Here is a 57,671-nt window from a genome sequence, read left to right on the forward strand (position 1 = left end):
GGATACAGGCAGCGCCCCAGACTTTATGGATAAAGAACGCTATATGACATGGTTGATGGGGGAGTTGTTGGTTTAAGCCGTGCAGGTAAATCACAACTGATCAGCCATCTAGTCTTCAAGATAACAATGCAAAAGAATAAAATTTAAAAATTAGAACAGCTCAAAACAACAAAATAAAAAATCCCCGCATGATGCGAGGATTTTTTTATTACGAAGACTTTTTACACACGCTCAATAATTGTCGCGATACCTTGACCAAGACCGATACACATGGTCGCAAGACCAATTTGCGTGTCTTGTTGTTCCATCACGTTCAATAACGTGGTGGTGATACGCGCACCTGAACAACCCAATGGGTGACCGAGTGCAATTGCACCACCGTTCAAGTTCACACGATCTTGCTGATCATAAATGCCTAAGCCTTTCAGTACAGACAAACCTTGTGCAGCAAATGCTTCGTTTAATTCAAAAGTTTGAATGTCTGCAATTGACAAGCCAGCGCGTTTAAGCGCTTTTTGTGTTGCAGGTACTGGACCATAACCCATGATTGCTGCATCACAGCCTGCAACTGCCATAGAGCGAATCACCGCACGTGGTTTCAAACCCAATGCTTGTGCACGTTCAGCAGACATGAGCAACATCGCAGAAGCACCATCAGACAATGCTGAAGATGTTGCCGCAGTGACTGTACCGCCTTTCGGGTCAAATACAGGACGTAAAGCTTGGAACGATTCAAGATTAGCATCTGGACGAATCACTTCGTCGATGTCGCACAGCTGTTTAAAGCCATTTGCATCATGACCTTCAATGCCAATGATTTCGTTCTTAAAACGACCTTCTTGCGTTGCAGCCCATGCACGACGGTGTGATTCCACACCAAAAGCATCTTGCTCTTCACGAGAAATACCGTTCATGCGACCCAACATTTCAGCAGTTAAGCCCATCATGTTTGATGCTTTGGCATAGTGCTTAGATGCAGCAGGGTTGATGTCGATGCCGTGCATCATGCCCACATGGCCCATGTGCTCTACACCACCAATGATGAAAATATCACCCTGATTGGTTGCAATTTGTGCCGCAGCCGTGTGGATAGCTTGCATTGAAGAACCACACAGACGGTTTACAGTTTGACCTGCAACTGTTTTTGGAAGATCAGCCAATAATGCAATATTACGACCAATGTTCATGCCTTGTTCTAGGGTTTGATTCACACAGCCCCAGATCACATCTTCAACTTCGTTGACATCGAACTGGTTACGAGCAACTAAAGCACGAACCAATTCAGCCGATAGACTGTCAGCACGTACATTGCGGAACATACCGTTTTTGGTTTTACCCATTGCAGAACGTACGCCATCAACGATGACAACGTCACGTGGATTTAAAGTAGCCATTCACGTTGCTCCTTAACCGTAGAATTTTTTGTTGTTAGCAGCCATGTCACGCAACATTTGTGGCGCTTCATAAGCTTTTCCTAAATGTGCATATTTGTCGCAAAGCGCAACGTATTCAGCAACACCTGTTTGGTCGATGTAACGGCATGGACCACCACGGAATGGAGGGAAGCCTACACCCATAATCATCGCCATATCTGCTTCAGATGGTGTTGCCACAATGTTGTCTTCTAAGCAACGAACAGTTTCGTTACAGAAAGCAAGCATCATACGGTCAATGATTTCTTGCGCATCAAACTCGCGTTTTTCAGCAGTTGCAACAGATGCCACAAGCTCGTATGCAGTTGGATCAACCACTTTGGCTTTTTTGCCTTTACGATCCAATTCATATTTGTAGAAACCGACGTCATTCTTTTGACCAAGACGTTTGTTTTCGTACATGACTTGGATTGAGCCTTTATAGTCTGGCTTCATGCGGTCTGGGAAACCTTCTGCCATGACTTCTGCACCGTGAACGCCCGTGTCGATACCAACAACGTCGATTAGGTAAGCAGGACCCATAGGCCAGCCGAATTTTTCCATGACTTTGTCGACTTGTTGGAAGTCAGCACCGTCTTTCAATAGAAGGTCAAATGCACCAAAGTAAGGGAACAATACGCGGTTCACCAAGAAGCCTGGGCAGTCGTTCACTACGATTGGTGTTTTACCCATTTTCTGAGCAAGCACCACAGTGGTCGCAATTGCTTCAGGTGAAGTTTTTTCACCACGAATTACTTCCACCAATGGCATCATGTGCACTGGGTTAAAGAAGTGCATCCCGACAAAGTTTTCTGGACGTTGTAGGTTTTCTGCCAAACGTGTAATCGAAATGGTGGATGTATTTGACGCGATAATGGTGTTTTCACGTACTGATTTCTCAGTTTCAGCCAACACAATGCCTTTGACTTTCGGATTTTCAGTCACGGCTTCAATCACGATATCCACTTCTTTAAACTCGTCGTAGCTTAAAGTTGGGCGGATACGTGCCAAAGTTTCACCCATTTTTGCAGGGGTTAACTTTTTGCGTTCAACTTGTTTGGTCAATAAGCCATTGGCTTCTTTCATACCCAAAGCAAGTTGCGGATTACCAATGTCTTTCATGATGATTGGTGTGCCTTTGCTTGCAGCTTGGTAAGCAATACCACCACCCATGATACCTGCGCCTAGAACAGCCGCTTGGTTGACAGGGTGTGCACCTTTTTCATATTTCTTAGAAGTTTTCTTCACCACTTGGTCGTTGATGAATAAACCAATCAACGCACCTGCTTGTGGTGTTACAGCCGCTTTGGCAAAGCCTTCAGCTTCAGCTTTAAGCGCTTCGTTACGTGGCAAGCTTGCACCTGCTTGTAAAGAATCAAGCATCAATTTTGGCGCAGGGTATTGTGCAGGGTTTGCTTTTGCTAGTACCGCACCTTTTGCTGTGTTGAACGCCATCATTTGTTCAAGTGGGTTCAATTTAACAGGGTCTAATTTTTCCTGACGTTTTGCTTTCCAGTCCAAACGACCTGCAATGGCTTGTTTAACCAAGTCAAGCGCAGCATCTTGCAATTTGTCTGCAGCAACTACAGCATCTACAGCACCGTCTTTAAGTGCAGCATCAGGACGTTTAGGGTTGGCCATTGCCATCCATTCAACCGCATTGTCGATACCAATAACGCGGCTTAAACGAACCGTACCACCAAAGCCTGGGAAAATACCGAGTTTGATTTCTGGTAAGCCCACTTGTGCTTGGTCTGACATGACACGGTAGTCACATACCAAACACATTTCAAAGCCACCGCCCAATGCCATACCATTGATTGCAGCAACTTTAGGAATTTCTAAATCTTCAAAAGCATTGAAGATGTCGTGAACAGGCAATGCCCAATCCACAATGGCTTGTTCGCCTTGAGCGAAGTTTGCGCCAAATTCGGTGATGTCTGCACCCACGATAAAGGTTGATTTCGCAGAAGTGACGATTAAACCTTTCACTTCATTGTTTGCTTTAACAGCCTCAATCGCAGCTTTAAAGTCTTCAATCGTTGCACGGTTAAATTTGTTGACCGACTCACCTTGTAAGTCAAAGCGGAATTCTGCAATTCCGTCCGAAAGCATTTGGACGGTAATGGCATTGCCAGCGTGGATCATGCCTGATCTCCTTTATTTTGGAGGACTTCTAAGTTGATGTTATGAAGCGTGTGCGATAGTCCTGCACACATATATGCCTCGCTAATCTTACGATAACTATATCGAAAAAAAATATAGCAAGTTGTATCAAGCCGTGACGCAAGGGTCATGATTTTTCTCATAGCTCGGAATTGCTTTTTGACCCGATTTTAAAATCCTATGTTTAAAGAAAGATGAAAGTGATTGTTTTCTCTTTTATTTTTAATCAGGTTGTATTGCATTTTCGATTTAGAAAAGCTTGATAAATAGATGTTATCAGTGGGTTGTTTTGGACAGAAAAGTAAATCCATCGTTTGGATGGTGATGTTTTAAAGCGTGAAGCTGGATAGGGGGGATAGCGATTTGCAATGCTGTGTTCTATTTTCTGCTATGACCTCATGCGCTGAAATTGAGTAGAATATGCGACATTTTGAATTTTAGCTGTTTTCAGCAATTTAGGTTGTTCTATGTTGAAGTGGATTATTTTGGCGATTTTTATCGCTTCAGCGCTGTATATTCAACAGCGCGGCAAGGTGCGTCATAGTTTTTATCGTCAGTTTTTTGACCATTCTACCATCCTCGCACCGATCAACTATTTAATGTATTTGTTCTCTAAAGTACCAAATCAACCGTATATCGACACCCAGCACTTTCAAGATTTAAAGGTTTTGGATGACAATTGGGAAATGATTCGTGATGAAGCCAAAGCTTTATATGAACAGGGTGGTATTAAAGCTTCAAGTACTTACGATGATTTGGGTTTTAACTCATTCTTTAAAACAGGCTGGAAGCGCTTTTACTTAAAATGGTATGACTCCGCGCATCCATCAGCAGCAGAATTATGTCCAAAAACCACAGCATTATTAAAAACTTTGCCTAGCATTAAGGCGGCGATGTTTACTGAACTAGCGCCCGACAGTCGTTTAGTGCGTCATCGCGACCCGTATGCAGGTTCATTGCGTTACCACTTGGGATTGATGACACCAAATGATGACCGTTGTTTTATTGATGTCGATGGTGAGCGGTATTCATGGCGTGATGGTGAAAGTGTGGTGTTTGATGAAACCTATATTCACTATGCTGAAAATGGCACTTCTCAAAACCGTATTATTTTCTTTGCCGATGTCGAGCGTCCGTTAAAATCTCGCTGGATGCAAAAGTTTAATCACTGGTTTGGCAAAAATGTGATGACCGCAGCAAGCTCTCCGAATGAAGCAGGCGATCAGACGGGTGGCTTAAATAAAGTCTTTGGCTATGTCTATCAAGTGCGTTTAAAAGCCAAGGCTTTAAAAGCTAAAAATAGTCGTGTGTACTATTTCTTAAAATGGTTTTTAATGCTGGGGATTTTCTTCTTAATTTTTATTCGCCCTTATGTGTTTTAAAGTATCGCAACGCCTTTCGGGGCGTTTTTTTATGACATTTTTGAGCAATTTCAGCAACGCACTTTAATTCCCGCCTATTTTTATGTATAGAATGAAGCAAATAGGGGAATTTTTATGCAAACGTTTCGTTCTAAAAAAGATTGGTGGGTTTTGGCTTTTGTGATTTGTATGTCTGGTCTATTGATTCAGTTATTGCTGACCATGTACGCCAAAGGCACGATGCCAGCATTTCCTGTGCACACAGGGGTGTATTTCATTACCATTTTTGTGTTGTGGTGGCCTGTGTTCAATACGCGCTATCAGGTCGATGCAGAACGCTTGCAGATCCGTTGCATGTTTTTAAAATGGGACATTCCACGCGACAGTATTCAAAAAATATCTAAAACCAATAATTCGGTAGCGTCACCTGCTTTGTCGCTGAAGCGTTTAAAAATTGATTATCTTCTAGCGGGGCAGCCAAAATTTGTATTGGTTTCACCTAAAGATCAGACCAAATTTAGTCAAGCCTTGGGAATGGAAATTACCGACTAATCCCTAGGCTTTTAAAGCAAAAATAAGCATCAAAACTTTGAGGATGAGCAGAGTGGCATTCTCAAGATTCACGCAGTATAAGTCGCGGGTTTATTCTATTTTGAGGTGCAATTGATTTGCACTGCAATCTACCCATATTTCCGATTTTTCAGGATGACTTAAAAAATACAAAGCTAAAATAGGCTCAAGTTCGGTACGAATTTTGCGCCCCAAATGCCGTGCGCCGTAACGAATATCATGCCCCTGATAAAAATAGGCTTTAGCTGCTGCAGTCAGTTCGACTTGGCGCTGTTGATGCTGCAGGCGATGGTTTAACTTTTCCAATTCAATTTCAACCAATTGCGGCAGGGCATCAGCAGATACCGCTTGATAATGCAAACTACGGTCAATCCGATTTAAAAATTCAGGGTCAAATTTACGCTGCATGACTTTTTCAATGATCCGTTGTGTGGGCATGCGTTTTAAGCACAGTTGTTGTACTTTTTGCGGCAACAGATTCAATTTATCTAAGTATTGTTGTGCGGCTTGAGCACCCACATTGCTGGTCATAAAAATCATGCAATTGCGAAAGTCGATGGTTTTGGTGCCTGCAGTCAGGGTCAGTTTGCCTGTATCTAGCACATTCATTAAGCCACGTATCACTTCGCTTGAGGCTTTTTCCAGTTCATCAAACAGCATAATGCCTGGGCGGGTGTGCGAACCTGCAATCGCAGTTTCATCAAATAAACTATGGCCTTCTTTAGAGCCGACATAGCCAGGAGGCGCGCCTGTGAGTGCAGCCGCATAGTGTTCCTGCGCCAAGGTATTCATATCAATGCGGCAGAAGGCATCGGGGCGACCATAAATGGCTTCGGCAATCAGGCGCACCGTTTCGGTCTTGCCAACACCTGTCGGGCCAAGCATTAAAGTCACTGAAAGTGGTCGCTCTGTGCTGGAGAAATCGGCCTTGACCACATACAGCATTTTTTCGATTTCATTCAGCGCTGCATCTTGTCCAATAATCCGTTGACGTAACAATTGCATGACTTGTGTAGGTTCAAAATGAAAGCGCGGCTTGCCAATCAAACGGTCTTTGGCGGATACATACTGATGTGTACTGATCGGCTGGGACGTTGCGGATTGAATGGTCGGTATGCCGTGTGGTGCGGTCGTCATCCTGCACTTTCCTTCTGCTGACAAGATGCCTGAGCATAGCAAATCTTGTGTTGCCGACTGATCGTTTTTAGCACTGAGCTGATCGTTTTAGTGGATAGATCATGCGCTATGCCACAGGATAAAGCTTGAAAAAATCAGATAAAGCAGCACATCATGTAAAGAATGTAGCAAGAATAGGATGACTCGTGAACCCAAACGCAGGTGAGCATATCGAGAAAATTTTGGCAAATATGACCCAATTGCCAGGGGTTTACCGTATGTTGGGTAAAGACGGGGAGTTGTTATATGTCGGCAAAGCCAAAAATTTAAAAAACCGAGTGTCGAGTTATTTTGTCAAAACCATCGAGCATCCTAAAACGCAGGCTTTAGTGGCGCGTATTTATGATATTGAAACTTTGGTGGTGCGTTCCGAAACTGAAGCGTTATTGCTTGAACAAAATCTGATTAAGCTGCATCGTCCACCGTACAATATTATGCTGCGCGATGATAAGTCCTATGTTTATATTTTTGTGTCGGCAGATCAGCCTTATCCGCGTATTGCCAGTGGACGCGGCAAAGGCAAGCATCAGATAGGCAAGTTTTTTGGGCCTTATCCGAGTGCGTACAATGCCCGCGATACTTTGGTGGTGTTACAAAAACTGTTTAATGTGCGGCAGTGTGAAAACAGTTATTTTGCTCAACGGCAGCGTCCGTGTTTGCAATATCAGATCAAACGCTGTTCGGCACCGTGTGTAGGATTGATTTCGCCCGAAGAATATAAAGAAGATGTTAATAATTCGATTCGATTTTTACAGGGCGATAGTAAAGAACTGAATCAGCAATTGATTGCTAAAATGGAAGCTGCAGCCGAAGCGTTGGAATTTGAAAAAGCAGTCTTTTACCGTGACCGTATGGCTTTGTTGCGTGATGTGCAGGCACAGCAAGCCATTTATAAACTCAAAGGCGAAGCCGATATTATCGCAATTGCTTATCAGGCAGGTGTGACCTGTGTGCAAATTATGCATGTGCGCAATGGCAAAATGCTGGGCGGTAAAAGCTATTTTCCTGATATGTTGGGCGATGATTTGGGGCAAATGTTGGCCGATTTTATTGCCAACTTTTACTTTCAGGTGGCCGATGAAATTCCAGCGGAATTGATTGTTAATGTGGAAGTGGCAGATTGCAAAGAGTTGGAACAAGCCTTACAGCAACACTTCGATAAAAAAATTCAAATTAAACATAAAGTGCGTGAAACCCGTGCCGAGTGGCAAGAATTGGCACAAATGAATGTGCAGCATGCCATTAAAGGTAAACTCGCCAATCACTTTGAATTAAATGAGCGTTTTCATCAGTTAGAGCAAGTGGTTGGACGCCCGATTGATCGGATTGAATGTTTTGATATTTCGCACACTATGGGCGAAGACACTGTGGCATCTTGCGTGGTATTTGACAGTGGTGGTATTCGCAAACGTGATTATCGACAATTTTCAATTCAGGATATTCAGGCTGGAGATGACTATGCTGCCATGCGCCAAGCTTTAACGCGCCGTTATAAAAAAGCCATGCTGCCCGATTTATTGCTGATTGATGGCGGTAAAGGGCAGTTGAATATGGCGATGGAGGTCATGCAGGAGTTAGGATTGGATGCCTTTATGATTGGGGTGTCCAAAGGCGAAGGACGCAAACCTGGTCTAGAAACGCTACATTTTACCGATGGCAGCAAAATTCAGCTGCCTGAAGATCATAAGGCGCTGCATTTGATTCAGCAGGTACGTGATGAAGCACACCGATTTGCAATTACCAAGCACCGTGCCAAGCGCGATAAAAAACGTGGCTCATCAATACTTGAAGTGATTCCGGGCTTAGGGCCAAAACGTCGTCGTGATTTACTCACCCATTTTGGTGGCATACAAGGTGTCCTGAAAGCTTCTGAAAAAGAGTTGACTTTAGTACCCGGACTGGGTGAAGTAATGGCGCGTACGATTTATAAAGTGCTGCATGAATGACTAAATTTCCTGCCTCATGCCTTATATTAGCTAAAAATCTTGCGAGATATATCTCTCACGTCGCAAACATAGACGAATTGTCAACAGACCCTATTTACTGCATAAAAAGCAGTATTTTCTACAAAGGTAAATAGCAAAAAAGTGCATTGACTCTGTCGTCATTGAACATTCACATCAGATCGAAACCCTGTAATATCAACCACAACATTGTTTAAGGAAAAGCTATGTCGTTGCTACAGACCTATCAAGCCATTGCCGAACAAGAATGGATCGATATTCCGCAGGGTTGGTTACAAGGACGCACCATTTATGGTGGGTTGGTGGCAGGCTTGATGATGCAAAAAGCTCAGTATTGTATTGCTGATCCTGAAAAGCGCTTACTCAGTAGCAGCGTGACTTTTGTTGGACCTGTACAACAAGGTCGGGCACGTCTTACAGCTGAAATTCTGCGGCAGGGTAAGTCAGTCACTAGCATTGAGGTGCGTTTGTGGCAGGATGATGCAGTACAAAGCATTTTAATTGCCAGTTTTGGTGCGGCACGTGAATCCAGCATTGTGGTGCAACAAGAACGTACTGCGCCCAATTTTCCACCTGCAACGGAATTGCCTGTTACACAGCATCATCCTTTAGCACCTGAATGTTTTCAGCAGATGGATTTGGTTTGGTCTGAAGGACAATATCCGTTTACTGCTAGTCATAAACCTGATTTTGCAGGCTGGATGCGTTTTAACCCAAAACAGCATACGAATCGTGCCATGACCATTGCCGATTTGATGGTGGCTTTTGATATGTGGCCGCCTGGAGTACTGCCGATGTTTGAGCAGCTCGCTCCTGCCAGTTCACTGACTTGGCATGTGACCTATGTCAATCCTTTGCAAAATCAGCTGCAAGATTGGATGAAATATAAAGTTTTTACCGATCATGCTAGCGGTGGTTATGCCACAGAATATGCGCACTTATGGGATGATCAGGATCGGCTAATAGCGATTGCCCGACAGACCATCACCGTGTTTGCCTAGTGACACCTACTAGCATTTCGTATAAAGTGAAGCCTATTCACGATGACAAATCCTCAAAAAACTTGTGAATATGCAGCGTAAAGAGGGGAAACATTGGCGGTGTCTATGACAACAGGTCGTATCCTGAACATTCCAAATATATTAACTTTGGCTCGAATCGCCTTGATTCCTGTTTTTTTGTTGGTGGCGTATTGGCCGCCTGCAATGGGCGTAAATGGTTATGATGGTGGCATGACGCGTCATATTATTTTGACGTCTATTTTTGTGATTGCTGCTGTGACCGACTGGTTTGATGGCTATTTGGCACGCACTTTGAATCAGACCTCTGCATTTGGGCGCTTTTTAGACCCTGTGGCCGATAAACTTATGGTCGCTGCGGCATTGATTGTTTTAGTGCAATGGCAACCGACTATTTCTATGGCTTTTGCCGCGATTGTAATTATTTCCCGTGAAATTACCGTATCTGCCTTACGAGAGTGGATGGCTGAACTCGGCGCACGTACCAGTGTGGCGGTGTCTACAGTGGGGAAATATAAAACAGCATTCCAAATGATTGCGATTTCAGTGTTCTTATTGAACTGGCAACCATTGGAAATGGTGGCTTATTTGTTGCTCTATACTGCTGTAATTCTAACGCTTTGGTCGATGTTTATTTATTTAAAAGCGGCATGGCCATATTTGAAACAACCTTAAATATCGTGATTCTTCATTAAAAAGTGCTTCTGATTGAAGCACTTTTTGATTAACTATGGGTTTCTTCCTCGGCATCATCCTCATAAGTTTTGGCAATTTTTTCAATATTTAAACTTTTTGCCATCGCATCAAAAATTTCTTTATAAACCCCATTTTGATGATAAAGCGCATCATGTTCGCCATGTTCCGCAATCCTGCCATCTTTCATGACATAGGTGTAATCGGCATCAATAATTTGCGATAAGCTATGTGAAATGATGATGACCGTACGCCCTTGTTTGATTTCATCGAGGCTTTGTTTGATTTGTTCGGTTGCAATGGCATCCAGACTAGCAGTCGGTTCATCTAAAAAAATAATAGGTGGATTTTTCAGGAACATTCGAGCCAGGGCAATCCGTTGTTGTTGACCGCCTGAAAGCATGAGGGCATCTGCGTCATAAGCCTGAGGCAATTGCAAAATTTGTTCGTGAATAGAGGCTTTTTGGGCTGCCAGAATCACATCTTCCAAGCTTGCATCAGTTTTGCCATAACGAATATTTTCAAAAATAGAGCCTTGGAAAATATGATTTTTTTGCAAAACCAAGCCGATATGGTCACGCAAATATTGAGTGTCGATGTGGTTAATATCAATCCCATCGAGCTGAATTGTTCCCTGTTGTGGTTCATAGAATTTATCTAATAAACTGATCAGGGTCGATTTTCCTGCTCCCGACAATCCCACCAATGCGGTAATTTTATTGGGCTGAATCTGCATTTGAATGTCTTTGAGTGCATGATGTCCATTCGGATAAAAAAAGTTTACCTGTTGCAGATCAAACTGCCCTCGAATAACTGGTTTAAGCGTACCACTTGGCTCAATTTCATGCTCGGCTTCCAAAATTTGAAAGAAGCTTTCTGAATAGATCATTGCATCATTGACTTCATCATAAATACGATGCAATGAGCGAATTGGGGCAGAAACATTGCCAAACAGCAACACGTGATACATGATCATGCCGATGCTCATTTGTCTATCTAACACAAAATAAGCAGTTAAAATAATAATCAGCACCACGCCAATTTGTTCAATAAAGCTTTTTAAACCATCAAATAAAAAACTGGTTTGGCGGGTCTGCATTTGATTGTGGGTCAGTTTTTTCTGCAGGGTGAGTTGTTTTTCTGCTTCGATGCTTTCTCTGTTAAATGATTTAATCACGGTAATTGAGTTGATGATGCTGAGAATCCCTTGGCTTTTTTTCTCACGTCCATCACGTAAATTACGTCGCCAGCTTCCTAGTTTTTGTGCCTGCTGATAGGTCAGCCAAAAATAAATAGGCACAATGAGTGTCGCGACCAAGCCCACATAAAAATTGGCATAATACATTAAGCCCAAAGCCACAATTGCACTGGTAAAGAGTGGCAAAATATCAATAAAGAAAATTTGCACTAAGCGGGTGAGCGAACCAATGCCACGATCTATACGTGTTTGTAATTTACCTGCTTGGTTGTTGTCCTGATTAAAAAAGGCCAGTCGATAACGCAAAAATTTCTCAATAATGCCCTGTGCCAAATCTTGTGACACAAAAATGCGTAGTTTTTCACCATAAAACTTCTGTCCAAACTGCACAAAGGCATTGATGATTTCTTTACCCAGCAAAATGGCTGAAATGGTGATTAAAATGTGCCAGCCTGCAGACAGACCTTGTCCTGCCTCAATTAAGGCGTTAATACGGTCAACAGCGTATTGTAAAGTTAGTGCATTGACTTGAGCTGTTAATGAGCCGATGAGCGTTAAAACTAAGGTAGCAATCACCAAGAGCTGATAAGGTCGAACGAAGGGACGCAATTTTTGAAATAAATGCCATAAATTCATAAGCTATTATTGTTATAAGAACGATGATTTTAAGTCTAAGGATGAACTTCACGACTCACAAGCCAAAAAGCTGTGTCATTTTGTGAGCAGTCCTGATCCTTGTTTTAGATTAAACAATAAGCTATTCAGCATAGGAATGACCATGAATCTAGAATTGTTTGCACCTGAGCGTTGTGACAACGTACTGCCTTATGACGGCATTGTGCAGGACTATGGTTTGGTGCTGAGTGCGGAGCATAGTGAGCGTTATTTGCAGTATTTTCTGCAACATTTGGCATGGCAGCCTGATGAAGGTCTGCTCTTTGGTCAGTATTATCGGACACAGCGCCAAGTGGTATGGTATGGCGATGAGCAGTATCAATATCGTTATTCGGGAGCAGTTAAGCAGGCACTGCTATGGCAGCCTGCTTTGTGGCGATTGAAACAGCAAATTGAACAGTGGGTCGGGCATCCCTTTAATTCATGTTTGGCCAATTTATATCAAGATGGTACGCAGGGCTTGGGTTGGCACAGTGATGATGAGCCGAATTTAGGCAGACACGCTGTCATTGCATCTTTGAGTTTGGGGGCAACCCGTAAATTTTGTTTTCAGCATAAACACCGCGCCAACAAGGTTGAGCTACTGTTGCACAGCGGTCAGTTGTTGGTCATGCGTGGCACGACACAACACTATTGGAAACATGCCTTAATGAAGTCCAATAAAATTATACAACCCAGAATTAATCTGACCTTTCGCTATTTTCACACGGCTATTGAATAAAACTTGATTTAGCACTCTAAATCCTTATTCAGGAATAAATTTTAATTGTATTTAAATTCAGTGCTTTAAGGTATCAATAACCTAAATCTTTAAGTGAGTTCTATACTAAAACTGGTATTCAGTACTTCCACCTGTTTTTCAATTTGTTCTGCATTGTCCTGCAAAATTTCAATCAGTTTTTGCAAATTGACAAATTCAAAACGGTTTTTAGATGCCAGCAGCGTCAATGCATAAGGTGCATCTTTAGATGAAAAACGAATCGGTACAGATAAGCCTGCAATTTCTGCATCGAGTTCGCCGTTAGAAAAATAATAGCCTTGTTTTTTGATTTTGCGCATTTGCTGCAAAAAGTCATCTTCATCTTGTGCAAAATTGACTTGTGCCAATTCGTTAGAAAAACGTTGGTAATAGTCTAAAATTTTAGCTTTAGGCAGATGTGCCATAATAATTTTTGGCGATGAGCCGACATAAACAGGACGTGGGCAGCCGCGACCATAAGACAGCAAAGGCGTATCTTTAAAGATTTCGTGATGCACATCAATGCAGGAATCTTGATTGAGTTGGGTCAGCAAACAGCAAAATTCAGTACGTTCCGCAATTTTTTTCATAAACGGAATACTGATGGTGACCAATGGATCGGTCGTGCGAGAGATAAAATCCAATACTGCAATTTTTGGCCCTAGGGTGTAATCTCCCGATGTGCCACTCATGCGCTGCAACAACTCTGCCGAAACCAACTCTTTTAAATAGCGGTAACTGGTGGGCTTAGATAAACCGAGTTCCTCACTAATGGTATCTACATTAATGACAGGACGTGCGGTTGAAAATAAGTCTAAGACTGTGAGAATCTTGCCAAAGCTAGACAGTGCCATGCGGATTTACCCATTCACACCAAAAGGATGGTGTCACTTTATATCAAAAAATCGCCAGACCAATAGACTTTTTAAAGATGATCTTAGGCATTCTAACGATCAATATCCCAATTCTTTCGTTTGTCGTTGTTATCTATTCAGAAACAGGATTTAAGGCTGAATGCCGTGAGGCTCACGATACCAGCTTTCAATCAATAGTGCTGCGGCAAGACTGTCGGCTGCGAGCTTTTTGCCACGCCCTTGGGCTTGATAATGATCAAGCTCATCACGTGCTTCACGTGTGGTTAGGCGTTCATCGACCATTAGGGTGTTGATATTGCTTTGATGGCGTAAGCGTCTGGCAAACTTACGTGCACGGGTAGACAGTTCCGACTCGCTATCATCCATATTTAAAGGTAAGCCCACTAGAAATAATTGTGGCTGATGTTGCTTGATGATTTTCAGCAAGTTTTCCCATTGTGGAATGCCATCTTTCATGGGGAAGAGGGCGAGAGGGGTCGCACTTTCAATCAGTGCCTGCCCCACAGCCATGCCCATTTTTTGCGTACCGAAGTCAAATGCCATAATGGTTTGGGCTTGTGTTGTTTCAGGCATGACCAATCTCTGAAGATAACCATGTTGGATCTACGCCCATTTTACGATAAGCGGCATCCCAACGGTCGTCATAAGGTAAATTGAAAATCAAGTCCATGTCCGATTCACAAATGAGCCAATCGCCACGGGCAATTTCTTGTTCCAGTTGCTGTTTGCCCCAACTGGCATAGCCCAAGGCAATTTGGTAACGTCCAACGCCTTCGTTGTGGGCAATCGCATCTAAAATATCTTTAGAGGTGGTGATACAGACATTTTCACCAACAGCGATAGATGAATGCCAAGTTGGCTGCCCTGTGTGTAAAACAAAACCTGCCTCAGGTCGTAATGGACCACCTTGTAGAACTTCGTGAGGATGCACATTATCTGCGTCTATATCTAAATCATTGAGTAATTCTTTGATTTGGATACCCGATGGACGGTTGATAATAATGCCTTGCGCACCGTCTTCATCATGACGTGCCAAATAGATGACGGTGTTTGCAAAAAACTCATCATTCATATCGGGCGGGGCTATGAGACAGCGATGCGTCAGATATTGTTTAGTCACCTAAGCAATTCTCCTTAAAAACAGTTGCTTCTAGAAAAACCTATTCCTTTAGGATACACGTTACTTGAGCTTTGTGATTTCACCAAGCTCTTTTTGTGACAGCGTTGGTTTTTAAGCCTGTTGAAACTTCAATTGGCGTAATTGTTTGGCGTGTTGCAGGGTGGTGTCATTAATTTCAACGCCGCCTGTCATGCGTGCCAATTCTAAAATACGCGCATCTTCTTCTAATTCAACAATGGTGCTGCTGGCAGGGTCGGTCTGACGCTTTTTCACTAAAAGGTGTTGATCAGACTGTGCTGCCACTTGTGCTTGGTGGGTAATACATAAAATTTGAACGTGTTGCGCCAAACCTGCGAGTAAGCGCCCCACAATTTCTGCGGTACCACCACTAATCCCGACATCAATTTCATCAAAAACCAAAACTTCAGCTTCGGTTTTTTCGGCATTCATGACTTGCATGACCAAGGCAATCCGCGATAATTCGCCACCAGAAGCCACACGTGCTAATGGCTGAGCAGGAATACCTTTGTTGGCAGTAAACAGTAGTTGAATAAAACTTAACCCCTCCGCAGAAACCTGCTCTAAAGGTTCAAACTTAAATTCAAAATGTGCCTCAGGCAGTGCCAACTGTTTGACTTGCTCGGTCAGTTGTTTGGCAAGTGGTGCGGCTGCTTCACGACGGATGTCATCTAAATGTTGTGCTTTGGCTAAAAAGTCCTGATGTGCCACTTCGACTTGTTCTGCCAAAGTTTCAGGGTCTTCAAGTTCATGTAAAGCAGTGAGCTCAGTTTGCCAAGTATCAAATTCTTGTTTTAATAATTCAGGTTGTGTGCGGTATTTACGCGCTAAACGATGAAAGACTTCTAATTTTTGATTCAGTTCTTCCATGCGTTCAGGGTCAAAGCTTTGACGATCAATAAACTGACGTAAATTGGCTGTCGCATCATCTAATTCACTTTGCGCATTTAACAATGAGTTATAAATTTCTGATAATTGTTCACTGCGTCCCGCATGAGATTCCAAGCGGCGAATAATCGAAGCAATTTCCTGAGTGATATTTTGCTCGGCTTCGTCTAAGGCATTTAAGCTATAACTGCAGTCCTGCATGATATGTTCATGATGGCTTAGGCGATCAAACTCTTGTTCAATCTCCTTATAATCTATTTGTACCAGTTCTTCGAGTTCTTCGAGTTGTAAGTTTAGGGTTTCGATGCGCTGCTTGCGAGTTGCCTGTGCATCCAGCGCTGCCTGATGCTGTCGGATATTTTTTTGCCAGGTACTATAAGCATCACGTACTGCTTGGGCAGGGGTATAAAAATTATAATAACGATCAAGCCAGTGCTTTGGATAAGGCGGTTCCAACAATTGTTGTTGGCTGTGCTGGCTATATAGCTGTACTAGCAAGCGTCCAATTTCTTTCAGCTCTGACAAACTGCTTGGGCGTCCATTAATCCATGCCTTGCTGCGTCCTGTGGCAAAAATTACCCGACGTAAATGGATTTCACCAGACTCATCATCTAATTCATGTTCTTTTAGCCATTGTGCTTCAGGGCTATTGTTCTGATAACTGAAACTCGCAGTCACATCGGCTTTATCTGAGCCAAAACGCACATAATTGGTATCGGTACGTTCACCTAAACAGGCAGAGAGTGCATCTAATAGTAAGGATTTACCGGCACCTGTTTCCCCTGTGAGAACGTTAAAACCTGTTTCAATATCCAGTGCTAAGTGGTCGGCAAGGGCAAAGTTAATCAGTGTTAAATGAGTCAGCATAAACGCATCCAAGCTGCGAAAAGTGTCAGTGAAAGAGAGTTAAGTTTTGGAAATGCCATAACAAGGCTGTTATTTTCGTCTGTTTAATTCTAGCTTAAATTGCAGCACAAACAACAAAAAATGTACCCGATAAGCATCCTATATAAAACGCAAGACTCGTTGATCATTTCATTGGATGGTCATTAAATTGCAGTATATTCACTTGGGGAGTTTTCGGTGCTGCTTGATATGGTGGAACTTAAACGATATAGATACTATTCGTGATCTGTTTCACATTCAGATTTAGCACTTTAGTGGGGAAGAATCTAGAGCAGAGTACTTTGCATGCCTCTGGCATTGGCTTAGACTGTGCTGTCAGCGTGTTGCATGCTGCGTATTGAAACATTGTTCAATTTACGCAAAGCCCACTGTAAACACAGATTGATTAGTTCTGAGGACAGAATTAAACTACATCAGTCAAAAATATAAAAACGCGTTACCTGGAGAACACGCATGTCAGCTCAGTTTGATCATGTATCAGTTGTGAAAAAGTCGAATGTCTATTTTGGTGGGCAATGCATCAGTCACACGGTGCAATTTGAAGACGGTACCAAAAAAACCTTAGGAGTAATTTTACCGACTGAACAAGCCTTGACTTTCGAAACGCATGTACCTGAACGTATGGAAATTATTTCAGGTGAATGTCGTGTCAAAATTGCCGATAGCGAAGAAAGTGAATTATTCCGCGCGGGTCAATCGTTCTATGTGCCTGGCAATAGCCGTTTCAGCATCGAAACCGATGAAGTGCTCGATTACGTGTGCCACTTAGAAGGCTAATCAGCCGATAATAGGGTATTGAATTAAGATTTCATTTTTCTCCTGCTTGAGCACCCAATCAAGCGGAATTGAATCAAGAAATTTTCACCCGAATCGGTTAAACTAGATCTTATTGAAATCCTGTAAAGTCAGCTTTGCAGGATTTTTCGTTTTCGCTGGTTTATTGGTGCATTAATTAGAGGTCGTTCATGGCAAAACCTGAATATTATTATGGCGTTCACTCGGTGGAGTCATTATTGGAGCTTGAGCCAGAGCGCGTCTTAACTCTTTTTACCTTAAAAGGGCGTGATGATCAGCGTTTACAAAAAATTTTAGAACTTGCCGAACCATTTGGCATTAGTGTGCAAAAAGCCAGTCGTGACAGCTTGGAAAAACTGGCAGGTTTGCCTTTTCACCAAGGAGTGGTGGCTGCAGTGCGCCCACATCCAACCCTGAATGAAAAGGACTTGGATGCCTTGTTGCAGACTGATAGTAAGCCTTTACTTTTGGCGCTCGACCAAGTCACCGACCCGCATAATTTAGGTGCGTGTATCCGTACTGCCGCTGCGATGGGGGTTACTGCCGTGATTGTGCCGCGTGATCGTTCAGCAAGTTTGACCCCAACTGCACGCAAAGTAGCTGCAGGTGGTGCAGAAAAAGTCAAATTTATCCAAGTGACCAATTTGGCACGTACTTTGGCGCATTTGAAACAAGAGTTTAATGTGCGCGTGGTAGGTACGATGCTGGATGAAAAAGCTTTGCCAATTCAGCAATTTGACTTTACAGGCACAGCAGTATGCGTAGTCATGGGGGCAGAAGATACAGGTTTACGCCCAATTACCCAGTCACAATGTGATCAAACTGTATTTATTCCAATGGCAGGTAATTTGCAAAGTCTAAATGTTAGTGTTGCAACAGGCATGGCATTATATGAAGCTTGCCGTCAGCGTCAGGCTTAATTGCTGATTTTGTATTTGCTATTCTATTGATGTTTTCAACACAGTGATTCGTCTGTCTCCGCAAAAGCAAGGTTATGCTTTGGTGCTTGTTACCATGTGTATTTGGGGTGGTTTTACCCTAACTGCTCGGCTGAATGCACAATGGCAGATCAGCGCTTGGGATATTACCGCCTTACGCTTCGCTTTGGCTTTTTGTATTTTAATGCCGATTCTCATCTGGAAAAGAGATACGGCATTTTTATGGAAAAAAGAGCCTTTTATTTTGGCAATGATTGGCGGAGTGGGCTATTGCCTGACTGCGTATAGCGCTTTTCATTATGTACCTGCTGCTCATGCTGCTATTTTTCTGAATGGTTGTATTCCTGTTTGTACCGCTATTGCGGCTTGGGTATTATTTCGAGTGCCTTTTGACCGACATACCTGGATCAGTATTGTAATTATGCTGACTGCCATTGCGGGTATGAGTGCGCTGATGTATCAAGAAACAGGTGTTGCCTTTGGACTTGGGGATGGACTGTTTTTTATCAGCGCTATTTGGTGGGGTGTGTTTACGGTTTTATTAAGACAATGGAAGCTTTCCGCTTGGCATGCTATGGCGGGTGTCGCAATTTGGTCGGCAATCGTCTATGTCCCGATTTACGTACTGTTTTTCCCGAAACAACTCAGCACACCTGAACCGATTCATTTATTGCTGCAAACTATTTTTCATGGAGTGTTTGTGGTGATCATCGCAACACTTAGCTATGTCGAGGCAATTAAGCGTTTGGGAGCATTCAAAACTGGCAGTATTGTGACCTTGGCGCCGTTTATCGCTGCGATTCTTGCTGTCCCTTTATTGGGTGAACCTTTGAGTTTAGCAATTTTATGTGGCTTGGTGGGTATGGGGATTGGTGCTTTGCAACCTTGGCGTTGGTGGGCCCGACCTGACAGCTTAAAAGCTCAACTTGAACAGCAAAAACAACAGTCAGATTAATTTGCTTACTGCATCGCTCGCTTTAAATACTGCTGATGCAATACTTCAAGTTTGCTATACAAATGATCTAAATGCCCATCATTTAGCACAATGTCATCGGCTAGGCGTTGTTTTTCAGCACGTGGCATTTGTGCTTGAATAATTTTATGAATTTGCTCAACCGTTTGACCATCACGTTGTGAAGCACGGTGAATTTGTAGGGCTTCAGTAGCATCAATCAATAATGTATGTCGGGTCAATTGATGTTGATTGGTTTCAAACAAGAGTGGTGAAACCAAAACCACATAGGGACTGTCGGCAGTATCTAATTGTTGAATAATCGATTCACGAATTGCAGGGTGGGTGATTTTTTCAAGTGCTTGTCGTGCACTTGGTTCTTTGAAAATGTGTTCACGTAATGCGCGACGATCTAGTTCGCCATTTTCAAGTAAAACCCAATCGCCAAAGTGTTGTTGAATTTGCTTTAAGGTAGGCTGTCCTTTTTCAACCACTTCACGTGCAACAACATCCGCATCGACCACAACAATGCCTTGGGTCTCGAACCACGCACTGGCTGCAGACTTGCCACTGCCAATTCCTCCTGTTAGACCCAAAACAAAACGCATGTGCTGTCCTTATTGTCCCAAATATACTTTCATGATTGGCTCGCCCCATAAAAAGGCAATCCAACCCGCAATGGCGATATACGGACCAAACGCGAAGGGTTGGTTTTCTTTACGCACTTTTAACAGAATAATGCCAATAATCGCCCCAACTAAGGAAGAAAGCAGCACAATCAGAGGCAACATCATTGGCCCCATCCATGCACCTAAAGCGGCAAGGAGCTTAAAGTCACCATAGCCCATGCCTTCTTTGCCTGTGATGATTTTAAATAGGTAATACACCACCCACAGGCACAGGAAGCCAATCACATAGCCCCAAATTGCCGATGTCGGTGAAGTATAGATGGCATAGCTGTTAACCGCCAAACCCAGTGCAGCCAAAGGCAAGGTGTAACGGTCTGGCAAGAGTTGTGTATCAAAATCAATGAAGGTGAGTGCAATCAAGGTATAAGTGAGCAGCAAACCAAACAGCATTTGTACAGTTGGGCCAAATACCGCAAGCACAATCAGGGCGCAAACAGCGGTTAATACTTCAATCATTGGATAACGTACGCTGATCAGGTTTTGGCAGTTGCTACATTTACCGCGTAATACCAACCAACTCAGCACAGGAATATTTTGATACCAACGAATTGGGTGGTGACATTTGGGGCAGGTCGATGCAGGTTTGCTCAGGGTGATTTTACTTTCATCAATAATGGCTTGTTCAGGATGTAATAACATTTGGCAGTCATTACGCCACTCCTGTTCCATCATTTTTGGGGTGCGGTAAATCACCACATTCAAAAAACTGCCAATACATAAACTAAAAAGTCCAACTGCGATATAGAGCGCAGTTGGATTTTGGATAAAGTACGCGATTAATTCTTGCATTAAACCACAGAACCCATTTGGAAGATTGGAAGGTACATGGCGACAACTAAACCACCCACTAAAATACCCAAGACAGACATAATCAACGGCTCCATCATTGAGGTTAAGCCATCTACTGCGTTGTCGACTTCGTTTTCATAGTGGGTTGCGACTTTATCTAGCATGGCATCTAGCGCACCTGATTCTTCACCAATGGCTACCATTTGCACTGCCATAGACGGGAATTTATTGGTGACACGCATGGCGAATTGTAGCTGTTGACCTGTCGCAACATCATCACGAATTTTCATCACGGCTTCTTCATAGACCACATTATTGGTTGCCCCAGCGGTAGATTCCAAGGCATCAATTAAGGGTACACCAGCAGCAAAAGTAGTGGCTAAAGTACGGCTATAACGTGCAATAATCGCTTTATAGACCAAGTCACCAAAAATAGGCGCTTTCAGTGCCGCTTTGTCTAAGAAGTCACGGAATTTTTTACTGCGTTTTTTAGTTTCCAAGAAACCTGCAATGATGACCCCAATCACAATAATCAGAATAAACCAGTATTTCTGCATCCATTGTGACATGTTCACCACCATTTTAGTGAAGGCAGGCAAGTCCGCACCAAAAGAGCTAAACAACTCTTCAAACACAGGTACGACTTTCACCATCAAAATAATGGTCACAATCACGGCCACCACAATGACCGTTGCAGGGTATTTCATGGCTTTTTTAATTTTTTGTTTGAGTAACTCACTCTTTTCTTTATAGATCGCGACACGATCTAGCATGGTTTCTAGGGCACCCGATTGTTCACCAGACTCGACCAAAGAACAAAATAGGTTGTCAAAATATTGAGGATATTTACGCAATGCGCCAGCAAAGGTATTCCCGCCTTCCACTTCACCTTTAATGCCTAAAACCACTTCACGCATGGCGGGGTTTTCAAGACCTTCGGCAACAATCTCAAAGCTTTGTACCAAAGGCACACCTGCTTTCATCATAGTGGCAAGCTGACGCGTGAAAATAGTGATGTCTAAGGTCGACACCCGTTTTTTCATTAAGCCTTCAAGAATATTCTTTTTCTTTTGGCGAATCGTCTTGATGGTAATCCCTTGTTTACGCAATGTGACCTTTGCCAAGGCCATATTACGCGCTGGAATTTCCCCTTTTAACTTAGCCCCTTTGCGGTCAATCCCTTCATAAACGAAGGTGGGCATCATCTGTGCTTTTTTGACAGCCATGCGTATTTATCCTTATTTTAAATTTTACAACTATTCACTGGTCACACGATTGACTTCTTGCAATGAAGTCACCCCCTGCATGACCTTAAGTAACCCCGAACGACGCAGATTGTTAAACCCCGATTTTGCTGACGCATCAGCAATTTGGATGGCATTACCATCCTCCATAATAATTCTAGAAATTTCTGGTGTGACTTTCATCACTTCATAAACACCAACACGTCCTTTATAACCTTCACGGCATTCAGAACAGCCTACAGGTTGATAGACCTGAAATTCTGGATTGCTCAAATCGGCTTCAGTAAAGCCCATTTCCAATAAGCTTTGTTTTGGAATATCGGAAGGAGCTTTGCAATGCGGGCATAGGCGTCGTGCCAAACGCTGTGCAATGACGAGGTTTACCGAAGTTGCGATGTTAAAGGAAGGAACGCCCATATTGCGTAAACGCGTTAAAGTTTCTGGCGCACTGTTGGTGTGGAGGGTAGATAAAACCATGTGACCTGTTTGGGCTGCTTTAATTGCAATTTCTGCAGTTTCAAGGTCACGAATCTCACCCACCATGACAATATCAGGGTCTTGACGTAAGAAAGATTTCAGAGCGGCAGCGAAGGTTAAGCCCACTTTATTGTTGACGTTAACCTGGTTGATGCCTTCTAAGTTAATTTCCACAGGGTCTTCGGCAGTGGAAATGTTGGTATCTTCTCTGTTTAAGATATTTAAGCCTGTATATAGCGATACCGTTTTACCCGAACCCGTTGGACCTGTAATCAGTAACATGCCTTGCGGTTTTTCTAAGGCTTCCATGAACAATTCTTTTTGTTCTGGTTCATAGCCCAAAGCGTCAATCCCAAGCATCGCGCTAGATGGGTCAAGAATACGCAGTACGATTTTTTCACCGAACAATGTTGGCAACGAGTTCACACGGAAGTCGATGGATTTATTTTTAGATAGTTTTAATTTAATACGACCATCTTGCGGGACACGCTTTTCAGAAATGTCCATTTGGGACATCACTTTTAAACGTGATGCCAAGCGGTTAGCTAACTGTAAGGGTGGGGTGGCAATTTGACGTAATACACCATCGACACGGTAACGCACTCGATAGGTTTTTTCATACGGTTCAAAGTGTAAGTCCGAAGCACCCATGCGAATTGCATCAATCAGTAATTTGTTGATGTATTTAACAATTGGGGATTCATCACCCTGCGGTTCATCTTCTGCAGCTTGTTCTGGTTCGCTGTTACCCTCTTCAAAGTTGAGATCGAAGTCATCATCTTCAAATTCAAAAGCAGACTCACTCGCAAAGTTTTGTTCAATCAGTTTTACCAATTTATCGTGTTCGACCACAATGGCTTCAATATTCATTTTACTGTTGAAACGAATGGCATCCATTGCTTCGATATTGGTCGGGTTACTGGTTGCAACATAAAGCAGATGATTGCGTTTAAAAATAGGCAATATGCAATATTTGCTGAACAGTTTTTCATCAATGCCTTCACGCACGATGAGCGCAGAGTCATACACGCTTAAATCAAAAATAGGTTCGCCAAACTCATTAGAAATTTTTTCAGCAATGATTAAAGGCGCGATATTTAGGTTTTGAATGAGATAGGGAACAATATCAACATTATCTTTTTGTGCGGCTTTAATGGCAGTTTGCATATTTTCAGCAGAAACGAGCCCATCTTCGACCAAGCGTCGAATAAAACCTGTAAATCTAGGTGTAGCTTGTTGTACTGACATTCCCCAACGTCCTCAAAATCAAGATTGTTTATAATTGGTATCTTAAAATTATACTTTTGTTGCACAAAAATACCATATCTGAAAGTGCTGTCACCACCTAAGTATCGCCTAAAAGCATGAACCAGTTACATTAATCTGCTAAAAAAATTGTAAGTCCTGCCATGAAAAGATACTTCATGCAGCAGTTTGATGCAAAGCTTGCACAAAAAACTCAGCAGAAATGTGATTTGCGTGTAGAATGTGCGCGATTAAATGAATTGTTTTTGTAGGTTATTCTATGTCGGCTACGACGATTAAGCCTTGGGTGGTTGGCAATTGGAAGATGAATCCGATGCATGCCGATGCTCAGCAACTTATTTCTGAATTTAAAACATTATTACAAGACAGCCCTGTAGAGGCTGAAAAGTGTCATTTGGGGATTGCACCTGTCACTTTGGCTTTGACACAAATTCAAGCTGCATTGAGCGAAGCAGTACGTCCTGTCTATACCGTTGCACAAGACCTTTCCCGTATTGCGGGTATGGGTGCCTATACGGGCGAAGTCAGTGCAGAATTGCTGAAAGACAGTCAAATTGATTATGTATTGGTTGGGCATTCAGAACGTCGTGAACTTTTTGCAGACACACCAAGCATTTTGAAAGAAAAAGTTAAAAATGCCTTGCAGGCAGGTTTGACAGTTATTTATTGTGTGGGTGAAAGTCTGCAACAACGTGAAAGTGGTCAGGCAGAGCAAGTTGTTTTGCAACAAATTTGTGATATTGCTGCCGTGGTTGAGGCTGAGCAATGGCAACAGATTGTGATTGCCTATGAACCTATTTGGGCAATTGGCACAGGCAAGACCGCATCACCTGAAGATGCGCAAAGCATGCATGCAAAAATCCGTGAAGGTTTAAGCCAAATCACCGCTTATGCTGTGACTCTACCGATTTTATATGGTGGTAGTGTAAAACCAGAAAATGCCGTAGAGTTAGCAGCCTGCCCAGACATTAATGGTGCTTTGGTCGGTGGTGCATCTTTAAATGCGGCATCGTTCCATCAAATTGCGCAAGCCTTTGCAAATACACAATAATGAGGAGTTCAGCATGCAAACATTTGTGCTGGTAGTACATATTATCTTAGCCATTTTAATGATTGGACTAATTTTGGTTCAGCATGGTAAAGGTGCAGATGCAGGTGCTTCTTTTGGTGGCGGTGGTGCGGCAACCGTATTTGGTGCGTCAGGTTCAGGCAACTTTTTAACCCGTTTAACGGCAATTTTAACAGCCTTGTTTTTTGCAACCAGTTTAACTTTAGCGGTGTTTGCCAAGAAACAAACCACAGGCGCATATAGTTTGCAGACTGTACAAACGACTGCACCTGCACAGCCTGTATCGCCTGAAACTTCACCAACTGCGCCTAAAAGCGCTGAATAATTTTATTTAGCACTTTCTTTTTTCGCATGATGCGACTAGAATGCGTCACAGCTGCGGTGGTGGTGGAATTGGTAGACACGCTACCTTGAGGTGGTAGTGCTTTCGGGCGTGGGGGTTCAAGTCCCCCCTTCCGCACCAACTTATAATCCAGAAAACATAAGTTGGTGTTAAGCAGCAAATCTGTTGATGCGGGATGGAGCAGTCTGGTAGCTCGTCGGGCTCATAACCCGAAGGTCGTTGGTTCAAATCCAGCTCCCGCTACCATTTTTTAGTGGTTTGGTAATGCCTGTTTTGATTAGTTGACTGTCCGTCGGGCTCAACTCTTGATAACTTGGCGAAGGTCGTTGGTTCAAATCCAGCTCCCGCTACCAATCAATCCTAAGCTTATCGTGAATTAAGCGTAGGCAACTTAAATTATTTTAGGTTGAGATAAGTATTTACATGTTGTTGCGGGATGGAGCAGTCTGGTAGCTCGTCGGGCTCATAACCCGAAGGTCGTTGGTTCAAATCCAGCTCCCGCTACCATTTTTTAATGGTTTGGTAATGCCTGTTTTGATTGGTTGCTTGTCCGTCGGGCTCAACTCTTGATAACTTGGCGAAGGTGGTTGGCTAAATCTAGCTTCCGCTACCAATATTTTAAAAGTGTGATTATGCTCTAATATGAGTTTTACGCTTTATACTGACTAAGGTGCAACTTAAGTCAGGCAAAAATGCTAAGTTTGATTGAAAACTTATTCATATTTGTATATAATTTTTGCACGTTGATGCGGGATGGAGCAGTCTGGTAGCTCGTCGGGCTCATAACCCGAAGGTCGTTGGTTCAAATCCAGCTCCCGCTACCAAGTTTCTAATGGTGTGGTACGTTAGTTTTAGTTGATTGAATTCAGCATAATAAACTAGCAAAGATGGTTAGATTTAGTCTAATCCCCGCAACCAAGTTTCTAAAGAGGCTCACAACTAGGTGGGCCTTTTTGCACAGTGGATATTGGTTTTACTGTGCAAGAATAGGGGCGATTACGCCCTTTTTTATTGGCTATCGTGTAGTGTCGATACAAGCCGTGCGCGGCCTAAAGTCAAAGTGTCATGTTTCACTACTACTATAGTTTGTATGAATGTGTAGTGGTCAAATAAGACCATTGAACCGCAGCAGAATGACGAGAGTAAATGAAGCTATCAAATAAAACTCAAGCACTTCAGGACTTAATTGCGCCAGCAGTGCAAGCATGTGATGTGGATCTTTGGGGAATCGAGTTTATTCCACAAGGTAAGCGTTCTTTGTTACGTATTTATATCGACAAAGCTGTCGATGAAAATGCAGAACCTGTCTTAAATGAAGATGGCGAATTAGAGCAAGGTCGCGGTATTGGTGTACAAGATTGTGTACGTGTAACCCAGCAAGTTGGTGCAATGCTTGATGTGCATGATCCAATTTCAGGTGAATATGCGCTTGAAGTGTCATCACCGGGTTGGGATCGTCCATTTTTCCAATTAGAGCAATTGCCTGCATATATTGGGCAAACCATTGCGTTACGTTTAATCAGTGCTGTAGAAAACCGTCGTAAATTTCAAGCGAAATTGGTTGCTGTAGATCTGGAAAATGAAACCATTCAGGTCGAAGTGGAAAAACAGCAGGTATTGGAGATTGACAGTCACAATATTGATAAAGCAAACCTGATTTACCAAGATTAATCAAATTAATAAGAATCTGAACGAATAGGTGACTTATGGCACGTGAAATTCTTACCGTCGTTGAAACGGTTAGTAACGAAAAAGGTGTAAGTCGTGAGGCAATTTTTGAGGCGCTTGAACAGGCTCTTGTTGCTGCGACGAAAAAGAAATTCTACGAAGGCACAAACTCAGAAGAAGCACGCTTACGTGTGGAAATTGATCGTAAAACAGGTGACTACAGAACTTTCCGTCAGTGGGAAGTGGTGGCAGATGAAGATCATGAAATGCCTGCATGCCAAGATGCAATTTCTGATGTAGATCCTGCAAAGTGGTCAATTGGTGATATTCGCGAACTTGAAGTTGAGTCAATTGACTTCGGTCGTATTGCTGCGCAAATTGCCAAGCAAGTGATTGTGCAAAAAATTCGTGAAGCAGAACGCGCGTTGGTTGCAGATGCTTATGAAGCTAAAGTAGGCGAGCTGATTTACGGTGAAGTGAAAAAGCAAACCAAAGATGGCTTTATTATTGATTTAGGCGACAATGCAGAAGCATATTTGGCGCGTGAAGAAATGATTGCCAAAGAGATTTTGCGTCCTAAGCAGCGTGTGAATGCAATTTTGTACAGTGTGAACCGTGAAGGTCGTGGTGCACAATTGTTGTTGTCACGTGCTAAGCCTGAAATGCTGATTGCGTTGATGAAAAAAGAAATTCCAGAAATTTCTGAAGAAATCATCGAAATTAAAGCCGCAGCGCGTCAGCCAGGTGTACGTGCAAAAATTGCAGTAAAAACCAACGACCATCGTATTGACCCTGTAGGTGCATGTATTGGTATGCGTGGTACACGTATCCAAGCGGTACAGCAAGAGTTAAATGGTGAGCGTATTGATGTTGTGGTGTGGTCTGATGATCCAGCACAATATATCGCCAGTGCTTTAGAGCCAGCCGATGTATCGGGTATTGTGATTGATGAAGAAGAACGTACTGCCGACATTATTTTCGCAACCAGCGATCAGTTGGCACGTGCAATTGGTTCACAAGGTCAAAACGTACGTTTAGCCTCTGAACTCACAGGTTATAAGCTGAACATGATGCTTGAAGAAGAGTATCACGCACGTCAGCAAAATGAAGCGCAACAATACTTAGACTTGTTTGTTTCACGTCTAGACATTGCTGAAGATTTGGCGATGGCATTGGTAGAAATGGGCTTCACTTCATTAGAAGAAATTGCGTATGTTCCTGCGGAAACATTTGACGAAATTGATTTAGATGAAGAACTTGTTGAAATGTTACAAGGCCGTGCCAAAGAAGTGGCTTTGGCAGAAGCATTGCAACAGCAAGAAAATATCCAAGATCCGAGTGAAGAACTTCTAGCAATGGAAGGCATGACACAAGAGATCGCTTATGCGCTTGCCGCTCGTGGTGTCATTACAGTTGATGATTTAGCTGACCAAGCGACTGACGATATCGAAGATATAGAAGGTTTAGGTACAGAAAAAGCGGGTCAATTGATTATGAAAGCGCGCGAATCATGGTTTAACTAGGAGGTAATATATGACGGACAAGTCGATTAAAGAGTTAGCGCTCAGTGTAGGTCGTCCAGTTGAGAAACTCCTGGAACAGGTTCGTGACGCAGGTTTACCACAGCGTAACGCTGACGATATTATTTCCACGGAACAACAAAGTACCCTAGTGAACCATTTAAAAAAGGTTCACGGTCAAGAGGGTAAAGCAGGACAAATCACGTTGAAACGTAAAACCACCAGTACCGCTAAAGTGGCAAGTACTTCGGGCAAAGCGAAAACGATTAATGTAGAAGTTCGCAAGAAGCATACATTTGTAAAGCCAGATCCTGAACAGATTAAAGCGGAAGCACTGGCAAAAGCACAGGCGGAAGCAGCTGAAAAAGCGCAAGCAGAACAGCAAGCACGTGACGTGGCAGAAAAGAGCAAAGTGAAAGCAGACGCGCCTCAAGCAGGTGCCGCAAAAGCGAAACAAGCTTTAGATGCAATGCGTGCAGCAGCCAAGCAAGAAACAGCCAAGCAAGAAGTTGCAAAAGCTGCGGTTGTGGTGAAACGTAAGTCAACCAACAAGCCAATTGTGAAGCAAGCAGTGAAAGTCACTGAAACACCTGAGCAAAAGAAAGCGCGTGAAGCGCAAGCAGCTCAGTTGAAAGCGACTGAAGAAGCAGCACGTCGTAAAGCTGCTGAAGAAGCGCAGCAACGTACGCTTGAGCAAATGCGTCAGATGGCATCTAAATACTCAAATGAAGATGCAACCGCTACCATTCGTGTGGTAGATGATTCTCCATTGGCGGCTGGTCTTGTGGGTCAGGCTTATGAAGATTCATTTGCCAAAGAAGACCGTGAAATCAAGCGTGGTACCAGCACCACCAATACACGTTCACCGAAAAAAGGTGGTCGTCGTGGTCAGGAAGAACAGTCTTTCAGCCAAAACTCACATAAACGCGGTTTGAAAACGAGCCAAGCCAACAAGCACGGCTTTGAAAAACCAGTTAAAAAACAAGTTTATGATGTTGAAATTGGTGCAACGATTGTGGTTGCGGACTTGGCTGCAAAAATGGCAGTTAAAGTACGCGAAGTTATTAAATCACTCATGAAAATGGGTGAGTTAGTTACGCAAAACCAAGCGATTGAGCAAGAAGTTGCAGCACTTGTAGTTGAGGAAATGGGCCACAACCCAGTTCTAGTATCTGATACGCAAGCTGAAGATAACTTACTTGAAGCTGCTGAAGAGGCACGTGGTGTTCAAACGACACGTCCACCAGTGGTGACCATCATGGGTCACGTTGACCATGGTAAGACATCATTACTTGACCGTATTCGTCGTGCCAAAGTGGCTGCAGGCGAAGCGGGTGGTATTACCCAGCACATTGGTGCATACCACGTACAAACCGATAAAGGCATTATCACCTTCTTAGATACACCGGGACACGCAGCGTTTACTGCAATGCGTTCACGTGGTGCGAAAGCGACAGATATCGTGGTATTGGTCGTTGCGGCAGATGATGGTGTGATGCCACAAACTGCAGAAGCCATTGACCATGCGCGTGCAGCGGGTACGCCAATTATTGTGGCCATTAACAAAATGGACAAAGAATCGGCTGATCCAGACCGCGTATTGAATGAATTGACCACCAAAGAAATCGTACCTGAACAATGGGGCGGTGACGTACCTGTTGCAATGGTTTCGGCGCATTCAGGTCAAGGTATTGATGAACTTCTTGACTTAATTTCAATTCAAGCAGAAATGATGGAATTGAAAGCATCTGAAGAAGGTGCAGCGCAAGGTGTGGTGATTGAAGCGCGTGTAGATAAAGGTCGCGGTGCAGTGACGTCAATTCTGGTACAAAACGGTACTTTGAATGTAGGTGACTTGGTACTTGCAGGTTCATCTTATGGTCGCGTACGTGCCATGACTGATGAAAACGGTAAGCGTATTAAATCTGCAGGTCCTTCAATTCCAGTTGAAATTTTAGGTCTACCTGAAGCGCCAATGGCAGGTGACGAAGTTCTTGTTGTAAATGACGAGAAGAAAGCACGTGAAGTTGCCGATGCGCGTATGGATCGTGAGCGTCAAAAACGTCTTGAGCGTCAAAGCGCAATGCGTCTTGAAAACATCATGGCATCAATGGGCAAAAAAGACGTTCCATTTGTCAATGTGGTATTGAAGACCGATGTACGAGGTACTTTGGAAGCCTTGATTGTTGCATTGGGCGAGTTGTCTACCGATGAAGTACGTGTACGTGTGATTGGTTCAGGCGTAGGTGCGATCACTGAGTCTGACGTTACGCTTGCAGAATCTTCAGAAGCTGTATTACTGGGCTTTAACGTACGTGCTGACAATACTGCGCGTCAAAAAGCCGATGCCGATGGTATTGACATTCGTTACTACAGCATCATCTATCAATTAATTGATGATGTGAAAGATGCGATGAGCGGTAAGCTTGCACCTGAACACCGTGAAACTATTTTGGGTGTTGCAGAAGTGCGTGAAGTGTTCCACTCAAGTAAGTTCGGTGCAGCTGCAGGTTGTATGGTACTTGAAGGCGTACTTCACCGTAACAAACCAATTCGCGTATTACGTGATGATGTGGTGGTATTCCAAGGTGAGCTTGAGTCACTTCGTCGTTATAAAGACGTGGTGGAAGAAGTTCGCGCAGGTATGGAATGTGGTCTTGCAGTAAAAGGCTATAAAGACATCAAACCACTTGATAAGATTGAAGTGTACGATGTTCAATTGATTAAACGGAGTCTTTAATGGCGGGTAGTCAACGTCTGAAGCGTATGGCGGATACAGTACAGCGTGAGCTGTCAGAACTGATTCGCCAAGAGCTGAAAGATCCACGCTTAGGTGGTCTTGTGACCATCTCTGCAGTGAAGGTGAGCCCAGACTTAGGATATGCGGAAGTGTACGTGACTGTCATGGGACGTGAATTAGGCGATGAGCAAAGCGAAACGGCAAATAAAGAAACCTTGGATGTGTTGAATAAAGCATCAGGCTTCTTGCGCCATGAGTTAAGCCGTCGTATTAAGACACGTATTACCCCGCGTTTGCGTTTTCACTACGATAAAACCAATGCCTATGGTAACTATATGTTTGGTTTGATTGCAGAAGCGGTAAAAGATTTACCTCCTGCAGCACCTAAGCAAGATGAAGAATAAATCAGTGATGATAAAAAATGCCACCTTCGGGTGGCATTTTTTTGTCTATCATGTTTGAGCTTTTGCAATGTAAGCAAGGTTATATCGGATACGATGCTTTTTTTAATGCCTGACTAATATTCTAGACCAAATCATCATGGGACTTTTTTTCATAACGATGTAAATTACGACGTTGGCGTTGCCACGGTAATGGACGGTCTAAGGTTTCAGGCACATTGCCACTCATCGAACGTAAACGTAAATGCAGTGCTGCCTGTGCCATTAAATTGGCAGAAACAGGCGCGGTAATAAACGCAAATAGGGTGATTAATACTTCTGCAAAGCCAAATCGTCCTTCAAATGCCGCATAAATAATGGCTGCAATTAAGAAACTGCCTAGTCCTAAAGTGCTGGATTTTGTAGGGGCATGCAGTCGCATAAATAAGTCGGGTAGGCGAACCATGCCAATGCCGCCCACCAACATGAAAAATGCGCCAATAATTAAAAAGAATGACACTAAAATTTCCATGAGTAATTGCATGTTCATTCTCCTTAATCAATCACATGACCACTGGTGAAGTAACGCGCCAGTGCTGCAGTAGACACAAAGCCTAGCATCGCCACCAATAACGCACCTTCAAATAATGAGGTACTGGTCCAATAGATACCCAGAACCACCACCAAGCAGGTCGCATTTAAAAACAAGGTATCCAAGGCCAACAGGCGGTCTACAATAGAAGGGCCAATAATCAGACGGTATAGACACATAAACATGGAAAGCGTGATCGCAACCATGCAGATTCCAAGTGCATAAGGCAGAATCATCATTGCTTTTCTCCTGACTGCGCACCAAAAATTTCAATCAGTGGTTTTTCATAACGATTTTTGATGTCTTGAATATCTACACTTTCATCTTCAGTGTTTAAGGCATGTACCAAAATATCGCCACGATCTTGGTCGATACCGGCAGTGACCGTGCCCGGTGTGGTGGTAATGATCATCGCCAAAATACTGTTGACCTGTTCGTGTTGTGTTTCGAGAGGGACACGGAACCATTTTGGCTGCATGCGATCTGTCGGGCCAAGTACCAGTTTAGCCACACGAATATTAGAAATCATAATATCCCAGACCACCACAAAGAATAGGCGACTGGCTGCAGTCCAATTGATGTCTGGTGTACGCGTGATAAAGGGCTGGATCAATTTAGGAATTAGTAGTGCTAAGACTAGTGCCATCAATAGATTCCCTGCAGAAACACTATGCGCCAACATCAGCCAACTCAGTGCCACTAATACAGATACAAATGGGTGAGGCAGCAGGTTGTCCCAAAACGAAGTTTTCGATGTCGTTTTTTGCATGTTTAGGGCTCCGCAGGTTTGAGTTGAGTATCGCTAGGTTGCTGCGCTTCCTCACGATTTTGCTGTTGAATTTGACGTTGTTTATAGTCAGAAATATGTTCACCTTCCAAGGTATTTGGATGAATCACGTATGGAATTAGATGTGCATTGGCATCGATTGCTTCGCCACCGTACTTGGTTTCAGGTAAGTACAATGGATCATAAGGTTGTACGCTAATCACATTTCCAGTACGGTCTTTTTTCAGAATCAGTGCTTCATAGGCAGCATTATGTTGAATTTGCTGTGCAGTATTCAGCATATATTGCTGAATTGGATTGGCAAATACGACGTACAGCACTAAACCCGTCAGGAGCAAATAAATGACACGGTCATTGCGGGGCGGAGCAATTGCAGGCAATGTCTGATATTCGTCATAGGCTTTAGTTTGTATATCATCTTCAGGTTTGGTCGCGCGCCAAAACAAAATAAAGCCGACACGAGTGAACGCAATAATACTGAGCAAGCTGACCAAGAGAATGATGCCAATAATCCAGCCTTGATGCGCCATATTGGCAGTAGCTTGCAAAATAAAGACCTTGCCCAAAAAGCCACTAAACGGTGGTAAGCCAGCCATCATTAAGGCAATGATGAAGTACGTGATAGCCAGTATTTTATGTTGCTTCATTTGCGGGGCAATGTTGAAGTGATCTTTAAATGCGCCACGTTGTGAGGTAATCCAACCGCACAGCAAATAGAAAGCCGCTGCAATTAAGGTACTGTGTACCAAGTAATACAGTGCAGCTGACCATGCCTGTGTGTTCAGCATTGAAATAGCAATCAGGATGGTACCAATTGAAGACAGCATCATAAAACCGACAAAGCGACGTAAGCGCTCTGCACCAATCGCGCCAATGACCCCATACAGTGAGGTAATCAGACCAATCGGCAGTAACCAGTCTTGTAGGATTTTATGGCTCAGTTCATCGTCAAATACGGTTCCATTGACCCGTAAAATCGCATACACACCGACTTTGGTCATGATGGTGAATAAGGCTGCCACAGGAGTTGTTGCCACAGCATAGGTTTTAGGTAGCCAAAAACCGACAGGAAGCATGGCAGCTTTAATACCAAACACCACAAATAACAGTAAGCCACCTGCCACCGCAATTTTATGTGCATCAGCATCGAGTAGGGGAATCAGGTGAGCCACATCGGTCATGTTTAAACTGCCGACACTGCCGTAAATCATCCCCAAGCCAATCAGGAAAAGGGCAGAGGCTAATAGGTTGATGGTGACGTAATGAATCCCGAGTTGAAAACGTGCTTTGCCTTGACCGTGCAATAACAGCACATACGAAGCTAGCAGTAATACCTCAAAGAATACGAACAGGTTAAATAAGTCACCTGTGAGGAATGCACCGCAAAGTCCCATGAGCAGGAAATGCACCATGGTGTGAAAATAGCGACCACGCTCATCCCATTTTTTGCTGGAAAACCAGAGCAATGGCAAGGCAAGTGAATAAGTCAATACCAACATGAGGGCAGACAATTGATCTAGCACCAAAACAATGCCAAATGGTGCGGCCCATTCGCTCAAGTTATAAACAATAATTTGTCCGCTGCTGACTTGGATTAAATAGCTGATCGCAGTGATTAAACCGAGCGTGGCAGAGATCTGACTAATACCACGACGCCATGGCTGACGCCAGTCATGTGAGAGTGAACCAAAGCCCGGATTACCTAATAGCACCAAAATAAATGCGGTAAAGGTTGGAATTAAGATGCTAAAGATAGGTGAATGCTGTAGCCAAAATTGGAGGAAATCAGTCATTATGGCTCATCCTCACGTGGGTCAAGTAGTGGATATTCTTCTTTGGCATCGACGTGGTCTGTCCCTGTTTCATAACGGCTACGCAACGCCAATTGCACAATAAATGCAGTGGTGGCAAAGCCAATCACAATTGCAGTTAACACCAAGGCTTGCGGTAATGGGTCAGAGACTTTCGCGGCTTCAGTCAAAATTGCAGGCGCATTGGTCTGAATACGCCCCATACTAAATAAGAAAATATTGACTGCATAACCAATCATCGCTAAACCCAAAACAACAGGAAAGGTACGGGCACGTAAAATTAAATAAATCCCTGTCGCGACTAACATCCCAATGGCAGACGCAATTAAAAACTCGATACTAATCATTGCATTATTCCTTTGGAAGTGGGCCAGACATGCCTGAGTGACGTGAATCGCCCAAGACCGAAATCATCAACATAACCGCGCCAACCACTGTGACATACACGCCCACATCAAATAAGGCGGCTGAAGCGAGGTGCATTTCACCAATGATTGGAGGATTGACATAAATATGTGCGCTAGTGAGGAAAGGACGTCCCCAGAACCATGCGGCAAGACCTGTCAGACCTGCAATGCTTAAACCCACACCAATCCAAATCTCGTATAAACGCCCAGATTTGGCTTTGAGCATTTGTTCGGTCTGGTCTTGACCAAGCGCAATGTATTGGATGATTAGTGCCATTGCGGTAATTAAACCAGCAATAAAGCCTCCACCCGGTAAGTTATGACCGCGCAAGAAAATATACAGACTGATCACAAGGGCGATAGGTAAAATCCATGAGGCGGTAATACGCAGCATCAACGGTGAAGGATTAAAGCGGTAGGTTAAACCTTGCGTCATGATAGTGCCGTGCGCACGCATACCATCCATTAAACAGAGCGTACCAATCGCGGCAATGCCCAAGACGGCAATTTCACCAAAGGTATCGAAACCACGGAAGTCTACCAAAATGACGTTGACCACGTTGGTTCCGCCACCGAGAGGAATGGATTGCTGATTAAAGAACCATGAAATTGAATTATGGTCGCGGGTCATCACCAGCCATGCAATCCAGCCGATACCAATGCCGCCACCAATCGCAATCAAGGCATCTCGCCAGCGACGTGAGCGGCTTGATTCATAAGGGGTTAATTGTGGGAGCAGGGAGAGACTCATCAGCAATAAAACAGTGGTGACGACATCAACCGTGATTTGGGTTTGTGCCAAGTCAGGTGCAGACAGTCCGACAAATATCATGGTGACAACCAAGCCAACTGCACCGCTGATTAAAACAGCTTTGATGCGCTCATGGTGGAACCACAGCATCATCCAACAGGCAGAGAACAGCAATAACCATAAAACAATGGCAATTATAGGTGCATGTGTGAGTTCGCGTGTACCAGTTGTTAAGCCCTGATTGAATAATGGTAGGGCGACTATGAATACTGTAAAGACAATGATCCACACTAAATAGCTTTGCAGTGAACCATTTTCAGTTTTACGTTTGATTTTGCGTGAAGCTTGTAGCAAATGTTTTAAGAATAATTCAAAAAGCAGTTTGCCTTGGAATTGACCTAAATGTGGATCGAGGTCAATTTGACGAATTTTTCCACCTTTGGCAAGCGAGAAATAAAAGATGATCCCGCCAAGCAAAGCAATTGTACTCATCAGTAAGGGAAGATTGAACCCATGCCAAATGGCCAGATGCGTGCCTTCAAACTGTAACAGTTGGGTACTGGCACGAGTTGTGCTATTGACAATATGCTCGACCAATAAGGCAGGCATCAAGCCGACTAAAATACATAAAACCGCCAATAAAGTTGCGGGTGCACGCATGCCAAACGGGGGTTCGTGAGCTTCTTTATTGGGTACATTTTTACCAATAGGACCGTCAAAGAAAACGCCGTGTACCAAACGTATTGAATAGGCCACTGCAAAAATACCAGCCAGTGTGGCAACAATTGCAGAAACCCACAGTACAGGGCCAGATAAGTTTGCTACCAGTTCGGTAAAGAACATTTCTTTAGACAAAAAGCCGTTGGTCAACGGTACGCCAGCCATAGAAGCCGCGGTAATCATGGTGAGGGTAGCGGTAAAGGGTAGCAGTTGCCATAAGCCACTAAGTTTACGTAAATCACGTGTGCCTGATTCGTGGTCGATAATTCCCGCAATCATAAACAGTGCCGCTTTAAAGGTGGCGTGGTTGATGATATGGAAAATGGCTGCAGCCACTGCCAACGGTGAACCAATGCCGAGTAAACACATGATCAGACCTAAATGACTGATGGTGGAATATGCCAATAAGCCTTTTAAATCTTCTTTGAAAATGGCAAAGAATGCTGCCATACAGAGCGTAAACAGACCAATAAAGGTGACTAGGTTGTGATATAACGCTGCGCCTGCAAAAATTGGCAATAAGCGCGCCAGCAAGAAAATCCCTGCTTTGACCATGGTTGCCGAATGCAGATAGGCAGAAACAGGCGTGGGTGCAGCCATGGCATTCGGTAGCCAGAAGTGAAACGGAAATTGCGCACTTTTAGTAAATGCACCCAGTAAAATCAGCAATAAGGTTGGCACAAATAAATCATGACTTTGAATTTGTTCAGTCATCATTAAGATTTGGTCAATTTGATAGGTGCCTGTGATTTGCGCCAATAACACAAAACCACCGAGCATGGCGAGTCCGCCCATACCTGTAATGGTCAATGCCATACGTGATCCGCGTTGTGCCGCTTCGTAATTGCTCCAATAACCCACCAATAAGAAAGAGGAGATACTGGTCAGTTCCCAAAACGTCAGCAATAAAATCAGGTTATTGGATAGCGAAATTCCCAACATGGCAGCCATAAACAGCATGAGGAGAACATAGAGTTTACTGAGCGAGTTTTGCGGACTTAAATAATGATAGGCATAAATAAAGATGAGTGTGCCGATCCCTGTGATCAGCAAGGAGAATAATAAACCAAGCGCATCCAGACGAAAGCTTAAATCAATCCCCAATTGTGGCAGCCAAGACCATGTTTGAATGATCGTTTCGCCATTAAAGACTGCTTTTGCTTGGGTCAGGAGTAGAATAAGACTACTCAGACTGACGCCAATCGCCCCTAAAGCCGTTACCCCGCGTGAAAATTGTTTCAGCCACGAGACAAGGGTTGTGCCTAGTACTAACGGTAACAATATAATAATCGGTAGCACACTCATATCCATTGTCGTGAATAGGTTGAAAACCTAAAGGGTGAATCTTATCTTCCAAGGATTACAGGACAGCAACACACCATCCAAAAGATTCAATCTTGAAAGCCAATCAGTCGTGTCAGTAAACACGTGGTCTATTGTTTTGATGAGCGTATTGTCGCAACTTAAACTCAAAACAAAATCATGCAAAAATAATTTTACATGTCTAGGCGGCTCAAGCAGCAAAAATATGCTGATCTTTCGCTGACGATGCAGCGAATAAGGTTGTGCTTGGTTTGGTTAAAGCTGTGTTAAAAATATTTAGATGCGTCAATCTACAACCTAGTTGAACTATGGATGAAGTTGATCTGCATCTGCTGCATTTTTACAGCATTCACCGTGTTTGAAAGGTCAATAGACACTATTCAAGGTATAAAAAAAGTTGTATTGCGCAACTTTAAAAACTACAGCAAAATCGGATTTTACTATAAAAGTTCAAAATTAATCTGATTTTATTACATGAATAAAACAACATCAATTTTTTTTGCATACAGCAAAGTCATTATATACCGTCTGTTATATGCGGGATAAAGTATTTCTTTGCTTTTTGCCCATGTATGCGTTGAAAGACTTCGGCAATTAAGATTCAGGCAATTGATCAGGTGTTGGCTCACTATCCAATTGCTGTAAGCGTTGCAGCAATTCCTGTTTTTGTTCGGCAGTTAAATGGTTTTGAATCTGCTGCAAAATTTCAGGCGTGCCTAATTGTGTTGGGTTTTGTTCTTGTAGGCTGACGTCTTCTGTCGTGTGAGTGGTTTCTAGCACATCAGCATAAATTTCTGCAAACTGCGGTTGTAAACTTTGCCATGCGATGGGATGCAGCTGTTGATGTTCCAGTTTTAAACATTGAAAGCGTTCCGCTTGTTCCAAAAGTTCGCTGCGGTTGCCTGTGGCAATAATTTGTAAGCGCGGAAAAGCTTGATGTAAACGGGTCAGTATTTGTGCGGCCTGTTGTTGATCGAGCTGATGATCAATCTGGTCAATCAACAAAATACCATCTCCCTCGCGACACGGATACAAACTGTTTGGGTTTAGCAAACAGAGGCGACGTACAATATCGCCTACCAGAGCAATCCAGTTGCGCTGACTGTTCGACAATTGCTGATACAGCATATCTTTGCCCTGACAGCGCACCATGAGTTGTAATTTAGGCAGATGTTGTAGATATAGGTCTTCAATTTCAGGCAGCACGATTTGTAAGGCATCTTTCAGTGCTTGTAAACTCGGTGCATGCATTTGGGTATAGGCATGCAATAAGGACTGATTCAGGGTTTGTGCGAGTTCGCTTTGTTGTTGCTGATATAGCTTGTGTAAAAGCTGCGCACTTTGGGCATTTTCAATATCGGAAATTTCCCGCAACCATTCAAAAAAACGAGTAAATGTCGTGAATGGAATCGCAGCAATTTCGTAGGCATGTCCAGGTTGTAAAATCAGCGGATTATTTTTATTGAGTAAATTAACTTCATTCACGAAGCGTTCTGCAGGGTAGTAGGCAATCAGCGGTAGACCTTGCATCGGGTCATGTTTAATGGCGTGTTGATAGAGCTGCACCATTTTTTCAAGCTTGGCGGTTTCTGCTTTGCTTACTCCTACGCCGCTACTATTCAGGGTTTTATATAATTGCCAGTCACAATGTTGGGTGCTTTCAATTTGCGTGTTGCTTGATTCTGCCAAACTGCCTATTTCTGCTGGAATTTCCACACAAACATCAATTTTAGCTTGCAAGCGATTGAATAAAATATCTTGATCTTGCATGACCAAACCCGCAGTGCGTAAGTCTTTATAGCGAGCAGCAAACCAAGTCAGTGCTTGATAACTAAACCGTAACAGCGAGGTTTTACCTGCACTTTGATCGGCCAAAATAAGCGTAATGGGCAGGTCGTGATAATTGAGTTCGAGTTTTAGATCTGCAAAATGGGTGATGTGTCTGAAATGAACCGATGTAATTTTCATAGCGCACCTGCTGCAATTACCCCACCGCTTTGCGTAACGATGTCGGCATTTTTATTTTCAGTTGTTGTACCAAATCGTAAATATGATGAATGTTTAAACTGACTTTAGCACGTGTGCATGCCACGTACAGCAATCTTAATTCTTCATCACTAATTTTATGTTCTTTGTCGTTCAGTTTAAATTGGTAATCGTCTTCAATCTGTACCCGATTCCATTCTAAACCTTTGGCTTTATGTGCTGTTGAAATAATATAGTCGGCTTGGTCAATCGGGCTGATTTTAGCCAGCGCCTTTTTGAGCGGATTAGTGCCGTGATCATCCACCAGTTTGACCAAAGGCTTAATGTCGCTGCCATCGTTGGTTTCACAATATTCATGTACATCATGCCAGGAGTTAAACCATGCCAGTTCAGGAACATCGGTCACACGTTTGCCTTGTTTTAGCATCGCGGCAGCATCCACAAAACGGTTTAAGCGCACATGGTCGGCTTGCAGACTGACTTTATCACCGTGCACCAAACCTGCCAGTAGTAGTTCCATGGCACGGGCGTTGGTACGGCATAAAATCGCATCACGCATTTTGGTATGCGGTTTGTTGACCACTTTGGAATGTAATTCTGGATTGCCCAAGAGTGGCACGGTTTCATTCAGCCCACCTAAAATGGCATTGGCGGTCAGGGCAATTTCTTCACCAAAACGGAACGATGTAGTCAGTCGTGATTCAGGCAAAGGTAATTGCTGCATGGCATTGATTGCACCACGCCAAGCATAGATTTGCTGATGCGCATCGCCCACATAAATCACTTGAGTATTACGTTGCTTGAGTAAAATGCCCAGCATGAGCGGGTCGGCATCTTGAGCTTCGTCAAACAGCACATAATCGGCAGGAATGTTGGGTTCAGACAAGGCCCAAAGTTTCAGATAAATATCGTGTCCAATGCCTGCCTGATGATTCGGGTCAATTGACTCCAACCAGCGTCGTTCTACCGCAGGATAAAGATGCTTTTGTAAGGTGTCGATGTCATCTGGATGCAACCAACTGGGTGCTTGTAAATGTCGTGGGGCAGGGTATTGCGAACTGGTCGAGCAGAAATGACTCACGGCATTGGCCACCAAGCTGGCTAAACGGCTTGGCATCAACACATATTTTTCATAGCGTCCGCCCATCATGCGTCTAAGGGTAATCGGTTCTAAACGATATTCTTTGGCAATAAAACTTGGACTTAAACGTGGCAGGCGTAATTTGTCGGTGACTCCACGTGGAACGCTGCGATAAGCGAGCGAGTGAAAAGTACGACAATCGACCTGACGATGAAATTTACTTTGTGCTTCTGCGGCAATGGCTTTGTTAAATGCCAAGTACATACCACGCCGTTCTGGCATGGCATCACTGATCATTTGTAAGGTCGTGGTTTTACCTGTACCTGCATAGGCAATCACTTTAAAAGATTTGCCCAGACGTGCATTATCTATAGCAGTGGCTTGCTCATAGGTCGGGCGAGGCTTGGTGATTACAGACACAGATCAGGGTTGGCTTTTCGCGTTAATGGCTACGGTTGGCTTTTTCAACCAAGCCTGATAAACCTTGACGACGAGCCAATTCATTCAGTACCACTTGCGGTTCAATATCGAAATAACCCAACATGACAATGCTGTGGAACCATAAATCGGCCACTTCATAAATCAGGTCATTTTTGTTGTTGGCATTGGCTTCGGTGTTGAAATCTTTGGCGGCAATAATTGCTTCCACGGTTTCTTCACCGACTTTTTCCAAAATTTTATTCAAGCCTTTATGGTATAGCTTGGCTACATAAGATGAGTCAGGATTAGCGGTTTTGCGCTCGCTCATCATTTGCCCTAAATAAGCCAAAACTTCAACCTGTTCAGCTTGTGCCTTTGATTGGCTCATGGCTAAGGTGTGAGCATTGGCGGCTTGTTCACCATAAATTTGATTCGGGTCTTTCAGCTGTGCATCTACAATTTCCCAACCATTGGCGGTGAGTTTGCGATAGAAACAAGATTCACGCCCTGTGTGGCAAGCAATTCCACCATGTTGTTCAATTTGCAGGATAATCACATCGGCATCGCAGTCCAGACGAATCTCGTGCACAGTTTGAAAGTGTCCAGATTCTTCACCCTTGTGCCACAATTTATTGCGTGAACGTGAAAAATACACCGCCTGATTTTTTTCGGCAGTCAGTGCCAAGGCTTCACGGTTCATCCACGCCACCATCAACACACGTCCTGTTTGATGATGCTGTGCAATGGCAGGCACTAATCCTTGTTCGTTAAATTTTACTTCATCGAGCCATTGCAAGTTATTCATGAGTTGTTCACCAAAATTAATTTAAATTGTATGGACGCTATTTTCTGAGCGCACGATTTTGCATCGTCCCTATAGTGTACGTGATTCAAGACAATTTACCTAAATTATCTTGCCAGATTTGTACTGTCAAAGCGTTTGCATAAATTGAGGGAAGTTTTGTTTTTCCACCATTTCCAGAAATTCATCGCCCAAACGCTGACTTTCTGCCACCGATTGTTTCCATAAGCGAATGCGCTGTGCCTGATCTAAACCTTTTAAGGTGAAGTCTTTACGATCGGGCAAACGGCCTAAAGGCAAGCTGCTTAAATATTCTGCCGAAGGTGATAGCAAGAGTGTCCGGGCCTGATTTTCAGGATTGGCTTTACGATGCTTCAACATTTTATCAAACCAGCCAGGGGTAATGCTGTCGGTAAAGTGTGGGTACAGCACAATGCCCTGACTTTGGTAAGGTAAATCTAGATGGTAGTCAATTAAGCCACCATCCCGATAACTGCCCACGGGCGCATCAGGAATGTCACGAATAGCAGACATCACCCCGGGAATAGACGCTGAGGCGAGCAGCCACGGTGCGACATTCTGCTCATTCAGGGCTTGGTAATGGGTGACAAAATCATCCTCTACCATAAACTGCTGACCTTGCGCAGGTTGGCTGATGACACGCTGCATAAATAAGCGGTTGTGTTTGCGCGCAATGGCATTGCTGCCAATAATTCCTGCCACAGACGCAAGCAAAGGCAAGGCTTGGTCACTTTGGAAAATATGCTGCGCTTTGACTGAAATAACCGTGAGGTGATAGTCAGTGTGCTGAATCAGTTGTTGTTGCTGTCCCTGAATCAGTTCAAACAGCATGTTTTGACAAATCTCGGCGACTTCTTGGCGCGACATTTTTTTATGAAAATACAAGTTGGTATATAAATCGGACAGACGCTCAGTGCCTTGTTTTGCGCCCCACGCCAAAATACTGGCAAAGCGCCAACTGCCAATTGAAGAACCGACCACAGTACGACGCTTTGGGGCTTGGGCAAAAAACTCGCCAAAAATAGCTTGGTCTAAGCCCTGAATGCCTATGCCTTTGGGGCCTCCTGCTGCACCTGGAATAATATCGACGTGTTGGGCATGTAAGCCTTCTTGTTCAATCAGTTGGCGTGCCAGATGTCCTGCGCGAATACTAAGTGCAGGGACACGTTTATGCAAAATCTGAGTCATGCTTGATCTATAACGCTACAAATGTGCATTAATTGTAGGCGTGGTGATTTTTGCAACAATGGCGAGAGGCATCACTTGGTGACTGATGAGTCATACTATGGTTTTTTAGGATGAGTTAGGGGAAATCAGCGTGATAAAAAAGCCTGCTTTAAAACAGGCTTTCTAATTTTTTTATCGTTTAATCAGTTTGTTATCAAGCAATGTAGCTTTATTTGGCTATACGCCAAATCGCCAAGAAACTTGCCAACGCGATTAAAACAATAGAGACATACCACGGTGCAATAATCGCAATGGAGAGGAAAATGGCCATAATGCTGCCAAAAATCCAGCTGCGTTTTTGCTGATGTTCCATTTGCAGGCGCATGCTTTGTAATTCATGTAATTGTTTGGAATGCCAAGCCGATTGGTTTTTTAAACCATTTAAACTGTCAATCATTAAACTTGGTAAGTCTTGTGCACCTAGTAACAGGTCGGGAATTTGCTGCCCAATTTCTTTGATATTTTTGACTGGATTCATATTGGCTTTAATCCAATCCGTTAAAATTGGTTTTGCCAGTTTCCAGATATCCAGTTCAGGATATAAGTCTGTGCCCAAGCCTTCAACGTGCACCAATGTTTTCAGGAGTAGCATCAATTGCGGTGGAATTTCCAAATGGAAACGACGTGCAATATCCATGACCTGAATCAGAATGCCTGCAAAGTCCAATTCGTGCATCGGTTTAGACACCATTGGCCCGACAGTACGACGCATTTCACGGGCGAGAGCATCTTGATCTGTGCCCGGTGGAATCCAGCCAGCTTGGTGTACCACTTGAATCAGCTGCATAAAGTTGCTGTTCATCACCGCCAGCAACATACGTGCTACGGTCATTTGGTCATGCTTGGACAGCTCGCCCATAATCGCACAATCTAGCGCAATAAAACGCGGATTATTCGGATTGATGGTTTCCACAAATACGTTGCCAGGATGCATATCGGCATGGAAAAAGTTGTCACGGAACACTTGGGTAAAGAAAATCGTGAGGCCTTTTTCTGCCAAATCGGCACGATTCATACCCAAACGATCAAAGGTTGCTGTGTCGGAAATTGGCACGCCTGTAATGCGCTCTGCCACCATTACATCTTTACTGTCCATATAGACTTCAGGCACATACATCATGCTTGAGCCTGTAAAGTGGTGACGCATGCGGCGGGTGTTATCCGCTTCTAAGGTCAAATCCAGTTCGTTGAGAATAATTTGACGATAGTCCTGAATAATTTCAGATAAATGTAGAGCACGTGCCGCTTCCAGACGTTTTTCCAGTGCTGCGCCGAGCCATTCCAAAATTTCAAAATCTTGTAGAATTTGCTGGCGAATATCGGGGCGGGTGACTTTAACCACGACTTCACGACCATCATGCAAGGCAGCGGTATGGACTTGCGCAATAGAGGCTGCTGCCAAAGGTTGCTCATCAAAACGGGCAAACAGGGTGTTGATGTCTGCCTTAAGGGATTGCTGAATTCGCATTTGTGCCACGTCAGAACCGAACGGTTTGACACGGTCTTGTAGCAATACCAATTGCTGTAAAACTTCAGGCGGAATCAGGTCACGACGCGTAGACAGCAATTGCCCAAGTTTAATTGCCAATGGTCCCATTTCTTCTAAAGCTTTTTTGAGCTTCAGCGGGTTTTTACGTTCTTTACTTGACCAAGCCGCAGGGTGCATGCGAATAAAACTGAGCGCATGACGTGCCTTTTCTGGTAGTTCTTCCGCAGGAAACAACGTGTCGAGTCTATAGTGCGCGGCAATGCGCCAAAGTTCGAGTAAACGTGAAACGTGCGGAATCATAAAGACTTATTCCCTAGGGTTGAGTGGAGTTTAAGGTGTCAGAAGCGGTATCTGGCTGTGCATCAAGCTGCGCTTGTAGCTGTTGAATTTTGGCTTCGGCGCGGTCTAAATTTTGTTGAAAAATGCGCGTGTCTTGTTGTAAGTCATCCATTTGCCAGCGTGGGGCAAATAGACCACTGTCTTCTTTTAGGGCATCTTCAGCAAAGAACAAATGGCTGTGTAGACTGCGTTTTAAATGCTTGGGTGCAAGCTGAATTTTGCCAACTTCATGAGCCAAAGCAGGACCAATCCAAGGGCTTAAATGTGCGGCCAAGTCTAGTTCAGCCTGCTGCATAATGCGCTGAATATCTTGTAAAAGATGATAGTCACCTTGTAGGGGAATATTGCCCACTTCATCGGATAGCAACAGTTTGAGCAATTGCACCACATTTTTAACATGCAAAGTGGCCGTTGCGGGGCTGATATTTTGCGCTTGATCAAACCTTGCGAAGCTAGAGCGCTTCTCATGCTCAAAAATAGAAGGCTGCTCGCTGTGACCTGTTGCAGTAGGTTCTAAACGAACTTTGTTGTCGTCAAAAAAGACATCTACAGAAAGCTGTGGCGAATCGAGCACCACACGCAACATTTTGCCGTGTAGTTGGTTGAGCTGGATGCGAGTAATCGCATCCAAATCAATAACATGATGAATCAGTTTCTCAACTGCACCAAGGGCGAGAATTGACCACATTGCGGTACGCCTTAGAGTTTAAAACCACGGTGAACGGCAACAATACCACCAGTCAGGTTGTGGTAATCACAGTTTTGGAAGCCTGCCTGTTCCATCATGCCTTTTAAAGTGCGTTGATCTGGGTGCATACGAATAGATTCAGCCAAGTATTTGTAGCTTTCTGAGTCGTTTGCGACAATTTTACCCATCAATGGCAATGCTGTGAATGAATATAAATCGTAGAGTTTTGAGAACGGTTCAAATACTGGTTTTGAAAATTCTAAAATCAATAAACGACCACCCGGCTTGAGTACGCGGTACATCGCTGCCAAAGCTGCATCTTTATCGGTCACGTTACGTAAACCAAATGAAATAGTCAGTAAGTCAAAGCTGTTGTCTTCAAATGGTTCTAAAGTTTCGGCATTCGCCAACACGAAATCGACATTGGTACAGCCTGCATCAATTAGACGGTCACGGCCAACATTCAGCATAGATTCGTTAATATCTGACAGTACCACATGACCTGTAGGGCCAACTTCACGGCTAAAGACTTTGGCTAAGTCACCCGTACCGCCTGCAATGTCCAGTACGCGCTGACCACGACGTACACCTGACATATTAATCGCAAAGCGTTTCCATAAGCGGTGAATACCAAATGACATTAAGTCGTTCATAATGTCGTATTTGCTTGCAACCGAGTGGAAGACTTCTGCGACTTTCTGGGCTTTATCTTCACTGCTGACGGTTTGGTAGCCGAAGTGTGTGGTTGCACCGACATTGCCTGTGTTGGCACCGCGCGGCAAATTATATTTTGGCACTGAACCCGTAACAGGTGTATCCGTCAATTTTTGTTCTAAAGATTGTTGCTGACCTTGTGGAGCGCCTTGCGGTAGAGGTTCGGTTAAGAATGGACTCACTTTGTCTGTTGGTTGTGCCGACTCGGGAGTAGCGGTAGGCGTTTGATTTTTATTCGACATTGGAGTCACTCCTCAGGATAAAAAGGCTTAAGGCTGCAGTGTATGCATGATGACAGATTCTAAGCACTTGTACAGTAATCATCATGCAATTGTTATGAATAATATACAGAAAAAACCAAAGATAGCGTAAGTGTGCTGAATAAGTGTTGGTTATTTCACACATTGGGATTATGAAAATGGATGTAAATCACCTGCATGTACTTTGGCAATAATTTCCCGTTCTGTGGTAGTAAATTGCTTCACAAATTTCTCTGCAGACTTTAATGGTTTCATGGCTAAAAAGCCATCTTGCATAAACTCATACATAATTTGAAAACTGTATTTTTGCGCCGCGCCTTTACACATTTTAAAAGCGGTATAGACCACAAAAGAGCGCATATATTTATCTAGGTTTTTACCCAGTTCATCCAACATATTTAATTGTTTTAAGCGTGCTTCGCCCTGATCGAGCTTTAAATAAGTCAGACGCATCATCTCATCATTTAAAGGCATATTTTCAGGATAGTCCTGTAGCAATTGTATCGCGACTTGTTCATCTAACTGCACTGCCAAAATCGCCAGACTTACCCCAGATGTCCCTGTTTTGATTGCATTTTCAGGAATGATTTTTTCAGCTTTGTGGGCATATTTCAGTAGGCGAGCAATTTGACCTGCCAAAGCGTCAAAATCTGGACCGCCATATAAGCGGTTTAAAAAATATTCAGCCATCAAGACATTGTGCTTTTCGGCAAACTGTGTGGCATGGGTGCGTTGCATACGCTGTTTTTGCCATGCTTGAACATCTTGTAAGCGTTGAAAAAGCATAGGATTTTTATGATATTTAAATTGATAATACAGTTCTAACAGCTCATCTAAAGCAGCAAGTTTAGACATAGGGTGTCTCATTATTGAGTTGAATGGGCAAATCTTAATGTGAGTTTGATCTCGTCGCTATGACAAATTACACAGAATTCCAAACGGCAAAGGTCAGTGTGTGAGATTAATCTACAAAAATAAGCGAAAAGTTGTTAAAAAATGGGTCGATATTCGTATACTGATCAAAGTCTGTCGCTCATTCTAATATCGTAAATATAGATGAATGATCAGCAGAGCTTAAATAACACAACAATAGGGTAGATGATGTCACAAGCACATACTGAATTTAAACTCATGGAAGAAGAACAACTTTCAGTCGAGCTAATTGAAGCCCAATATGCTTTAAAAAACACCAAAGGTGAAAAAAATGCCAAAAGTTTGCTGATTTTAGTGAGCGGCATTGAATTGGCGGGGAAAGGAGAGTCGGTTAAACAATTAAGAGAATGGGTCGATCCGCGTTATTTAAGGGTAAAAGCCGATGCGCCACACCCGTTTAATCCCAAACAGACACTTTGGCAGCCTTATGCACGTTTTATTCCTGCCGAAGGTCAAATTATGGTGATGTTTGGCAATTGGTATAGTGACTTATTAAGCACAGCCATGCATGTGTCTAAACAAATTGATGACACCATGTTTGATAACTATGTCGAAAAAATGCGTGCCTATGAAGAAGACTTAAAAAATAACCATGTGGATGTCATTAAAATCTGGTTCGATTTATCGTGGAAATCACTACAAAAACGACTAGATGATATGGAACCGAGCGAAGTGCATTGGCATAAATTGCACGGCTTGGATTGGCGCAATAAAAAGCAATATGACAGCTTGCAAAAGCTGCGCCAACGCTTTACTGATGACTGGATTATGATTGATTGCGAAGATGAAACTATCCGCGATCAGCAATTTGCACAGCATATTTTACGTGCTTTAGAGCATTGTCCTGTGCATCCGACCAGTTCGGGCATCACTTGGCAAGCTGCAGAAATTCCAGAAGTTTTGCTTAATCCTATATCTGAATCGGTCAATGAGGATGACTATAAAGCAGAGTTAAAGAAACTCACGAAAAAAGTGGCAGATGCACTGCGTTTAGATAACCGTAATGTCAGCATTGTTTTTGAAGGAATGGACGCAGCAGGCAAAGGCGGCGCGATTAAACGGATTGTAAAAAAACTGGATCCGCGTGAATACGAAATTTACACCATTAGTGCACCTGAAGCCTTTGAAATCAGTCGTCCTTATTTGTGGCGTTTTTGGACGAAAATTCTGCCTGAAGAAAAAATCAATATTTTTGACCGTTCTTGGTATGGGCGGGTATTGGTAGAACGTGTAGAAGGTTTGATTAGCCCACTGGAATGGCAGCGTTCTTATGACGAAATCAACCGTTTTGAAAAAGACTTAAATGATCATCAAACTGTCGTCATCAAATTTTGGTTAGCCATTAGTAAAGATGAGCAAGAGCTGCGTTTTCAAGCACGTCAGGAAACCGCACATAAGCGTTTTAAAATTACAGATGAAGACTGGCGCAACCGTAGCCGTTGGGATGATTATTTGGTGGCAGCGGCAGATATGCTGCAACGTACCAGTACCGAATATGCACCGTGGCACATCATTCCGAGTAATGACAAAAATGCAGCACGTTTGGAAATTTTAAGAACCATCTTGAAACAACTCAAGGCAGAATAATCTGCCTCGAGGATGCAAAGACTGCGTGTTAAGTTAGCTGAATTTGAGTCTGTTTAGTTTAAAAATTAAGCATTCACAACTTTGGCTTGTTTAAGCTGAATGCTTTTTGCCAGTTTATAGCTTTCTTCAACATGCGTTTCGGCAATTTTTTTCATAATAAAATAACCCAAACCTGCTGCCACCATTTGTCCACCCAATGGAATAAACTTGGTGACTTGTTTGGTGATGTACTTGGCTGCGACATTATTCAGGGATTTTTTTACTGCAGTACGCGCCACGACTAAGCCTGAAAATTCCACACCGCGTTTACGCAATTCGCTCCAGTGGACTTTTCGGGTTTCAGGATCATACACGCTGACTTGCTCAGGAGATAAGCCAAAACGTGCATTAATTTCTGGAATCAGTTGCGACAAGATGCCCACATCAATGACAACGTCTAAGAACGGCACAGGAATGACGGCTGCACCTGCAGAAAAATAGGCACGTTTTTTGACCAGTTCTAGGCATTCTGCACGAATCATTTCCAAGTCTAGGCTTGGATCAATACTGTCTGGAATTGTCTCTCTTTTTATCATAAATACAACCTTAAAATGGCGGATAATCGTATGCTGTTTGGTAAATTAAACCACTTTATTCAAAGCACTTTTTGAATAAAGTAGGCAATAAAAGTATGCTTGTAAAGTGGCATACACCGTTGTAAGTGTATAGCCAATAATCTTTATTCTTTTGTTGTGCTTGAGGCAAATGATAGATCAACGGCCTTCTAGTACATTTAATACATTCTTATTCAAAATAAATTAAAGGATACCTTATGGCGATTCATGTCATACAAAGCCAACGTATAGAAGTTTTAGTCAATGAAATGCTGAAAACCATACGTCAACCGACATCGAATCCGCTTCAGGTGCTACAAACCCAGCATTTTATTGTGCCTTCAGTGGCAGTAGAAAAGTGGCTGACGGAAAAAACAGCCGAGCAAAAAGGCATTAGTGCCAATACTGAATTTCATCATCGTATTCGTGCCTTTCAATGGGCCGCTTATCAGGCAGTTTTAGACGATAAAGATCGGGTGCGTCAGGCAAATATTCCGCGTATTGTGATGCAATGGCGTGTGTTTTATGACTTACAACCGTGGATACAACACGAACAAAACCCACTTCCTGCCGAGCATGCTTTACATCGTTTGATTCAGCGAATTTATGACAGCGCAGAGCAATTGTCACAGGGTTTAGAAAAGCAGCTCAAAAAGCAAAACATGCTGTATTGGGTGGCAGATAAAGTTTCACGTTTATTTAGCAATTACATGGTTTATCGTGGTTTTTGCCAAAAAGGCTGCGAGGGTGTCTGCCAATGTCAAAGCAATTGGTTAGCGGTTTGGGGACAGCAGAAACGCCTGAACTTAAAGCAGCAAATTTATATCCCTAAAAACTTTGAGAGTGAAGAAGAAAAACAAGCGGCATTGGAAATAGCCGCATTTACTCAAGAGCAGGCCGAAGAGTTAGAGCAATGGCAAAGTTGGTTGTGGTTGCATATTTTCCATGCCGATTTTGAAAAAATGCAGGAGATTGACCTGCAGTTTTGGCAAGCCTTGGGCGAGCCTGAAAATCCAAATCCGTGTATTAACAAATTACCCAAACAGTTGGTGATTTTTACCTTATTGGATTTGCCGCCAAGCCAGTTGTTGTTTATTCGCCGTTTGGCGCAGTATATGGATATTTTTATTCTGCATTACAACCCATCGCAAGAATATTGGGCAGACATGGTCGATCCTAAGTGGAAATTAAACATGGATGCGCGAATCAAAAGTCGCTTTATTCGCGAGATGGAAAGTCAAAATAAAACTGTAAGCGATGATGATATTGCTGCGTATATCAAAAAATATAATGGTGAATTTAATGCCGATATGCGCGAGTCACATCATCCCTTGCTGACACGCTTTGGTAAGCAGGCACGCGATCACTTTTCTTTATTGGCGGCGTTGTCGAGTGGTGATGAAGGCGAGTGGTATGATCTTTTCCCTGAAGAAGAGCCGCAGCATTTACTGGGTAAAATTCAATCGGATGTATTGAATTTGGTTGAGCCAGTCGCGCAGGCGTATGACTTAGATCCTGCCGATGAGTCATTGCAAATTCATGTGTGTCATTCAAGTTTACGTCAGCTTGAGGTACTCAAAGATCGTTTAATTGCATGGCTAGGACAAGATGACAGCCGCCAAGCCAGTGATATTTTGGTATTGAGTCCGAAACTCAAAGAACAAGAGTCTTTAATTCGCAGCGTATTTGCTGCACCGCCAAGTGAGCGTGATCTCTATCAGAAAGGACAACTAAAAGCACAGCAGAATCAAGCTACTTTAGGGCATCAACTCAGTCAAGATAGTGTGTATTTGCCTATTCAAATAGCAGGTATCAGCTCTTTAGATATTCACAATGCTTGGCGTGCGGTGGTTGGGCGTATAGCGTTGGTACAAGGACGTTTTAGCTTTGAAGAGTTTGGTGACTGGTTGAGTTTAGCTGCCACACAACAGCGTTATGCCTTGAATTTAAACAATATTGAGCGCATGAATGAGTTGTTGGCCAATGCAGGTTTTAAACGTGGTTTAGATGCCGAGCATTTAAAACGCAGCCTGAGTGCAGATGATCAAGATTATCGGTTCAGCTTAAAGTTTGCTTTAGATCGTTTGGCTTTGGGCGTTGCAGTGCCAGAGCATTGCGTGGTTCAGCACACTTTAAGTTATGCCGATGTGCAAAGTAGCGATTTTGAATTGATTTTTAAACTGGTTCAAATTTATCAGGATTTTGCACAGCGCCGTGATTGGCTAATTCAGCATGAATTGGGGCAAGCCAAAACGGTGGAATATTGGCTTAAACAACTGATGCAAGACCTGAGTGAGTTTCAGGATGCAGGGGTAGATGTGTTGGCATCGGTGTTTAGTTTGGTGCAAAAACATGACCGTATGCTGACCTTAGCCAGTTATTTTGATGTGCAGTCGGGTCAAGATTTGCGTCATTTAAGCTTACCGCTGGATTATATTCTGCAAGAAATTTCAGCCCAGCTCGAAACCCAACTCGAACAAGCCAGTCCATCGGGCGCCATTACCTTTAGCCAAATTGGTGCAATTCGTCCACTGCCGTATAAGCTGATTGTGATGCTGAATTTGGACAATGGCGTGTTCCCAAGTCGTGACCAGCAATTGGCTTTTGATTTGATGCAATTATTAAAACCACAACTGGGAGATCGTTCACGCATTGAGGATGATCAAGGGGCATTTTTAGATAGTTTATTGTTGGCGCAAGACAGTGTTTGGTTATTTTATAACGGTTTTGATGTCAGCGATGGTGAGGTACGTGATCCATCCGTGCTGGTGCAGGAATTTGTGCAGCATTTGGAGTTGATTGTGAAACATCCCGATGAAGCTAGCGATTCACGCTTAAATTTGAATGGTGTCGAGATTCCCGCACAATTGAAATCTCTTTATCACTTACATAGTTTGCAACCTTTTGATCAACTGCGTTTTGCCGAAAGCCGTGAAGTTCGCTTTAAAGATCAATGGTATCGGGTTGCCAAACAAATGCAGCAAGAAACCACACCACGCGAAGCATGGTTTGGTGAATATCCATTATTGCCACAAGACGTGGTGGTACTCGACAGTATGCAATGGATTCGAGATGTATGTTTCCCTGCACGTGCCTATTTAAAAGCGATTGGAGTCGAAAATTTACAATCCGACACTGCTGCAATGAACCATGAGCCACTGATTTTAAATGGCTTGGAAAAATATAGTGTGCGTGATTTTTTACTGCAACATGGCGAGCAAGATGCAGAAAGCTTGTTGCAAGATACCTTGCCTGTGGGTAAAACCTTAAATGCCACGTTTCAAACGGGACTGCAAGAACAGCAATATTTACGTGACACACTCCAGCAATTTGCAGACGAGGCAACCACAACAACGCAACAGCTTTGGAAAATGAATCCGCATCTGCATATCCGTATTCAAGTGCCTGAACAGCCGACAAAGCTTTGGTGTAGCGTGGTGGCAGCGAGTGCCAGACCAAGAAAATATGCCGAAGTGTGGTTGGAATATTTGTTTTGGGTGGCCTATCAGAACACAGAACATCAAGATTTAGAGCGGATTGTGGTGTGTAAAGATGCGGTGATTCATTTTGCCAATATCAATGCACAGCAAGCACACGAGTATTTAGCCCAGTGGTTTGAGTTCTGGAAACACGCACAGCAATATCCTGTGTTATTGCCTGCGGCTTTAGTTTTAAAAATGAAAGATAAAAAAGAATTTGAAATCCAATGGGATGAAGCTCAGTCCGATCAGGTTTTGAACATGGAAAGCTTCGTAAAATATTGGCATGACGGTGCTTGGGGAGGTTTTATTGATGAAAGTGAGAAAAACCACCCAGACTGGGCATTTATTTTTCAAGACAGTGAAACTGAACCGTTGTTGATTGAGGCGTTTCGGCAATATAGCCATCGACTGTATCAGCCTATCATTGAAAATTATGAATCTGCGAAAAATCTTCAAAAACAAGGGGAATCTGCGTGAACTCATCTAGCCCATTCCCAATTTGTTATGACCCAATTCAAGAGATGCAATTTAAAGGTTTGCATTGGATTGAAGCATCGGCAGGTACAGGCAAAACCTATACTTTATCGAGTTTAATGGTGCGGATTTTCCTGAAAGATTATTTGCCTAATCAAGTGATTGCGACCACATTTACCCGTGCCGCAGCAGCCGAGCTAAAAAGTCGTATTCGTGCACGCTTGCTTGAAACCCAACAATATATCGACCAGTGTTTAAATCAGTCTTTAGATCAGCGCGCCCTTGCAGAGAAAATTGCACAACTACAAGATCCTTTACTCAAACATATTTTGCAGGAATATCGTTTAAAACTGGACTATGCCAGTTCACGTTTGAAGTTGGTGATTGCACAACTCGATGAGTTATTTGTCGGAACGCTGGATAGCTTTAGCCAAAAATTATTGCGTGAATTTTCCTTTGAAAGCGGCAAAATTGAGCGCGCCAATATTACTGACCAAGCATCGGTCTATATCGAACAATTGGTGCATGATGTGCTGCGTGAATGGATTCAGGCACAGCCTCAGCATGTTGTGGACTATATGCTGTTATGTGGGCGGTTGAAATCGGCAGCCGATTATGAGGGTTTGGTCAATACCAGTTTAAATTTTGCATCGGCAGAGATTCAAGGCATAGATCAGGCACAGTTGGAGGTTCAGGATTTAGCAGAGGCGTTGCAGAATTTAGCCAGTATCACCATGACGCAAATTGAAGAATTAAAAGAATATTATGATGGTGAATATAGCTTTAATTTTTCCCATTATGTCGCGGGGAGTGATAAGAAGGGGTTGCAGCCACTATTTACAGTGACTTTGCCAAAACTGATTGAAAAAATTAAGCACAGCCCTTTAGAACATTATTTTAATTCACATCTTGCCGCATTGTTTAATGCGGTCTTTGCACTATATTTGAACCAAGACGGTAAGCTCAGAAAATCAATTTTTAACAAAGCGAAAGCACCATGTACGCAAGAGGTGCAAGATGCTTTTTTTGATCATCCTGTGATCCGAAAAATCAAAGCAGTGGTGGATGCCAAACTTAATTTTGAGCATCAAATTGAATTGGTGGAGACCAATTTAAAATTCTATTTGGTACAACACGTCAAACAGCGTTTACCGCAACTTTTACAGCAAAAAGGGGAAACCACTTTTGCCCAACAAATTCGCAGTTTAGCTGAAGCTTTGCAGGGAGAACGTGGGCAGCGTTTTGCACAGTTTGTGCATACGCGTTATCCACTGATTTTGGTGGATGAATTTCAGGATACCAACCAAGATCAAGATGACATGCTGGCACAAATTTGGCGCAATCCAAAGTGGTATGCGCGTGGTTGTATGATTATGGTGGGCGATCCTAAGCAGGCGATTTATGGTTTCCGCGGTGGTGATATGCTGACCTATAACAATGCCCGCGATGATGTGCTGAAAAAACAAGGTCGCATTTACTCGCTCAGACAAAATCATCGTTCAGTGAAAGAGCTGGTCAGTGTGGTGGATGAGTTATTTCAACGCCAACCCGCTTTTGGTGAAAAAGTGATTTATGATCCTGTCATTGCAGGTTCACGTCCTCATCCTGCCTTAATGGATCGGCAACAGGCCAATCCCGCACCGCTGCGTTGGGTAACGGTGGAACATGATCAGGATGAGTCCATTCAAATTGCACGAAAAATTCGCGAGTTATTAAATCAAGGCATTGCAGGCGATTTATATTTTGATCACTCTTCAGGCAAAGTCGCTTTACAAGCCGATGATATTGCCATTTTATCGACCAGTCATCAAAAGCTTGATCAAGCCCAATACGAGCTTGAACGGATTGGAATTCAGGTCAATAGAAGTAGTCAGCGCAGTGTTTTTACAGGCTTTTTAGCCAAAGATGTGGCGGCAATTTTAACTGCAATTTTACATCCTTATGATGAAGCCAAGGTCAAGCGTGCCTTACTGACACGTTTATTGGGTTATAACCTGCAACAGTTGATTGAACTTGAGCAACAGGGGTTAGGTCAGTTTATTTATGACTTCGACTGCATTCGGGAAATGTGGGTCAATAAAGGCTTTTTAACCGCATGGAATTACTGCCTGAACTTATTTAAAATTTGGGAAAATTTGGTGGCAAAACGCAGTTTTGACAATGAACGGCATGTGGTGAATTTACGCCATTTAACCGAATTGCTGAGTCGTCAAAGTGAACGCCATCAAGGGGCTTACATGCTGTATTACTGGTATTTACAGCAAGTTGAATCACCTGCCAAACGCGATTGGGAAATTGAACGAAAACTTTCTAATGCGGCAGGCGTGAAATTGATGACCATTCACCAGTCCAAAGGCTTGGAGTTTAAAGTGGTCTTTTTGATGTCGGCAGATCAGCCGCCCAAATCTGACAAGTCTGCTTTGGTGTTTGCAACGCAGGAAGAGCAAGGCATTGAGCAACGTATCATTGCCATTAAACATAAAGACATAGATGCCACAGCAATGCAGCAGCACAGTGAGCGCCGTTTGGCAGAGTTGAATCGGCTTTGGTATGTGGCACTCACCCGTGCCAGTTATCGGGTCTATGCGATGCTAAAACAGCCTACGCCTGCAAAAGAAGGTAAAAAAGAGGCTGCACCAAAATCTGCTGGTTTAAATGTCTGGCGTTTACAAGCGCCAAGTTCAGCAGAAATTGCAGCAGCATGGAGCTGTGATGAAGCACCTCTGACACAATTGGCGGCAGCATTACAACTTGAACAAGTGCAAGAAATTAAGATTGAAGCTGCAGATTTTCCGCAGCGTCGCTTTTATCCACGAACCAAAACCAGTTTTAGTGGCTTGGCACAACATTTACCTGCCGCCATGCGTAGCGATACTTTGGCATTGGCAAGCGAGGAGCAGGCTGCTGCTGCCGACGAAATCAATCAGGAACCTGTCGAAACGGAACAGGAAATCGTACAGGTGGCTCAACCGATTGCATGGATCAAAGCTAATTTTCAGCGTGGTACTCAAGCGGGGAGTTTTTTACATAAACTCTTTGAATATATCGACTTTCAAGCCAGTCATGATGACATTTTTGAAGAAGTCAAACGCCGTTTTCATAACGACAAAGAGTTTAATTCAGATGTGTTATTGGTAGATTTGATTGCAAAACTCGACACTGCCAAAGGCAGCGCGACTGTGCAGGAAGCAGATATTTTTGCGCACATGACCGAGTGGCTGAAGGATGTGTTGAATACTCCTTTGCACGATACTTTCCAGCTTTCCGCCTTATCTACTGCACATTATTTATCAGAGTTTCCATTCTATTTGGCGTTGGCAGATCAGCGCTTATTTATTCAAGCAATTCAGCAATTGTTTGAAGATGCGGGACATCCTATTCAAGATTTAAATGAAGCCGCTACTGCGCGTTATCTGACAGGCTCAATTGACTTGGTTTATTTTGATGGGCAGTGTTATCACATTGCCGACTATAAGAGTAATTATTTGGGTGCCGATCAGCGCGATTATGAAAAAACCAACCTTGAACACAACA

46 protein-coding genes and 4 tRNA genes (2 of these 50 cut by a window edge) are annotated in these 57,671 nt (G+C 43.3%); 23 read left to right on the plus strand and 27 right to left on the minus strand.

Translation table 11 applies throughout. The annotated features are described in order from the left end of the window. Positions 1-76, plus strand: partial view of a hypothetical protein gene (locus HX743_RS01635; RefSeq protein ID WP_004975814.1) — the final stretch only. Its footprint begins 197 nt before the window's first position; 76 of the gene's 273 nt are visible here — the last part of the coding sequence; the start codon falls outside the window, past its left edge; the stop codon is at positions 74-76. Positions 77-221: 145 nt separating this feature from the next. Here the strand turns inward: HX743_RS01635 and fadA are convergent, their stop codons facing one another. Continuing rightward, positions 222-1,394, minus strand: a complete 1,173-nt coding sequence (fadA, locus tag HX743_RS01640; RefSeq protein ID WP_136144532.1) for an acetyl-CoA C-acyltransferase FadA — start codon at positions 1,392-1,394, stop codon at positions 222-224. 12 nt (positions 1,395-1,406) lie between these two features. Beyond that, positions 1,407-3,560: a fatty acid oxidation complex subunit alpha FadB gene (gene fadB, locus HX743_RS01645; protein ID WP_178318333.1), complete on the minus strand. Its 2,154-nt coding sequence runs from the start codon at positions 3,558-3,560 to the stop codon at positions 1,407-1,409. 485 nt (positions 3,561-4,045) lie between these two features. Between fadB and lpxO the strand changes: the two genes are divergently transcribed. Further along, complete coding sequence (lpxO, locus tag HX743_RS01650; protein ID WP_178318334.1) at positions 4,046-4,960, plus strand: lipid A hydroxylase LpxO; 915 nt, start codon at positions 4,046-4,048, stop codon at positions 4,958-4,960. Between the two features lie 114 nt (positions 4,961-5,074). Further along, positions 5,075-5,491 (plus strand): PH domain-containing protein, encoded by a 417-nt coding sequence (locus tag HX743_RS01655; protein ID WP_131260939.1) that lies wholly within the window; start codon positions 5,075-5,077, stop codon positions 5,489-5,491. A gap of 90 nt (positions 5,492-5,581) precedes the next feature. On the opposite strand, the gene HX743_RS01660 is transcribed toward HX743_RS01655, so the two are convergent. Next, on the minus strand, positions 5,582-6,646 hold the full coding sequence (locus HX743_RS01660) for an AAA family ATPase (protein ID WP_178318335.1): 1,065 nt from the start codon (positions 6,644-6,646) through the stop codon (positions 5,582-5,584). 185 nt (positions 6,647-6,831) lie between these two features. On the opposite strand from HX743_RS01660, the gene uvrC reads away from it, so the two are divergent. The 3 genes from uvrC (at position 6,832) to pgsA (ending at position 10,343) form a co-directional block, all read left to right on the plus strand. Continuing rightward, positions 6,832-8,631, plus strand: coding sequence for an excinuclease ABC subunit UvrC (uvrC, locus tag HX743_RS01665; protein WP_004975832.1), 1,800 nt, complete (start codon positions 6,832-6,834; stop codon positions 8,629-8,631). Between the two features lie 224 nt (positions 8,632-8,855). After that, positions 8,856-9,650: a thioesterase family protein gene (locus HX743_RS01670; protein ID WP_178318336.1), complete on the plus strand. Its 795-nt coding sequence runs from the start codon at positions 8,856-8,858 to the stop codon at positions 9,648-9,650. A gap of 105 nt (positions 9,651-9,755) precedes the next feature. Next, on the plus strand, positions 9,756-10,343 hold the full coding sequence (gene pgsA / locus HX743_RS01675; protein ID WP_004975835.1) for a CDP-diacylglycerol--glycerol-3-phosphate 3-phosphatidyltransferase: 588 nt from the start codon (positions 9,756-9,758) through the stop codon (positions 10,341-10,343). A gap of 49 nt (positions 10,344-10,392) precedes the next feature. Here pgsA and HX743_RS01680 read toward each other — a convergent pair whose 3' ends face one another. Continuing rightward, on the minus strand, positions 10,393-12,195 hold the full coding sequence (locus tag HX743_RS01680) for an ABC transporter ATP-binding protein (RefSeq protein WP_154321120.1): 1,803 nt from the start codon (positions 12,193-12,195) through the stop codon (positions 10,393-10,395). A gap of 142 nt (positions 12,196-12,337) precedes the next feature. Here HX743_RS01680 and HX743_RS01685 point away from each other — a divergent pair, with 142 nt between their 5' ends. After that, positions 12,338-12,955: an alpha-ketoglutarate-dependent dioxygenase AlkB gene (locus HX743_RS01685; protein WP_004975838.1), complete on the plus strand. Its 618-nt coding sequence runs from the start codon at positions 12,338-12,340 to the stop codon at positions 12,953-12,955. Positions 12,956-13,044: 89 nt separating this feature from the next. On the opposite strand, the gene HX743_RS01690 is transcribed toward HX743_RS01685, so the two are convergent. From HX743_RS01690 to recN, 4 genes are all read right to left on the minus strand, one after another. Beyond that, on the minus strand, positions 13,045-13,827 hold the full coding sequence (locus HX743_RS01690) for an IclR family transcriptional regulator (protein ID WP_004975841.1): 783 nt from the start codon (positions 13,825-13,827) through the stop codon (positions 13,045-13,047). Positions 13,828-13,977: 150 nt separating this feature from the next. Further along, positions 13,978-14,421, minus strand: coding sequence for a Holliday junction resolvase RuvX (gene ruvX / locus HX743_RS01695; RefSeq protein ID WP_104852952.1), 444 nt, complete (start codon positions 14,419-14,421; stop codon positions 13,978-13,980). Further along, the gene (locus tag HX743_RS01700; RefSeq protein WP_004975844.1) at positions 14,414-14,968 is read right to left on the minus strand and encodes a YqgE/AlgH family protein; all 555 of its coding nucleotides are present in this window, start codon (positions 14,966-14,968) and stop codon (positions 14,414-14,416) included. The genes ruvX and HX743_RS01700 overlap by 8 nt, the downstream gene beginning before the upstream one ends. Before the next feature lie 111 nt (positions 14,969-15,079). Further along, positions 15,080-16,741, minus strand: coding sequence for a DNA repair protein RecN (recN, locus tag HX743_RS01705; RefSeq protein ID WP_178318337.1), 1,662 nt, complete (start codon positions 16,739-16,741; stop codon positions 15,080-15,082). Between the two features lie 492 nt (positions 16,742-17,233). Here recN and HX743_RS01710 point away from each other — a divergent pair, with 492 nt between their 5' ends. The 3 genes from HX743_RS01710 to HX743_RS01720 all read left to right on the plus strand — a co-directional run bounded on the left by HX743_RS01710 (position 17,234) and on the right by HX743_RS01720 (position 19,468). After that, entirely contained in the window at positions 17,234-17,557 is a 324-nt protein-coding gene (locus tag HX743_RS01710) for a pyrimidine/purine nucleoside phosphorylase (RefSeq protein WP_004975854.1), read from the plus strand. 188 nt (positions 17,558-17,745) lie between these two features. Next, the gene (rlmB, locus tag HX743_RS01715) at positions 17,746-18,495 is read left to right on the plus strand and encodes a 23S rRNA (guanosine(2251)-2'-O)-methyltransferase RlmB (RefSeq protein WP_178318338.1); all 750 of its coding nucleotides are present in this window, start codon (positions 17,746-17,748) and stop codon (positions 18,493-18,495) included. Positions 18,496-18,547: 52 nt separating this feature from the next. Further along, on the plus strand, positions 18,548-19,468 hold the full coding sequence (locus tag HX743_RS01720) for a DMT family transporter (protein WP_178318356.1): 921 nt from the start codon (positions 18,548-18,550) through the stop codon (positions 19,466-19,468). Between the two features lie 5 nt (positions 19,469-19,473). Here HX743_RS01720 and coaE read toward each other — a convergent pair whose 3' ends face one another. The 4 genes from coaE to pilB are packed head-to-tail and all read right to left on the minus strand — an operon-like array spanning position 19,474 to position 23,912. Then, complete coding sequence (gene coaE / locus HX743_RS01725; RefSeq protein ID WP_004975860.1) at positions 19,474-20,073, minus strand: dephospho-CoA kinase; 600 nt, start codon at positions 20,071-20,073, stop codon at positions 19,474-19,476. 9 nt (positions 20,074-20,082) lie between these two features. Next, complete coding sequence (locus HX743_RS01730; RefSeq protein ID WP_178318339.1) at positions 20,083-20,943, minus strand: A24 family peptidase; 861 nt, start codon at positions 20,941-20,943, stop codon at positions 20,083-20,085. After that, positions 20,943-22,169: a type II secretion system F family protein gene (locus tag HX743_RS01735; protein ID WP_004975864.1), complete on the minus strand. Its 1,227-nt coding sequence runs from the start codon at positions 22,167-22,169 to the stop codon at positions 20,943-20,945. The genes HX743_RS01730 and HX743_RS01735 overlap by 1 nt, the downstream gene beginning before the upstream one ends. Positions 22,170-22,199: 30 nt before the next feature. Next, the gene (gene pilB / locus HX743_RS01740) at positions 22,200-23,912 is read right to left on the minus strand and encodes a type IV-A pilus assembly ATPase PilB (protein WP_178318340.1); all 1,713 of its coding nucleotides are present in this window, start codon (positions 23,910-23,912) and stop codon (positions 22,200-22,202) included. A gap of 277 nt (positions 23,913-24,189) precedes the next feature. Here pilB and tpiA point away from each other — a divergent pair, with 277 nt between their 5' ends. The 10 genes from tpiA to HX743_RS01790 all read left to right on the plus strand — a co-directional run bounded on the left by tpiA (position 24,190) and on the right by HX743_RS01790 (position 31,674). Continuing rightward, positions 24,190-24,981, plus strand: coding sequence for a triose-phosphate isomerase (gene tpiA / locus HX743_RS01745; RefSeq protein WP_178318341.1), 792 nt, complete (start codon positions 24,190-24,192; stop codon positions 24,979-24,981). A 13-nt stretch (positions 24,982-24,994) separates the two neighbouring features. Next, entirely contained in the window at positions 24,995-25,324 is a 330-nt protein-coding gene (secG, locus tag HX743_RS01750) for a preprotein translocase subunit SecG (protein ID WP_004975868.1), read from the plus strand. Between the two features lie 53 nt (positions 25,325-25,377). Then, a tRNA-Leu gene (locus HX743_RS01755) sits at positions 25,378-25,462 on the plus strand. Positions 25,463-25,511: 49 nt separating this feature from the next. Further along, a tRNA-Met gene (locus HX743_RS01760) sits at positions 25,512-25,588 on the plus strand. Between the two features lie 184 nt (positions 25,589-25,772). Beyond that, positions 25,773-25,849 (plus strand) — tRNA-Met (locus HX743_RS01765). A gap of 240 nt (positions 25,850-26,089) precedes the next feature. Further along, positions 26,090-26,166: transfer RNA gene (locus HX743_RS01770), tRNA-Met, on the plus strand. 322 nt (positions 26,167-26,488) lie between these two features. After that, the gene (gene rimP, locus HX743_RS01775; RefSeq protein WP_004975871.1) at positions 26,489-27,013 is read left to right on the plus strand and encodes a ribosome maturation factor RimP; all 525 of its coding nucleotides are present in this window, start codon (positions 26,489-26,491) and stop codon (positions 27,011-27,013) included. A gap of 35 nt (positions 27,014-27,048) precedes the next feature. Then, on the plus strand, positions 27,049-28,533 hold the full coding sequence (nusA, locus tag HX743_RS01780; protein ID WP_178318342.1) for a transcription termination factor NusA: 1,485 nt from the start codon (positions 27,049-27,051) through the stop codon (positions 28,531-28,533). 10 nt (positions 28,534-28,543) lie between these two features. Further along, positions 28,544-31,270, plus strand: coding sequence for a translation initiation factor IF-2 (gene infB / locus HX743_RS01785; protein WP_178318343.1), 2,727 nt, complete (start codon positions 28,544-28,546; stop codon positions 31,268-31,270). Next, complete coding sequence (locus tag HX743_RS01790) at positions 31,270-31,674, plus strand: ribosome-binding factor A (RefSeq protein ID WP_004975876.1); 405 nt, start codon at positions 31,270-31,272, stop codon at positions 31,672-31,674. The genes infB and HX743_RS01790 overlap by 1 nt, the downstream gene beginning before the upstream one ends. A gap of 121 nt (positions 31,675-31,795) precedes the next feature. Here the strand turns inward: HX743_RS01790 and HX743_RS01795 are convergent, their stop codons facing one another. From HX743_RS01795 to HX743_RS01860, 14 genes are all read right to left on the minus strand, one after another. Further along, complete coding sequence (locus tag HX743_RS01795; protein ID WP_136144283.1) at positions 31,796-32,194, minus strand: Na+/H+ antiporter subunit G; 399 nt, start codon at positions 32,192-32,194, stop codon at positions 31,796-31,798. An 11-nt stretch (positions 32,195-32,205) separates the two neighbouring features. Next, positions 32,206-32,481, minus strand: a complete 276-nt coding sequence (locus tag HX743_RS01800; protein ID WP_004975880.1) for a monovalent cation/H+ antiporter subunit F — start codon at positions 32,479-32,481, stop codon at positions 32,206-32,208. Beyond that, positions 32,478-33,011 (minus strand): Na+/H+ antiporter subunit E, encoded by a 534-nt coding sequence (locus tag HX743_RS01805; RefSeq protein WP_136144282.1) that lies wholly within the window; start codon positions 33,009-33,011, stop codon positions 32,478-32,480. Before HX743_RS01805 ends, HX743_RS01800 begins: the two co-directional genes overlap by 4 nt. A gap of 2 nt (positions 33,012-33,013) precedes the next feature. Beyond that, positions 33,014-34,822 carry a monovalent cation/H+ antiporter subunit D gene (locus tag HX743_RS01810; protein ID WP_136144281.1) on the minus strand — a complete coding sequence of 603 codons (1,809 nt, stop codon included), beginning with the start codon at positions 34,820-34,822 and terminating at the stop codon, positions 33,014-33,016. After that, positions 34,822-35,187, minus strand: coding sequence for a Na+/H+ antiporter subunit C (locus tag HX743_RS01815; RefSeq protein WP_019836072.1), 366 nt, complete (start codon positions 35,185-35,187; stop codon positions 34,822-34,824). The genes HX743_RS01810 and HX743_RS01815 overlap by 1 nt, the downstream gene beginning before the upstream one ends. Positions 35,188-35,191: 4 nt before the next feature. Beyond that, the gene (locus tag HX743_RS01820; RefSeq protein ID WP_136144280.1) at positions 35,192-38,029 is read right to left on the minus strand and encodes a monovalent cation/H+ antiporter subunit A; all 2,838 of its coding nucleotides are present in this window, start codon (positions 38,027-38,029) and stop codon (positions 35,192-35,194) included. A 606-nt stretch (positions 38,030-38,635) separates the two neighbouring features. Beyond that, entirely contained in the window at positions 38,636-40,009 is a 1,374-nt protein-coding gene (locus tag HX743_RS01825) for an AAA family ATPase (RefSeq protein ID WP_178318344.1), read from the minus strand. A 16-nt stretch (positions 40,010-40,025) separates the two neighbouring features. Continuing rightward, on the minus strand, positions 40,026-41,528 hold the full coding sequence (locus HX743_RS01830; protein ID WP_178318345.1) for a UvrD-helicase domain-containing protein: 1,503 nt from the start codon (positions 41,526-41,528) through the stop codon (positions 40,026-40,028). A 22-nt stretch (positions 41,529-41,550) separates the two neighbouring features. After that, positions 41,551-42,333, minus strand: coding sequence for a bifunctional phosphoribosyl-AMP cyclohydrolase/phosphoribosyl-ATP diphosphatase HisIE (hisIE, locus tag HX743_RS01835; RefSeq protein ID WP_004975893.1), 783 nt, complete (start codon positions 42,331-42,333; stop codon positions 41,551-41,553). Positions 42,334-42,459: 126 nt separating this feature from the next. After that, positions 42,460-43,539, minus strand: coding sequence for a patatin-like phospholipase family protein (locus HX743_RS01840; RefSeq protein ID WP_178318346.1), 1,080 nt, complete (start codon positions 43,537-43,539; stop codon positions 42,460-42,462). Between the two features lie 208 nt (positions 43,540-43,747). Then, complete coding sequence (locus tag HX743_RS01845; RefSeq protein ID WP_178318347.1) at positions 43,748-45,367, minus strand: AarF/ABC1/UbiB kinase family protein; 1,620 nt, start codon at positions 45,365-45,367, stop codon at positions 43,748-43,750. Between the two features lie 13 nt (positions 45,368-45,380). Further along, the gene (locus HX743_RS01850; RefSeq protein ID WP_178318348.1) at positions 45,381-46,094 is read right to left on the minus strand and encodes an SCP2 domain-containing protein; all 714 of its coding nucleotides are present in this window, start codon (positions 46,092-46,094) and stop codon (positions 45,381-45,383) included. Positions 46,095-46,105: 11 nt separating this feature from the next. After that, positions 46,106-47,050 carry a bifunctional demethylmenaquinone methyltransferase/2-methoxy-6-polyprenyl-1,4-benzoquinol methylase UbiE gene (gene ubiE, locus HX743_RS01855; RefSeq protein WP_178318349.1) on the minus strand — a complete coding sequence of 315 codons (945 nt, stop codon included), beginning with the start codon at positions 47,048-47,050 and terminating at the stop codon, positions 46,106-46,108. Between the two features lie 168 nt (positions 47,051-47,218). Next, positions 47,219-47,923, minus strand: coding sequence for a hypothetical protein (locus HX743_RS01860; protein WP_004975910.1), 705 nt, complete (start codon positions 47,921-47,923; stop codon positions 47,219-47,221). 246 nt (positions 47,924-48,169) lie between these two features. Here HX743_RS01860 and HX743_RS01865 point away from each other — a divergent pair, with 246 nt between their 5' ends. After that, positions 48,170-49,588 carry a phosphate--AMP phosphotransferase gene (locus tag HX743_RS01865; protein WP_178318350.1) on the plus strand — a complete coding sequence of 473 codons (1,419 nt, stop codon included), beginning with the start codon at positions 48,170-48,172 and terminating at the stop codon, positions 49,586-49,588. A 65-nt stretch (positions 49,589-49,653) separates the two neighbouring features. Here the strand turns inward: HX743_RS01865 and HX743_RS01870 are convergent, their stop codons facing one another. Further along, positions 49,654-50,163, minus strand: a complete 510-nt coding sequence (locus HX743_RS01870) for a hypothetical protein (protein ID WP_004975913.1) — start codon at positions 50,161-50,163, stop codon at positions 49,654-49,656. Between the two features lie 236 nt (positions 50,164-50,399). On the opposite strand from HX743_RS01870, the gene HX743_RS01875 reads away from it, so the two are divergent. Beyond that, positions 50,400-54,140 carry an exodeoxyribonuclease V subunit gamma gene (locus HX743_RS01875; protein WP_178318351.1) on the plus strand — a complete coding sequence of 1,247 codons (3,741 nt, stop codon included), beginning with the start codon at positions 50,400-50,402 and terminating at the stop codon, positions 54,138-54,140. Further along, a protein-coding gene (locus HX743_RS01880) for a UvrD-helicase domain-containing protein (protein ID WP_348637013.1) crosses the window boundary here: on the plus strand, positions 54,137-57,671 show its 5' portion. 233 nt of this gene lie beyond the right edge of the window; 3,535 of the gene's 3,768 nt are visible here — the first part of the coding sequence; the start codon lies at positions 54,137-54,139; its stop codon lies off the right edge, out of view. Before HX743_RS01875 ends, HX743_RS01880 begins: the two co-directional genes overlap by 4 nt.

The sequence above is a fragment of the Acinetobacter sp. Swhac1 genome, from assembly GCF_013390985.1.
Lineage (GTDB): Bacteria > Pseudomonadota > Gammaproteobacteria > Pseudomonadales > Moraxellaceae > Acinetobacter > Acinetobacter towneri.

What these genes read in the sequence shown, in the direction of transcription:
- fadA (WP_136144532.1), bottom strand. Translation starts at nt 1,394, where the DNA reads ATGGCTACTTTAAATCCACGTGACGTTGTCATCGTTGATGGCGTACGT.
- fadB (WP_178318333.1), bottom strand. Translation starts at nt 3,560, where the DNA reads ATGATCCACGCTGGCAATGCCATTACCGTCCAAATGCTTTCGGACGGA.
- lpxO (WP_178318334.1), top strand. Translation starts at nt 4,046, where the DNA reads ATGTTGAAGTGGATTATTTTGGCGATTTTTATCGCTTCAGCGCTGTAT.
- HX743_RS01655 (WP_131260939.1), top strand. Translation starts at nt 5,075, where the DNA reads ATGCAAACGTTTCGTTCTAAAAAAGATTGGTGGGTTTTGGCTTTTGTG.
- HX743_RS01660 (WP_178318335.1), bottom strand. Translation starts at nt 6,646, where the DNA reads ATGACGACCGCACCACACGGCATACCGACCATTCAATCCGCAACGTCC.
- HX743_RS01670 (WP_178318336.1), top strand. Translation starts at nt 8,856, where the DNA reads ATGTCGTTGCTACAGACCTATCAAGCCATTGCCGAACAAGAATGGATC.
- pgsA (WP_004975835.1), top strand. Translation starts at nt 9,756, where the DNA reads ATGACAACAGGTCGTATCCTGAACATTCCAAATATATTAACTTTGGCT.
- HX743_RS01680 (WP_154321120.1), bottom strand. Translation starts at nt 12,195, where the DNA reads ATGAATTTATGGCATTTATTTCAAAAATTGCGTCCCTTCGTTCGACCT.
- HX743_RS01685 (WP_004975838.1), top strand. Translation starts at nt 12,338, where the DNA reads ATGAATCTAGAATTGTTTGCACCTGAGCGTTGTGACAACGTACTGCCT.
- HX743_RS01690 (WP_004975841.1), bottom strand. Translation starts at nt 13,827, where the DNA reads ATGGCACTGTCTAGCTTTGGCAAGATTCTCACAGTCTTAGACTTATTT.
- ruvX (WP_104852952.1), bottom strand. Translation starts at nt 14,421, where the DNA reads ATGCCTGAAACAACACAAGCCCAAACCATTATGGCATTTGACTTCGGT.
- recN (WP_178318337.1), bottom strand. Translation starts at nt 16,741, where the DNA reads ATGCTGACTCATTTAACACTGATTAACTTTGCCCTTGCCGACCACTTA.
- HX743_RS01710 (WP_004975854.1), top strand. Translation starts at nt 17,234, where the DNA reads ATGTCAGCTCAGTTTGATCATGTATCAGTTGTGAAAAAGTCGAATGTC.
- rlmB (WP_178318338.1), top strand. Translation starts at nt 17,746, where the DNA reads ATGGCAAAACCTGAATATTATTATGGCGTTCACTCGGTGGAGTCATTA.
- coaE (WP_004975860.1), bottom strand. Translation starts at nt 20,073, where the DNA reads ATGCGTTTTGTTTTGGGTCTAACAGGAGGAATTGGCAGTGGCAAGTCT.
- HX743_RS01730 (WP_178318339.1), bottom strand. Translation starts at nt 20,943, where the DNA reads ATGCAAGAATTAATCGCGTACTTTATCCAAAATCCAACTGCGCTCTAT.
- HX743_RS01735 (WP_004975864.1), bottom strand. Translation starts at nt 22,169, where the DNA reads ATGGCTGTCAAAAAAGCACAGATGATGCCCACCTTCGTTTATGAAGGG.
- pilB (WP_178318340.1), bottom strand. Translation starts at nt 23,912, where the DNA reads ATGTCAGTACAACAAGCTACACCTAGATTTACAGGTTTTATTCGACGC.
- tpiA (WP_178318341.1), top strand. Translation starts at nt 24,190, where the DNA reads ATGTCGGCTACGACGATTAAGCCTTGGGTGGTTGGCAATTGGAAGATG.
- secG (WP_004975868.1), top strand. Translation starts at nt 24,995, where the DNA reads ATGCAAACATTTGTGCTGGTAGTACATATTATCTTAGCCATTTTAATG.
- rimP (WP_004975871.1), top strand. Translation starts at nt 26,489, where the DNA reads ATGAAGCTATCAAATAAAACTCAAGCACTTCAGGACTTAATTGCGCCA.
- nusA (WP_178318342.1), top strand. Translation starts at nt 27,049, where the DNA reads ATGGCACGTGAAATTCTTACCGTCGTTGAAACGGTTAGTAACGAAAAA.
- infB (WP_178318343.1), top strand. Translation starts at nt 28,544, where the DNA reads ATGACGGACAAGTCGATTAAAGAGTTAGCGCTCAGTGTAGGTCGTCCA.
- HX743_RS01790 (WP_004975876.1), top strand. Translation starts at nt 31,270, where the DNA reads ATGGCGGGTAGTCAACGTCTGAAGCGTATGGCGGATACAGTACAGCGT.
- HX743_RS01795 (WP_136144283.1), bottom strand. Translation starts at nt 32,194, where the DNA reads ATGCAATTACTCATGGAAATTTTAGTGTCATTCTTTTTAATTATTGGC.
- HX743_RS01800 (WP_004975880.1), bottom strand. Translation starts at nt 32,481, where the DNA reads ATGATGATTCTGCCTTATGCACTTGGAATCTGCATGGTTGCGATCACG.
- HX743_RS01805 (WP_136144282.1), bottom strand. Translation starts at nt 33,011, where the DNA reads ATGCAAAAAACGACATCGAAAACTTCGTTTTGGGACAACCTGCTGCCT.
- HX743_RS01810 (WP_136144281.1), bottom strand. Translation starts at nt 34,822, where the DNA reads ATGACTGATTTCCTCCAATTTTGGCTACAGCATTCACCTATCTTTAGC.
- HX743_RS01815 (WP_019836072.1), bottom strand. Translation starts at nt 35,187, where the DNA reads ATGATTAGTATCGAGTTTTTAATTGCGTCTGCCATTGGGATGTTAGTC.
- HX743_RS01820 (WP_136144280.1), bottom strand. Translation starts at nt 38,029, where the DNA reads ATGGATATGAGTGTGCTACCGATTATTATATTGTTACCGTTAGTACTA.
- HX743_RS01825 (WP_178318344.1), bottom strand. Translation starts at nt 40,009, where the DNA reads ATGAAAATTACATCGGTTCATTTCAGACACATCACCCATTTTGCAGAT.
- hisIE (WP_004975893.1), bottom strand. Translation starts at nt 42,333, where the DNA reads ATGAATAACTTGCAATGGCTCGATGAAGTAAAATTTAACGAACAAGGA.
- HX743_RS01840 (WP_178318346.1), bottom strand. Translation starts at nt 43,539, where the DNA reads ATGACTCAGATTTTGCATAAACGTGTCCCTGCACTTAGTATTCGCGCA.
- HX743_RS01845 (WP_178318347.1), bottom strand. Translation starts at nt 45,367, where the DNA reads ATGATTCCGCACGTTTCACGTTTACTCGAACTTTGGCGCATTGCCGCG.
- HX743_RS01850 (WP_178318348.1), bottom strand. Translation starts at nt 46,094, where the DNA reads ATGTGGTCAATTCTCGCCCTTGGTGCAGTTGAGAAACTGATTCATCAT.
- ubiE (WP_178318349.1), bottom strand. Translation starts at nt 47,050, where the DNA reads ATGTCGAATAAAAATCAAACGCCTACCGCTACTCCCGAGTCGGCACAA.
- HX743_RS01860 (WP_004975910.1), bottom strand. Translation starts at nt 47,923, where the DNA reads ATGTCTAAACTTGCTGCTTTAGATGAGCTGTTAGAACTGTATTATCAA.
- HX743_RS01865 (WP_178318350.1), top strand. Translation starts at nt 48,170, where the DNA reads ATGTCACAAGCACATACTGAATTTAAACTCATGGAAGAAGAACAACTT.
- HX743_RS01870 (WP_004975913.1), bottom strand. Translation starts at nt 50,163, where the DNA reads ATGATAAAAAGAGAGACAATTCCAGACAGTATTGATCCAAGCCTAGAC.
- HX743_RS01875 (WP_178318351.1), top strand. Translation starts at nt 50,400, where the DNA reads ATGGCGATTCATGTCATACAAAGCCAACGTATAGAAGTTTTAGTCAAT.